The 56,956-nt window shown below is 63.9% G+C and carries 51 protein-coding genes, 2 tRNA genes and 6 pseudogenes (1 of these 59 cut by a window edge); 25 read left to right on the top strand and 34 right to left on the bottom strand.

Translation table 11 applies throughout. From position 1 onward, the window contains the following. The 6 genes and pseudogenes from ASE91_RS04640 to ASE91_RS04615 form a co-directional block, all read right to left on the bottom strand. Positions 1–1,709 carry the 5' portion of a methyl-accepting chemotaxis protein gene (locus ASE91_RS04640; RefSeq protein ID WP_056623220.1) on the bottom strand. Its footprint begins 97 nt before the window's first position, so 1,709 of the gene's 1,806 nt are visible here — the first part of the coding sequence; the start codon lies at positions 1,707–1,709; the stop codon falls past the left edge of the window. Between the two features lie 37 nt (positions 1,710–1,746). Beyond that, a complete protein-coding gene (locus ASE91_RS04635; RefSeq protein WP_056623322.1) occupies positions 1,747–4,485 on the bottom strand; it encodes a TonB-dependent receptor in 2,739 nt (912 codons plus the stop codon). A gap of 241 nt (positions 4,486–4,726) precedes the next feature. Next, positions 4,727–5,773, bottom strand: a pseudogene (locus ASE91_RS04630) (glycoside hydrolase family 43 protein); the annotation flags it as partial. A gap of 14 nt (positions 5,774–5,787) precedes the next feature. Further along, entirely contained in the window at positions 5,788–6,789 is a 1,002-nt protein-coding gene (locus tag ASE91_RS04625; RefSeq protein WP_056623315.1) for an arabinan endo-1,5-alpha-L-arabinosidase, read from the bottom strand. Between the two features lie 7 nt (positions 6,790–6,796). Beyond that, positions 6,797–7,879 (bottom strand): arabinan endo-1,5-alpha-L-arabinosidase, encoded by a 1,083-nt coding sequence (locus ASE91_RS04620; protein WP_056623217.1) that lies wholly within the window; start codon positions 7,877–7,879, stop codon positions 6,797–6,799. A gap of 48 nt (positions 7,880–7,927) precedes the next feature. Then, entirely contained in the window at positions 7,928–10,780 is a 2,853-nt protein-coding gene (locus tag ASE91_RS04615; protein WP_056623213.1) for a TonB-dependent receptor, read from the bottom strand. 338 nt (positions 10,781–11,118) lie between these two features. On the opposite strand from ASE91_RS04615, the gene ASE91_RS04610 reads away from it, so the two are divergent. After that, positions 11,119–13,515 carry a glycoside hydrolase family 127 protein gene (locus ASE91_RS04610; protein ID WP_082453812.1) on the top strand — a complete coding sequence of 799 codons (2,397 nt, stop codon included), beginning with the start codon at positions 11,119–11,121 and terminating at the stop codon, positions 13,513–13,515. Positions 13,516–13,668: 153 nt separating this feature from the next. Here ASE91_RS04610 and ASE91_RS04605 read toward each other — a convergent pair whose 3' ends face one another. Next, the gene (locus ASE91_RS04605) at positions 13,669–14,760 is read right to left on the bottom strand and encodes an SGNH/GDSL hydrolase family protein (RefSeq protein ID WP_056623210.1); all 1,092 of its coding nucleotides are present in this window, start codon (positions 14,758–14,760) and stop codon (positions 13,669–13,671) included. Positions 14,761–15,102: 342 nt separating this feature from the next. On the opposite strand from ASE91_RS04605, the gene ASE91_RS04600 reads away from it, so the two are divergent. Beyond that, positions 15,103–16,443, top strand: a complete 1,341-nt coding sequence (locus ASE91_RS04600) for a glycoside hydrolase 5 family protein (RefSeq protein ID WP_056623207.1) — start codon at positions 15,103–15,105, stop codon at positions 16,441–16,443. Positions 16,444–16,516: 73 nt separating this feature from the next. Then, entirely contained in the window at positions 16,517–17,899 is a 1,383-nt protein-coding gene (locus ASE91_RS04595; RefSeq protein WP_056623204.1) for a M20/M25/M40 family metallo-hydrolase, read from the top strand. Positions 17,900–18,048: 149 nt separating this feature from the next. On the opposite strand, the gene ASE91_RS04590 is transcribed toward ASE91_RS04595, so the two are convergent. The 5 genes from ASE91_RS04590 to cpdR form a co-directional block, all read right to left on the bottom strand. Continuing rightward, entirely contained in the window at positions 18,049–19,644 is a 1,596-nt protein-coding gene (locus ASE91_RS04590; protein WP_082453811.1) for an amidase, read from the bottom strand. A gap of 147 nt (positions 19,645–19,791) precedes the next feature. Next, the gene (locus ASE91_RS04585) at positions 19,792–20,751 is read right to left on the bottom strand and encodes an acyltransferase family protein (RefSeq protein WP_056623196.1); all 960 of its coding nucleotides are present in this window, start codon (positions 20,749–20,751) and stop codon (positions 19,792–19,794) included. Between the two features lie 457 nt (positions 20,752–21,208). After that, entirely contained in the window at positions 21,209–22,345 is a 1,137-nt protein-coding gene (locus ASE91_RS04580) for an acyltransferase family protein (RefSeq protein ID WP_056623194.1), read from the bottom strand. Positions 22,346–22,701: 356 nt separating this feature from the next. After that, positions 22,702–22,776: transfer RNA gene (locus ASE91_RS04575), tRNA-Val, on the bottom strand. A gap of 75 nt (positions 22,777–22,851) precedes the next feature. After that, positions 22,852–23,229: a cell cycle two-component system response regulator CpdR gene (cpdR, locus tag ASE91_RS04570; RefSeq protein ID WP_056003177.1), complete on the bottom strand. Its 378-nt coding sequence runs from the start codon at positions 23,227–23,229 to the stop codon at positions 22,852–22,854. 101 nt (positions 23,230–23,330) lie between these two features. On the opposite strand from cpdR, the gene ASE91_RS04565 reads away from it, so the two are divergent. Beyond that, positions 23,331–24,191, top strand: a complete 861-nt coding sequence (locus tag ASE91_RS04565; protein WP_056623192.1) for an N-formylglutamate amidohydrolase — start codon at positions 23,331–23,333, stop codon at positions 24,189–24,191. 184 nt (positions 24,192–24,375) lie between these two features. Here the strand turns inward: ASE91_RS04565 and ASE91_RS04560 are convergent, their stop codons facing one another. From ASE91_RS04560 to ASE91_RS04550, 3 genes are all read right to left on the bottom strand, one after another. Next, positions 24,376–24,909, bottom strand: a complete 534-nt coding sequence (locus ASE91_RS04560) for a cytochrome b (RefSeq protein WP_056623189.1) — start codon at positions 24,907–24,909, stop codon at positions 24,376–24,378. Continuing rightward, entirely contained in the window at positions 24,909–25,694 is a 786-nt protein-coding gene (locus ASE91_RS04555) for a SapC family protein (RefSeq protein ID WP_056003168.1), read from the bottom strand. Before ASE91_RS04555 ends, ASE91_RS04560 begins: the two co-directional genes overlap by 1 nt. Positions 25,695–25,772: 78 nt before the next feature. After that, a complete protein-coding gene (locus ASE91_RS04550; protein WP_056623187.1) occupies positions 25,773–27,215 on the bottom strand; it encodes an FAD-binding oxidoreductase in 1,443 nt (480 codons plus the stop codon). 109 nt (positions 27,216–27,324) lie between these two features. Here ASE91_RS04550 and ASE91_RS04545 point away from each other — a divergent pair, with 109 nt between their 5' ends. The 4 genes from ASE91_RS04545 to ASE91_RS04530 all read left to right on the top strand — a co-directional run bounded on the left by ASE91_RS04545 (position 27,325) and on the right by ASE91_RS04530 (position 30,782). Then, positions 27,325–27,768, top strand: coding sequence for a hypothetical protein (locus ASE91_RS04545; protein ID WP_156357659.1), 444 nt, complete (start codon positions 27,325–27,327; stop codon positions 27,766–27,768). Positions 27,769–27,876: 108 nt separating this feature from the next. Beyond that, on the top strand, positions 27,877–29,289 hold the full coding sequence (locus tag ASE91_RS04540) for a DEAD/DEAH box helicase (RefSeq protein WP_056623183.1): 1,413 nt from the start codon (positions 27,877–27,879) through the stop codon (positions 29,287–29,289). Next, positions 29,270–29,497, top strand: coding sequence for a DUF1289 domain-containing protein (locus ASE91_RS04535; protein WP_056623180.1), 228 nt, complete (start codon positions 29,270–29,272; stop codon positions 29,495–29,497). Before ASE91_RS04540 ends, ASE91_RS04535 begins: the two co-directional genes overlap by 20 nt. A 64-nt stretch (positions 29,498–29,561) precedes the next feature. After that, the gene (locus ASE91_RS04530) at positions 29,562–30,782 is read left to right on the top strand and encodes an SDR family oxidoreductase (protein ID WP_056623176.1); all 1,221 of its coding nucleotides are present in this window, start codon (positions 29,562–29,564) and stop codon (positions 30,780–30,782) included. A 40-nt stretch (positions 30,783–30,822) separates the two neighbouring features. Here ASE91_RS04530 and gmk read toward each other — a convergent pair whose 3' ends face one another. From gmk to ASE91_RS04500, 7 genes and pseudogenes are all read right to left on the bottom strand, one after another. Further along, on the bottom strand, positions 30,823–31,485 hold the full coding sequence (gene gmk / locus ASE91_RS04525; protein WP_056623173.1) for a guanylate kinase: 663 nt from the start codon (positions 31,483–31,485) through the stop codon (positions 30,823–30,825). A 151-nt stretch (positions 31,486–31,636) separates the two neighbouring features. Continuing rightward, positions 31,637–31,843 carry a hypothetical protein gene (locus tag ASE91_RS04520; RefSeq protein WP_056623170.1) on the bottom strand — a complete coding sequence of 69 codons (207 nt, stop codon included), beginning with the start codon at positions 31,841–31,843 and terminating at the stop codon, positions 31,637–31,639. After that, positions 31,840–32,058 (bottom strand): hypothetical protein, encoded by a 219-nt coding sequence (locus tag ASE91_RS04515; protein WP_056623167.1) that lies wholly within the window; start codon positions 32,056–32,058, stop codon positions 31,840–31,842. Before ASE91_RS04515 ends, ASE91_RS04520 begins: the two co-directional genes overlap by 4 nt. A 223-nt stretch (positions 32,059–32,281) precedes the next feature. Next, a pseudogene (locus ASE91_RS04510) lies at positions 32,282–33,365 on the bottom strand (class II fumarate hydratase); the annotation flags it as partial. A gap of 1 nt (position 33,366) precedes the next feature. Next, a pseudogene (locus ASE91_RS20450) lies at positions 33,367–33,662 on the bottom strand (lyase family protein); the annotation flags it as partial. A gap of 22 nt (positions 33,663–33,684) precedes the next feature. Beyond that, entirely contained in the window at positions 33,685–34,101 is a 417-nt protein-coding gene (locus tag ASE91_RS04505; protein WP_056623166.1) for a GNAT family N-acetyltransferase, read from the bottom strand. Next, positions 34,098–34,580, bottom strand: coding sequence for an SspB family protein (locus ASE91_RS04500; protein ID WP_056003134.1), 483 nt, complete (start codon positions 34,578–34,580; stop codon positions 34,098–34,100). Before ASE91_RS04500 ends, ASE91_RS04505 begins: the two co-directional genes overlap by 4 nt. A gap of 81 nt (positions 34,581–34,661) precedes the next feature. On the opposite strand from ASE91_RS04500, the gene hisB reads away from it, so the two are divergent. The 6 genes from hisB (at position 34,662) to ASE91_RS19160 (ending at position 38,620) form a co-directional block, all read left to right on the top strand. Further along, positions 34,662–35,249 (top strand): imidazoleglycerol-phosphate dehydratase HisB, encoded by a 588-nt coding sequence (hisB, locus tag ASE91_RS04495; RefSeq protein WP_056623307.1) that lies wholly within the window; start codon positions 34,662–34,664, stop codon positions 35,247–35,249. Between the two features lie 4 nt (positions 35,250–35,253). Further along, positions 35,254–35,556, top strand: coding sequence for a YciI family protein (locus ASE91_RS04490; RefSeq protein ID WP_235530313.1), 303 nt, complete (start codon positions 35,254–35,256; stop codon positions 35,554–35,556). Further along, positions 35,553–36,152, top strand: coding sequence for an imidazole glycerol phosphate synthase subunit HisH (gene hisH, locus ASE91_RS04485; protein ID WP_056623161.1), 600 nt, complete (start codon positions 35,553–35,555; stop codon positions 36,150–36,152). Before ASE91_RS04490 ends, hisH begins: the two co-directional genes overlap by 4 nt. Further along, a complete protein-coding gene (gene hisA, locus ASE91_RS04480) occupies positions 36,140–36,868 on the top strand; it encodes a 1-(5-phosphoribosyl)-5-[(5-phosphoribosylamino)methylideneamino]imidazole-4-carboxamide isomerase (protein ID WP_056623157.1) in 729 nt (242 codons plus the stop codon). Before hisH ends, hisA begins: the two co-directional genes overlap by 13 nt. Beyond that, entirely contained in the window at positions 36,865–37,635 is a 771-nt protein-coding gene (gene hisF, locus ASE91_RS04475) for an imidazole glycerol phosphate synthase subunit HisF (RefSeq protein WP_056623153.1), read from the top strand. The genes hisA and hisF overlap by 4 nt, the downstream gene beginning before the upstream one ends. A gap of 227 nt (positions 37,636–37,862) precedes the next feature. Further along, positions 37,863–38,620 (top strand): IS5 family transposase gene (locus ASE91_RS19160; RefSeq protein ID WP_156357658.1). Its coding sequence is split into 2 segments (ribosomal slippage): positions 37,863–38,181 and positions 38,181–38,620, totalling 759 coding nucleotides; the frame shifts between segments, so codons are not numbered across the junction. A gap of 13 nt (positions 38,621–38,633) precedes the next feature. Here the strand turns inward: ASE91_RS19160 and ASE91_RS04460 are convergent. The 4 genes from ASE91_RS04460 to petA are packed head-to-tail and all read right to left on the bottom strand — an operon-like array spanning position 38,634 to position 41,979. Next, on the bottom strand, positions 38,634–39,185 hold the full coding sequence (locus tag ASE91_RS04460) for an adenine phosphoribosyltransferase (RefSeq protein WP_443024522.1): 552 nt from the start codon (positions 39,183–39,185) through the stop codon (positions 38,634–38,636). After that, the gene (locus ASE91_RS04455) at positions 39,182–40,048 is read right to left on the bottom strand and encodes a cytochrome c1 (RefSeq protein ID WP_056003122.1); all 867 of its coding nucleotides are present in this window, start codon (positions 40,046–40,048) and stop codon (positions 39,182–39,184) included. Before ASE91_RS04455 ends, ASE91_RS04460 begins: the two co-directional genes overlap by 4 nt. 10 nt (positions 40,049–40,058) lie before the next feature. Next, the gene (locus ASE91_RS04450) at positions 40,059–41,384 is read right to left on the bottom strand and encodes a cytochrome b (RefSeq protein ID WP_056623144.1); all 1,326 of its coding nucleotides are present in this window, start codon (positions 41,382–41,384) and stop codon (positions 40,059–40,061) included. A gap of 10 nt (positions 41,385–41,394) precedes the next feature. After that, entirely contained in the window at positions 41,395–41,979 is a 585-nt protein-coding gene (gene petA, locus ASE91_RS04445; protein WP_082453807.1) for a ubiquinol-cytochrome c reductase iron-sulfur subunit, read from the bottom strand. Between the two features lie 247 nt (positions 41,980–42,226). Between petA and ASE91_RS04440 the strand changes: the two genes are divergently transcribed. The 6 genes from ASE91_RS04440 (at position 42,227) to ASE91_RS20445 (ending at position 45,289) form a co-directional block, all read left to right on the top strand. Then, positions 42,227–42,919 (top strand): peptidylprolyl isomerase, encoded by a 693-nt coding sequence (locus ASE91_RS04440; RefSeq protein ID WP_056623142.1) that lies wholly within the window; start codon positions 42,227–42,229, stop codon positions 42,917–42,919. A gap of 23 nt (positions 42,920–42,942) precedes the next feature. Continuing rightward, entirely contained in the window at positions 42,943–43,974 is a 1,032-nt protein-coding gene (queA, locus tag ASE91_RS04435) for a tRNA preQ1(34) S-adenosylmethionine ribosyltransferase-isomerase QueA (RefSeq protein ID WP_056623137.1), read from the top strand. Between the two features lie 37 nt (positions 43,975–44,011). Next, positions 44,012–44,085: transfer RNA gene (locus tag ASE91_RS04430), tRNA-Gly, on the top strand. A 314-nt stretch (positions 44,086–44,399) separates the two neighbouring features. Next, a complete protein-coding gene (locus tag ASE91_RS04425; protein WP_056623135.1) occupies positions 44,400–44,711 on the top strand; it encodes a hypothetical protein in 312 nt (103 codons plus the stop codon). A 14-nt stretch (positions 44,712–44,725) separates the two neighbouring features. Beyond that, positions 44,726–44,992, top strand: a complete 267-nt coding sequence (locus ASE91_RS20920) for a MerR family DNA-binding transcriptional regulator (protein ID WP_327196759.1) — start codon at positions 44,726–44,728, stop codon at positions 44,990–44,992. Between the two features lie 30 nt (positions 44,993–45,022). Next, positions 45,023–45,289: a hypothetical protein gene (locus ASE91_RS20445; protein WP_056623131.1), complete on the top strand. Its 267-nt coding sequence runs from the start codon at positions 45,023–45,025 to the stop codon at positions 45,287–45,289. A 61-nt stretch (positions 45,290–45,350) separates the two neighbouring features. Here the strand turns inward: ASE91_RS20445 and ASE91_RS21020 are convergent. The 5 genes and pseudogenes from ASE91_RS21020 to ASE91_RS04405 form a co-directional block, all read right to left on the bottom strand. Next, positions 45,351–45,455, bottom strand: a pseudogene (locus ASE91_RS21020) (IS6 family transposase); the annotation flags it as partial. Between the two features lie 388 nt (positions 45,456–45,843). Continuing rightward, entirely contained in the window at positions 45,844–46,338 is a 495-nt protein-coding gene (locus tag ASE91_RS18645; protein WP_162233620.1) for a Csu type fimbrial protein, read from the bottom strand. After that, complete coding sequence (locus tag ASE91_RS04415) at positions 46,313–48,565, bottom strand: fimbria/pilus outer membrane usher protein (protein WP_056623128.1); 2,253 nt, start codon at positions 48,563–48,565, stop codon at positions 46,313–46,315. Before ASE91_RS04415 ends, ASE91_RS18645 begins: the two co-directional genes overlap by 26 nt. A 358-nt stretch (positions 48,566–48,923) precedes the next feature. Then, positions 48,924–49,328, bottom strand: a pseudogene (locus tag ASE91_RS21015) (fimbrial biogenesis chaperone); the annotation flags it as partial. Between the two features lie 9 nt (positions 49,329–49,337). Continuing rightward, positions 49,338–49,778, bottom strand: a complete 441-nt coding sequence (locus ASE91_RS04405) for a Csu type fimbrial protein (protein WP_055998481.1) — start codon at positions 49,776–49,778, stop codon at positions 49,338–49,340. A 329-nt stretch (positions 49,779–50,107) separates the two neighbouring features. Here ASE91_RS04405 and ASE91_RS04400 point away from each other — a divergent pair, with 329 nt between their 5' ends. Further along, the gene (locus tag ASE91_RS04400) at positions 50,108–50,635 is read left to right on the top strand and encodes a GAF domain-containing protein (RefSeq protein WP_235530312.1); all 528 of its coding nucleotides are present in this window, start codon (positions 50,108–50,110) and stop codon (positions 50,633–50,635) included. Next, positions 50,632–52,686 carry a putative bifunctional diguanylate cyclase/phosphodiesterase gene (locus ASE91_RS04395; protein ID WP_056623123.1) on the top strand — a complete coding sequence of 685 codons (2,055 nt, stop codon included), beginning with the start codon at positions 50,632–50,634 and terminating at the stop codon, positions 52,684–52,686. The genes ASE91_RS04400 and ASE91_RS04395 overlap by 4 nt, the downstream gene beginning before the upstream one ends. A 119-nt stretch (positions 52,687–52,805) precedes the next feature. On the opposite strand, the pseudogene ASE91_RS18640 reads toward ASE91_RS04395, so the two are convergent. Next, positions 52,806–53,128: pseudogene (locus tag ASE91_RS18640) on the bottom strand (integrase core domain-containing protein); the annotation flags it as partial. A 105-nt stretch (positions 53,129–53,233) separates the two neighbouring features. On the opposite strand from ASE91_RS18640, the gene ASE91_RS04390 reads away from it, so the two are divergent. Continuing rightward, positions 53,234–53,428, top strand: coding sequence for a hypothetical protein (locus tag ASE91_RS04390; protein WP_056623121.1), 195 nt, complete (start codon positions 53,234–53,236; stop codon positions 53,426–53,428). 136 nt (positions 53,429–53,564) lie between these two features. On the opposite strand, the gene ASE91_RS04385 is transcribed toward ASE91_RS04390, so the two are convergent. Then, positions 53,565–53,861 carry a hypothetical protein gene (locus tag ASE91_RS04385; protein ID WP_055998486.1) on the bottom strand — a complete coding sequence of 99 codons (297 nt, stop codon included), beginning with the start codon at positions 53,859–53,861 and terminating at the stop codon, positions 53,565–53,567. Between the two features lie 184 nt (positions 53,862–54,045). Here ASE91_RS04385 and ASE91_RS04380 point away from each other — a divergent pair, with 184 nt between their 5' ends. Together ASE91_RS04380 and ASE91_RS21010 are read left to right on the top strand one after the other, a co-directional pair. Then, entirely contained in the window at positions 54,046–54,768 is a 723-nt protein-coding gene (locus tag ASE91_RS04380; protein WP_055998488.1) for a Crp/Fnr family transcriptional regulator, read from the top strand. 734 nt (positions 54,769–55,502) lie between these two features. Beyond that, positions 55,503–55,727: a transposase gene (locus ASE91_RS21010; RefSeq protein WP_082453805.1), complete on the top strand. Its 225-nt coding sequence runs from the start codon at positions 55,503–55,505 to the stop codon at positions 55,725–55,727. Positions 55,728–55,893: 166 nt separating this feature from the next. Here ASE91_RS21010 and ASE91_RS04370 read toward each other — a convergent pair whose 3' ends face one another. Further along, positions 55,894–56,808, bottom strand: coding sequence for a type II toxin-antitoxin system prevent-host-death family antitoxin (locus ASE91_RS04370; protein ID WP_162233619.1), 915 nt, complete (start codon positions 56,806–56,808; stop codon positions 55,894–55,896). Positions 56,809–56,956: the final 148 nt, after the last annotated feature.

Here is a 56,956-nt window from a genome sequence, read left to right as displayed (position 1 = left end):
GGCGTCACGTTCGTCGCAGCGCCACCGTCGATGGCAAAGGTCGCGACCGATCCGGCCAGCGCCTCCGCCTCCGACACCAGCTGCCGGGCCGCCGCCGACGTCTGTTCGACCATCGCCGCATTCTGCTGCGTCATCGCGTCCATCTCGGCGATGGCGACGTTGATCTGGCCGAGGCTGGTAGCCTGATGGTCCGACTGGCGTGCGATCGCGTCGATCGACCCGCCGACCGATGCGACCCGTTCGATGATCCGGCCCAGTGCCTCGCCGGTCTGCTCGACCAGTTCGACGCCGGCCTTCACATGGGTCGATGCCGCCTGCACCTTCGTCTTGACCTCGGTCGCGGCGTTGGCGGAGCGTTGCGCCAGCGCGCGGACTTCCGACGCGACGACCGCGAAGCCCTTGCCTGCTTCACCGGCACGCGCCGCCTCGACGCCGGCGTTCAGCGCCAGCAAATTGGTCTGGAACGCGATGCCGTCGATCAGGCTGATGATCTCGGCGATCTCGTTGCTGGCGCGTTCGATGCCGTGCATCGCGCCGATCGCCTGCCGGACGATCGCGTCGCCACGTTCGGCCTCGTTCCGCGTATCGACCATCGCGCTGCTGGCACCGGTCGCGGCACCCGCGCCCTCGCGGATCGACCGGGTGACTTCGTCGAGCGCCGATGACGATTGCTGCAATGCCGCCGCTTCGCGCTCGGTCCGCTCGGCCAGATCCATGGCGGCCTGCGAAATTTCGTCGGAATTATGCTTGATGCTGTCGACGGTGCCGCGCACCTCGCCCAGCACGCGGTTCAGGCTGGACGTGGCGTTGTTGAAGTCGTCCGACAGCGCCCGGAACGCGTCGGGCACATCGGCCACGCGGGCGGTCAGATCGGCCTGCGACAGGCTGCGCAGACCGCCGCCGATCGCGGTCATCGCCGCCGCGCGGTCGCGATCGTCGGTGATCTTCGCCGCCGCCGTATCGCGGAACACCAGCACGGCGCGCGCCATATCGCCCAGTTCGTCGCTGCGCCCCGCCGCATCGACGGCGATGTCGTGCCGGCCGTTGGCCAGATCGGCCATCGCCTGCGTCAGGGCGGTGATCGGTCGCGCGATCTGACGGCTGAGCATGATCGACAGCGCGACGGCGATCCCGATCAGCGCGACGCCGCCGATCGCCAGCGCGATCAGCGCGGTGGTGATCGCGCTTTCCTGCGCCGCCGTATTCGCCTCCATCTCCTCGGTCTCGGTCGCGCGCAACGAGCGCAGCGGCAGCGCGACCTTGCTGACCAGCACCTTCTGCCCCGCGCCGCGCACTTCCTCCTGCGCCGCGTCGCGTTCGCCCGCCTTCACCTTTGCGATCAGCCGGTCGCCCCAATTCTTGCGCCACGCCAGCGTCTCGCGCCGCGCTTCCTCCAGCTGGTCCTTCTCCGACGCGATCGTCAGCATCTCCGCCAGCGCGGCCGCCGTCTCGTCGAACTCCTGCCGCCCCTCGTCATAGGATTTCAGATAGGTCGGGTCGCCGGTTACCAGGAACCCGCGAAACTGGCTGTTCTGCCGCAGGATCGACGTCTCGAGCGTCAGCGCCTTCGCATAGACGTCGCGACTGTGGTTGTTCCGCTCGGCCGACCGCGCGATCATCATGATGCTGGTGAAGAACACCAGCATCACCACCGCCGCCGACGCGATGACGGCAAGGAACGACAGCCCCAGCTTGCGTGGAATTTTCATGGTTTCAGGTCATCCGTTGCAGGCAGGAATGGCATGATCAGAACCGCGACCGCAGCGTGATGCCATAGGTGCGGGGTTCGGCCAGGAAGGAGGAGGTGATGGCGTTGCCTACGCCGAACGCGGGTGCGCCGAAGCGCGTCACCTGAGACACGCTGCCCGCCCCCTGGAACGGCGCGGCAAACGCGACCTGCTGATAGTCGGTGTCGAGGATGTTCTGCCCCCAGAACTCGATCGCCCAGCGCTGTTCGGGTCCGCGCAGGCCGATGCGGGCGTTCATCAGGAAGAACCCGTCGAGCCGCTTTTCGGCGAACAGGTCCGATCCGGTGTTATAGTCGCTGGTCAGGCGGCTATCGACGTAGAAGAGCGCGCTGAGATTGCGACCGACCGGCGGGGTCCACACTGCCGAATTGGTGATGGTGTGGCGCGGCGCGTTCGACATCTGGTTGCCGGGCAACAGGAACAGGGCCGCGTTCAGCGGCTCGCCCGCCTCGCTGCCGACCAGGTTGTTGCGGTATTGGGTGTGAGCGAAGGTATAGCCGATGTTGAACGCGACATCGCGCGCCGGATAGGCGCCCGCTTCGAATTCGAACCCCTGCGTGACGACGCCCGCGCCGACCTTGCCCGAACACGCCCCGGTCGCCGAACTGTTGTCGCGATCGGCACCGGCCAGCGACTGGTCACACGCGCTGATGTTCTGGACGATGAAGTTGGTGCCGTTGAAGGTATTGAGCTGGAAATTGCGGAACGCCGATCGGAATGCGGCAAGGTTCGCGGTGAATTTCGCCGAGCTGTATTTGACGCCGATTTCCAGCGCCTGCACGGTTTCGGGATCGAACCGCAGGTTGCGCGCCGATGCGGCGGTCGGCGTGGCGAACACCGTCGCCGACAGGTCGGAACGGTCGAGATTATAGCCTCCCGCCTTGTACCCGCGCGCATAGGACGCATAGAGCAGCGTGCTGGGCACCGGTTTCCACGACAGCACGGTCGTGCCGGTGACCTGCCCTTCGCTCAGCTTGTCGCGGATCGGCACGCCGGTCAGCGCGGCGGTCGAATTGCCGGTGCAGGTCAACGTGACGATCCCGGCCGCCAGCGACCGCAGCGTCGCGTTGCTGCCGCCGAGCAACGGTGCCATCGCCGCCTGCTGCGTCGGGCATACGGTGTTGTTGTTCAGGAAGCTGGCATCCAGCGATTTCTGTTCATGCGTATAGCGCAGCCCGCCGGTCAGGCTGAGCGTATCGGTCACCTTGAAGATATTGTGGGTGAAGAACGCATAGTTGCTGCTGGTCTGGTCATACAGGTCACGGACGCTGCCGAGGTCGTTGAGCGTGCTCAGCCGGTCGATGCCGCCGATGATCTGCGGGCCGACCGCCGGGGTCAGCGCGGCGCGGCCGGTGGCGCTCAGGCACCCGGCGGCCGCCGGATTGCGCAGCGCCGCCAGCGGGTTTATCGTCGCGACGACCCGGCACGCGGCGAACGCGCCATATTGCGTGCCGAAGCGGATATTGTCGGCGACCCGAAGATTTTCGTGCGCGTAATAACCGCCGACCATCCAGTCGAGCCGGTTGTTGAACAGCCCGCCGCTCAGCCGCGTTTCCTGCGTGAAGGTATGGAACTGGCGATAGGCGTTGCCGTCATCGGGACGGTAGGCGATGTCGACATTGCCGTAATCGACGTCGGCGGCACCGCCCGACTTATATTCGCGATACGCGCTGATCGAAATGAGCTGGAGGTTGGACAGGGTCCAGCCGATCCGGGCCGAGCCGCCATAATCGGTCGTGACATTGCTATAGGCCCGGCCGCGCGTATTGGCGATGCGGCGGTTGTACGGATCGCCGTCGCTGGGCAACACTCCGCCAAGGCTTTGCAGGATCGACACGATCCGGTTCTGCGCTGATGGGGCATAATCACCGGCCACGCCCGGGGTCGGATCGACCTTTTCCTGCGTATCGACATAGACCGCGCCGCAGCATTTCTCGTCCCGACGGGTATAGTCGCCGATCAACCGGATCGAGAAATTGTCGACCGGTTTGAAGAACAGCTGTCCACGCACGAAATAGCGGTTGCGGTCGTTGTAATCGGTGTCGTTGACGACATCGCGATAAAAGCCGTCGCGCCTGCCGACGACGCCGTCGACGCGAAAGGCCAGCTTGTCGGCGACGATCGGCCCGGTCAGCGCACCGGCAAGGCGCACCGCGTTGAAATTGCCATAGCTCGCCTCGCCATAGCCACCAAAGTCGAACGAGGGATATTTGGTGTAGATGCTGATCGCGCCGGCGGACGAATTGCGTCCCGACAACGTACCCTGCGGCCCGCGCAACACCTCGATTCGCTCGACCTCGCCCAGATCGTTGAGGCCGGAACCGGTACGGCTGCGATAGACGCCGTCGATGAACACCGCGACCGAGCTTTCGAGGCCGGGATTGTCACCGACCGTGCCGATACCGCGCAGGCGCGCCGACGCATTGGCTTCGGACCCGGTCGACGACACTATCAGCGATGGCGACAATTGCGCCATCTGGCGAATGTCGGTCGCGCCGGAATTCTGGAGCGCGGCGGTGCTGTAGGCGCTGACCGCGATCGGCACGTTCGACAAACGCTGCGACCGCCGAGTCGCGGTGACGACGATGTCCGATGTGTTGGCCGATGCTTCCTCGCCGACATGGGCATTGGGCTTCTCGCCGGCCTTGGTAACCACGCCGCGCAGCCCCTGCGCCGCGGCCGGGCAGGCGACCGCGACACACGCGGTCGCCGCCAGCAGATACCCGGATTTCCGCATTCCATCCCCCAACCGCGTCAACAGCATCATGGACGAAGCAATAGGACGGCACCGAATACCAGATAGTTAATGCCGCCAAGAGGAAGTGAAAAAAGCGGCAAGTTGCGGGCGTTACAACAGGGGCGCGAACCGAATCCATCGGAACGTCGACTATCGTTTCCGATAGTCGATCGATGTATCGTTCGCGCCCGTTCCCGATGCGGCGAACCTGCGGATCGGGATCAGGTCCCTCTCAGACCCGCAGCGGCCCGTTCGCTGCGGGCGGTTCGAACTGCGGTACGCCAGCGGCATCGTATCGCACCGGCTGTACGCGGGTATGGCGATTCGGATCGAACAGCGGGTCGCCCGTGATCTTTTCGTAATCGCGCGCATGGAAGACCAGCATGTCGCGACCGCGTTCGTCGACGGTGAAGCTGTTGTGGCCGGGGCCGAAAATCTTGCGCGCGGCGTCGGTCTTGAGCACCGGCTGCGGCGATTTGGTCCATGCCGCCGGGTCCATGATATCGGCATCGTCGCGCGCGGTCAGCATCCCCAGGCAATAGCGCGCATCGGTGGCGCTGGCCGAATAGGTCATGAACAGCCGCCCGTTGCGCGCCAGCAGCGCCGGGGCCTCGGCGACCTTGTATCCCCGAATCTCCCATGGCAGCGTCGGTACGGTCAGCCGGGCGGGCTTGGCGGCGAGCGTCAGCGGCGTGGCGAGCGGTGCGAGGTACAGGTTCGAATTGGTCTCGATCCCCGGCTCGCGCTGCGCCCATGCCAGATAACGGGTACCGCGATGGACGAAGCTGGTCGAATCGAGGTTGAAGCTATCCCACGGCGTTTCCAGCTGGCCCAGCACCGACCAGTTGCCGGTCATCGGATCGGGGCCGTCGCACACCACCGCATAGGTGCGGATGCGGAACACGTCCTCGCCGCCGCCGCTGGGACCGGCGGCGAAGTACATGATCCACTTGCCGTCGATCTGATGCAGTTCGGGTGCCCACAGGAATCCCGAGCGCGGCCCCGATGCCTCGTGCCGCCACAGGACCTTTTCCTGCGCGGTCGTCAGGCCGCCGATCGTCTTCGACCGGCGCAGCACCAGCCGGTCATATTCGGGCACCGACCCGGTCAGGTAATACCAGCCATCGGTGTGGCGAAACACCTGCGCATCGGCGCGGTTCCTGACCAGCGGGTTGACGATGCCGGTCGCGCCACCGCGACGGCGCTGCGCCCATGCGGGCATGGCCGTCGCGGCACCGGCGGCGGCAACCCCGCCCAGGAACAGGCGGCGGGACAGGGCGTCGTTCATGGTCATTCTCTCCTTCACCGGGCGGTCGGCCAGCCATCGCTGCCCCATTGCAGGGTCGCGACGCGCAGGGTCGGCGCACCGGCATTTTCCTTGTCGTAGGCGTGATAGACGATGCGGTCGATGCCGTCGTCCCCCCGGCTGTGGCCGGCATGGCCGGGACCGCGGAACCGGCCCTTTTCCTCCAGATCGGCCCGCAGCAGCACCGTGCCGCCACCGGCGAGCATCGAACTGCCGTCCTTGCCCAGATACGGCCCGGTGATCGTCTTCGACTGGCCGATGACCGTGTAATAGGTGCTGTTCACGCCCTTGCAGCAATAGTCGTAGCTGGCGATCAGCCAGTACATACCGCCGCGTTCGAAGATATAGGGTGCCTCGATGATCGACGGCGCGCCCGCCGGGACCGGACGGCTGGCCAAAGCAAGCGGCTTGGCGTCGCGGAATAGCGGCTTGCCGGTCCGCGGGTTCAGCTCGACCAGTTTCAGCCCGCTCCAGAAGCTGCCGAACGACAGCCAGTGGCGGCCGCCCTTGTCGACGATGAACGCCGGGTCGATCGCGTTATAGGCGTCGCCCGGCGTCGATCGCAGCACCATGCCCTCGTCGCGCCAGCCATAGCCAGGCGCTTGCGGGTCGAGCGTCGCATTGGTGGCGAGGCCGATCGCCGACCGGTTCGATCCGAAGGTCGAGACCGAATAATACAGGCGATAGCGCCCGTTCACGAAGGATATGTCGGGCGCCCACAGATTGCGCGCGCCGGGAATGGCCTGCGTCGCCCAGTCGGGCAGCTTGGCGAACGGCGGCGTGCCCGCCTGCCAATGGACCAGATCGGGTGAGGTCCGCTCCGACAGCACCCCCTGCCCATCGCGGCCGATGCCGGTCGAAAAGACGTGCCAGGTCGCCCCCTGCCGGATCAGCACCGGATCATGGACCGGTCGGATGTCGCTTGTCCGGACGGCGGTCTGAGCGACCCCCGCCCCGGCGAGCAACAGCGCCGCGAACGACGACAGCACGCGCGCGATCCCCATGTTACTGCGCCACCGGCCAGCCATCGGCATCCCATGTCAGCCGCTGGATCTGCAGCGTCGGTGCGCCGTTCCGTTCGCGGTCATAGGCGTGATAGACGATATGATCGCCGGTCGTTTCCTGCAGCACCGCGACATGGCCACGCCCGACATAGCGTGAATCGGTCCCCTGCCCCGATGCCAGCACCAGCGAACCGCCACCGTCGAGCATCGATTTGCCGCTCTTGTCGAGATACGGCCCGGTCGGCGTCCGCGACCGGCCGACGACGGTGTTGTAGGTGCTGTTCGCCCCCTGACAACAGGCGTCGAACGATGCGAACAGATAGTAATAGTCGCCGTGGCGGACGACGAACGGCGCTTCGATCGCACCCGGTGACGGGCGCGTCGCCAGCGGATAGATCGTCTGGTCGCTGGCAAGGCGCAGGCCGGTGGCGGGATCGAGCCGGACCATCTTGATGCCGGTCCAGAAGCTGCCGAACGCCATCCATTCGCCGCCATCGGCGTCGGTGAAGACGGCGGGGTCGATCGCGTTGAAATTGTCGGTAGTGTTCGACTGGATCACCGCCCCCTTGTCGACCCAGCCGGTCGCGGGGCTGTTGACGTTCAGTGCGTTGTTGACGGTCAGGCCGATCGCCGACCGGTTGCTGCCGAAGGTCGAGACCGAATAATACAGGCGATATTCGCCGCCACGCTTGACGATGTCGGGGGCCCAGATGCCCGACGTGCCGGGCACGGCGGTCGCGGTCCATGCCGGCAGCGCGGTATAGGCCGGCCCGCGCCACGTCCACCCGGTCAGATCGGTCGAGGTCCGCGTCGCGAGCAACCCTTCGCGATCGGTGACCGACCCGGTCGCGAACAGGAAATAGGTGTTACCGTCCTTCAGGATGGCCGGGTCATGGACCGGCATCGTGTCGCCGGTCAGCGCCAACAGGCCCGACGTCGCGGTCGGTGTCGGCGTGGGGGTCGGCGTCGGAGTCGGCGCAGGTGCGACGGGTGCCGAGATATTGCCGCTGGCATCGGTACCCGAAATGCCGTTGCAACCGGCGAGCAGGACGAGGGCGGCGAGCGGAAGCGTGGACCGGATCATGGGGGTCACTCCGTCAGAAAAGGATTGGATCACAGCGGGCGATGTGCGTCAGTCGAACGAGTAGCGCAGCCCGACCGCGAAGGTCCGCGAGAGTAGGGTGGTGCCGAGGTTGAACTGGTCGGCATTGCCGGCATCCTCGAACCGGTAATAATTCTGCTGCGTCTGGCTGGTCAGGTTGACCGCATCCAGCGTCAGCCCCAGCCGGTCGGTGACCGCATAGGTCAACTGAAAGTCGAGGCTGCTTTCGGGACGCCGCCAGACGCCGATCGGATTGGCGAACAGCCGCGCTTCGTTGTTGGCGAGGAACGCCTTGCGCCAGACATAGGACAGACGCGCACCGAGCCCACCCTTCTCATAGGCCAGCGTCGCATTGTACGACAGGTCCGACACGCCGAAGAAGGCCGACTGCGTCTCGCCTGTCACATTGCCGGCACTGTCGGTCAACGGGATGTTCTGGTTCGAATCGAGCAGCGTCAGGCTGCCCTGAAATCCGAACCCGTCGAGGATCGCGGGCAGATAGGTCGGGAAATAGGTCAGCCCCAGTTCGATCCCCTTGAGCACCCCGTTCGAGGCGTTTTCGGGACGGGTGACGGCGAAGACGTTGGTGTTCAGCCCGGTATTGGGAATGGTCAGCACCGACGTCAGCGGCACGACCAGCCCGTCAATTTCCCGGCGGAACAGCGTACCATAGATCGCGCTGCCCCGTTCGAAAAACCATTCGGCGGACAAGTCGTAATTCTTGGCAATGGTCGGGCGCAGGTTCGGATTGCCCGACGACCCGCTGCCGCGACCGATATTGGTCAGGTCGCCGACCAGATTGGGATTGGGGTTGAGATCGCCGAACGCCGGCCGGCGCAGCGTCTCGCCATAGTTGAAGCGGATGCGGAAGTCGTCGGCCACGTCGTAGCGCAGCGTGGCGCTCGGCAGGAACCGGGCGGTGCCGTTCGATGCGCGGGTGACGGTGCCGTTATAGCGGTCGGTGAACACGAAATTCGTGTCGACATCCGTGTAGCGAAGCCCGGCCTGGACATGGAACGGCCGTCCGAACAGGTCGAACTGACCATCGGCCATGGCATAGGCGCTCATGGTGATTTCGTTGATGTCGAACACGTCGGTCAGGCGCAGCTGATCCGACAGCAGGAAATTGGGCGCGACGGTGCTTTTGTACAGCTGCCGGATCGCGTCGGCATTTTCGTAGATATAGGAGCCGTTGGGAACCAGCCACGACGTCGGCACGCTGGCGCGACCGTCGAAAAAGTCCTTGTTCACCAGTTGCAGGCCGGGGTCGAGCTCGGAGAATTTGCGACCGAGGACGCGCGCATCCTGCGACCGCACCGAATCGACGGCGTTGCGATCGTCGATGCGGATGCCCGCCTTTACCCGGCGCAGGAAACCTTCGTCCCACTTATTCTCACCGTCGAGGTGCAGGGTCTTGGCATCCCCCTTCGACCGGTTGGCATTGTCGTAGAATTCGCCGACGTCCCACCGGGTCGGGTCGACCAGCAGGTCGTTATTGTCGAAATTATAGGCGGGGATGCCGCCCCGGGTGTTGAAGTCGACATCGATCCGGCTGGCGACGCGGTTCAGGCGCATCGCGAGGAATTGGGTGTCGAACTGGCTGTTCTGATACGACAGATCGGCGGTGATCCGGCCGTTATCGCCCACTTTCCAATCGGCGTTGAGCGCATAGACGAAGCTGTCGGTCTTCGACCGGGTATAGTCGCCGCTGTTGAACCCGAACACGTCGCCGACCGAGCGAGCCTTGATGATGTTGGTGTCGGGATAGAGTTCGATCGTCGATTTGGGATTGGCGCCGAGCCCGCCCCACCAGTCGACGAAGCTGAAGAACAGGCTGTTCTGCGTCGTTGCGCGGAACTGGTTCCAGAAGAATTCGGCGGTGTAGGTCGAACTGCTGTTCGGCGACCATTGCACCGCGGCGTTCACCGCCGGACGTTCGCGCGTGCCCGCGACGTCGGGGCTGAACACCGCGTCGCGAGAAAGATAATAGGGCACCTGCTGCCCGCCGAGCAGGAAGGTCGAACCGGCGGCGGTCGGCAGACCGCGTTCGGTCCCCGGCTGCCACGCGCCGCTTTCGGGGAAGACGCGCTGGAGCGGTACGAAGCCCGGCGGCGGATTTTCGGTGACGAACGGCACCATCGCACCCGCCGTCACGCTCATGTCGCGATATTTGGTGCGCGCATAGCTGCCGCTCACCAGCACGCCGATATCGCCGATCCCGGTTTCCCAGCGATTGCTGATCAGCCCCGACACGTTGGGATTAAAGCTGTCGGCCTGTTCGTTGTAGATGCCGCGCGCGACGCCCGACAGCGCGAAACCGTTGAAGTCGAACGGACGCCGGGTGAACACGTCGATCTGACCGGCGATGCCGGTCTCGATCTGGTCGGCGGCGCGCGTCTTATACACGTCGATCCGCTTGACCAGGTTCGCGGGAATATCCGCCAGCGAGAAATTCTGCCCCGACGCGGTAAAGATGTTGCGCCCGTTCATCGTCGTCAGCGCATCGGGCAGACCCCGGATCGAAATGGCAGCCGCTTCGCCACCGGCGCGGTTCGTGACCTGAATCCCGCTCACACGCTGCAACGCCTCGATCGCGTTATTGTCGGGCAGTTTGCCGACATCCTCGGCGACGATCGAGTCGACGACCTGCGTCGCGTTGCGCTTGACGTTCAGCGCCCCGACGATCGATGCCCGCACGCCGGTGACGATGATCTCGTCGCCTTCGTCGGTGGCGGGGTCGCGCGAAACGGTGCCGTCGCCGGCCTGTTCCGGGCCATCGGCGGGGACACCGGGCGTTGCACCGGTCACCTGGGCATAGGCAGGCATGCCAAGGAACAAAGCGATTGCAGATGCCGACACCAGCATCCCGGCCCTGACGACCATGAAACTCTCCCCGATCAGACCCTTAATTGAGCCCATCTATACTCTGACAATTACCGTGAGGACAGAGGAATGCAATGGGGACGATATGAAAAATGTCGGCGACGTTGCACTTCGGTCGCACGTCGTGATTGGCGCGCTTCGATCGGGTTCGTGCCTGATTAGTCTTCAATTTTATACAGCGGCATCGAACAGGCCGCACCCCGGCAAGCTCAATCCGTGCCTGCGATGATAGCGATACCATTGGCCGGATTGCGCCATCGGCGGTTGACGCCTTTCCAAAAGTCAGACAATTCTTTCTCAACAACGCAGCGATACAAAACCGTCAGTCAGGACTGTCCATGCCGAACCCCGTCACGTCACCGATCCCGCACGGCACCGGACCCGGCCGGGTCCTGCCGATCAGTCGCCGGAGCCTGATGATCGGTGCCAGCCTGCTGCCGTTCGGCACATCGGCGTTCGCGGCGACTCGAGCGATGCGTCGGGTCGAACCGATCCCCGCCCGATTCGTGACGTTGCAGCCATCGCCCTTCGTCGATGCCTTCGCCGCCAATCGCCGCTATCTGCTCGATCTCGACCCCGAACGGCTGCTGCATAATTTCTATATCTCGGCCGGACTGACCGCGCCGAAGCCGGTCTATGGCGGTTGGGAGGCGCAGGGGATTGCCGGGCACAGCCTTGGCCACTGGCTGTCGGCCTGTGCGCTGACCGTCGCCAATACCGGCGATGCAGCGGTCGCGGCGCGGCTCGACCATGCGCTCAAGGAGATGGCACGGATCCAGACCGCGCATGGCGACGGCTATGTCGGCGGCACGACCGTCGAGCGCGATGGCCGGACGGTCGACGGTAAGATCGTGTTCGAGGAGCTGCGTCGCGGCGATATCCGCAGCAACGGGTTCGACCTGAACGGCGGCTGGGTGCCGCTCTATACGTGGCACAAGGTCCATGCCGGGCTGATCGACGCGCATGTGCTGGCGCGCAATCCACGGGCCATGCCGGTGTTGCTCGGCATGGCCGGCTATCTGGCCGGCGTGCTCGAACCGCGCTCCGACGAACAGATGCAGCGTATTCTGGCGGCCGAGCATGGCGGACTGAACGAAAGCTATGCCGATACCTATGCGCTGACCGGCGATGCCCGCTGGCTGCGCATGGCGGAAAAGATCCGGCACAAGGCGGTGCTCGACCCGCTGACCGCCGGGCAGGACCGGCTGGCCGGGCTGCACGCCAATACGCAGATCCCGAAGGTGATCGGCCTTGCCCGCCTCCATGAACTGACCGGTGCGCCGGCCCATGCGGCGGCGGCGCGCTTCTTTCACCAGCGGGTGACCGGGCATCACAGCTATGTGATCGGCGGCAATTCGGAACGCGAGCATTTCGGCCAGCCCGACCAGCTGTCGAAACGACTCGGCGAGGCGACGTGCGAGGCGTGCAACAGCTATAACATGCTGAAGCTGACCCGGCATCTCTATGGCTGGCAGCCCGAGGCACGCTGGTTCGATTTCTACGAACGGGTGCAGATCAACCACATGCTCGCCCATCAGCGGCCACGCGACGGTCGCTTCGTCTATTTCATGCCGTTGGCGGCGGGGGCGCGGCGGACCTATTCCAGCCCCGAGGACAGTTTCTGGTGCTGTGTCGGGTCGGGGATGGAGAGCCATGCCAAACATGCCGATTCGATCTGGTGGCAGGATGCGGACACGTTGTACCTGAACCTGTTCGTGCCATCGAAGCTCGACTGGAGCGAACGGGGACTGGCGGTCGATCTCGATACCGCGATGCCGCTGAAGGGCGACGCCACGCTCACCGTCCGACGGGCACCGCGCGGCAGGCAGGCGATCGCGATCCGCCTGCCCGGCTGGGCGAAGGACCCGGTCGTGGCGCTGAACGGACAGGCGATCGCGCCGGTGGTGCGCGGCGGCTATGCGGTGATCGACCGGCGGTGGCGCGCGGGCGATACCGTCGCGCTGACGCTGCCGATGACGCTGGCGACCGAAGCGACGCCCGACGATCCGACGATCGTCGCCTTCACTTATGGCCCGCTGGTGCTTGCTGCCGATATGGGCAGCGAGGCGAAGCCGTTCGACAGCACCGGGCCGGCACTGGTCAACGACGGCGCGATCGCCGACAGCCTGACGCCGGCGGGCGACAACCGCTTCACCGCGACCGGCGCGCTGGGCGAAACACTGACCTTCCGCCCCTTTTATTCGCAATGGGACCGGCGGACGGCGGTGTATCTGCCGACCTTCACCAGCGATCGCTGGGCGGCGGCGCGCGGCGAGTATGTACGGGCGCAGGCCGAGGCACGGACGCTCGGCCGCCGCACCGTCGACACGCTGTACATGGGCGAGATGCAGCCGGAGCGCGACCATCAGCTGGTACCGGGCGGCAGCGAGGTCGTGAACTGGTCGGGACGGTCGGCGCGGCGCATCAAACCCGGCCAGACACTGGGCATGACGCTGGCCCGGCGACCGGGACCGGCGGTGCTGCGGCTGCTGATCTGGGGCCGCGATGTCGATCGCGCGATCGATATCGCCCTCGACGGCGCACCGCTCGCCACCGCGACGCACAAGGGTCCGGCGGCGGACCGGTTCGTCGCGCTCGACTATCCGATCCCGTCGGCCGGGGCGCAGGGACGCCCGGCGGCGACCATCACCCTGACCGCGAAGCAGGGCGATGCCGTGATCTACGAAGTGCGGATGCTCACTGCCGAGGACGCCGCGCCGGTGACGTCGGTTTAGTGTCCGTTTGAAAATGCGCCGTGGCGCATTTTTGCGGTGCCGGCCCGCTCCCCCTCCCGGCCACCCATTAAAATACCGTGTGGGTGGCCGGGCGGGGGAGCGGGCCGGCACCGCCTGCGAAACTCGCTTTACCGCGAGTTTTCAAACAGCCTCTTAGCGCCGCTTCCACACGTCCGGCCGGGCATCGATCGCGGTCGCGATCGCCGCGGCGATCCTTGCGTCGTCGGCCAGGTCGGGATGATAGTGACAGCCTCCGAAATCGAGGCCGGTGACCGGCACGACCGCAAGGCGCGTCTCGCCGGTCGCGCGGAGTTTGGTCGCGACCTGCTGCACCTCGCGCAGGATTTCGCCATCGGCGAGGTCGGTCGCCCATAACACGAACAGGGCGTTCGGATCGCGGCGGCGCAACCCCTGGACGAAGGCGACATAGCGCGCCTCATAATCGGCGTGCAGCGCGGCGCGATCGGCCCAGCGTTCGCCGGGCTTCAACGGGGTCGTGAAGTCATTGGTGCCGAGTGCGATGACGATGACCTGCGGATGCCAGTTCGCGTCGTCGGCGGGCGTCTTTGCGTCGAACAGCGCGTAGGGATAGGCCTGCGGCACGGTCGGTGCTGCGAAACCGCCATAGTTGCGAACGATGCCCCGCCCGGAAATGGCGTTGACGCGGATATCGGCACCGTAGCGTTTGCCGAGACGCCCGGCGATCCCCTGCGACGTGTCGGTCGTTTCCCAGACCTGCACGTCGGTACAGTCGCGGCTGGTCGAGGTGTTGCCATAGCCGACGGTGTGCGAGTCGCCGATGAATTCGATCCGGCGGACGGCGGCCCTGGGTGCAGCAAGCGGCGTGGTGCCGGCCGGCGCGAAGAGGCCACCCAGACCGGTCGGACCGGTCTGCGATTCGCTGACCACGTCGACCCGGATGCGATGGCGGCCGGCACCGGGCGTGGTGATGCGGTAGCGGCCGGGTTTGGGGCGGACCAGTGCGACCGGGGCCGCGCCGTCGATGCTGATGCGCAGCGAGACCTCGCCCGGACCGACCTTCAGGTCGACGGCGCGCCCTTTGAACGCCGCTTCGAGATAGGTGCCGGGCCATTGCCGCTTATACCCGCCACCGGCGGGGACGACGCGGCCGCCTATGTGGAGCGGGATCGGCCGGGTGGCGGTTTCGGCGACGGGGGCGACGGTCTGGGCCGGCGCGATGGCGGGGATTGCCAGCAGGAAGGCAGCGATCAGGGGGCGGGGCATATCGGTCCTTCTGGTCCTCGGGCTATGCGGCTCTGGTTCGGGTGGTCGAAGCATCATTCGGGTGCGAAGGGACAGTTGCAAAATGCTTTTCGCCGAATGCCGGAGGCCGGTCGGCGGACGCGATGATAGGCGGCAAAACCTTTCCAACTGCACCACCAGTCATGGGATCGTTCAGGGGTAGCGCATCGCAGCGCATTTTTCTGGTCGTGGCGAGCGAGCGTAACCGCTTCCGGCCGCGCGGAATAAACAAAAACGAAATACATATGTTGACAGCGATGCGCCGGTTCCGCAGTCTGCCGGGACAGACGGCACGACCGGCGTAGGGATGAGGGACTGGACGGCATGACGACGATCGCACGGCGCGGATTCATCGGATCGGGCGCGCTGCTCGCCGGCTGTACCATGGCCCCTCCGCTGTCGCGGCCGAACGCCGGTGGCACCAGCGGCTTTGTGCGGCGTGACGGGATGCGGCTGTCGCTCGACGGCCGGCGCTATCGCTTCGTCGGCGGCAATATGTGGTATGCCGCCTATCTGGGGGCCGATGCGCCCTATGGCGACCGGGCACGGCTGGGCCGCGAACTCGACGCGCTGGCGGCGATGGGGGTGACCAACCTGCGCGTGCTGGCGTCGAGCGAGGAAGGGCCGCTCAAGAATTCGATCAAGCCGGGCTTTCGCGGCCCTGGCAAGGATTACAACCAGACGCTGCTCGCCGGGCTCGACTATGCGCTGGCGGAAATGGGCAAGCGCGGCATTCGCGCGGTGCTGTACCTGACCAACTTCTGGGAATGGTCGGGCGGGATGATGACGTACCTGTCCTACGTCAACGGCGGCAACTACATCAACATGAACGATCCGGCGCATCCTTGGCCGGAATTCGCGAACTTCAACGCCCAATTCTACGGCAATCGCGCCGCCATGGACCTGTATCGCGACTGGATCCGTGCGGTCGTCGGGCGGACCAATGGCGTGACGGGCAAGCCCTATGCCGACGATCCGACGATCATGGCATGGCAGCTGTCGAACGAGCCGCGTCCGTCGGGCGACATGGCCCATGCGAACCTGCCGCAATTCTATGCGTGGGTCCGCGACAGTGCGCAGTTCATCAAGTCGATCGATCGCAACCATCTGGTCTCGACCGGCAGCGAGGGGCTGAAGGGCGGGCTGGAAAGCGCGGATATCGTGCTGGCCGAACATACCATCCCAGAGATCGACTATCTGACCGTCCATATCTGGCCCAACAACTGGGACTGGGTGAAGCAGACCGACCTCGCCAATACCGCCGCGCGTGGCGAGACGCTGACCGACCGGTATATCGCCGACCATGTCGCGCTGGCCCGGCAGCTGGGCAAGCCGATGGTGATCGAGGAATTCGGCTATCCGCGCGACGGCGGCAGCAACGATCCGGCGGTGGCGACGACCTACAAGGACCGCTTCTACGGTCGCATCTATTCGGCGGCGATCAAGGACATGCAGGATGGCGGGCCGATCGCCGGCACCAATTTCTGGGCATGGAACGGCGAGGCGCGGGCTGCGCATCCCGACTACCGGTTCCAGGACGGCGACCGCCAGTATATGGGCGATCCCCCGCACGAGCCGCAGGGCTGGTACGGCATCTTTACCGGCGACACCACCATCCGGCTGGTGTCCGACCATGCCACGGCGATTGCCGCCCTGCCGGCGTGACGGGGGTGCGGGGCGGTCTTGCGCCCCGCCCCTTCCCCTGCGCAGACTGCCGGCAGCCTAGTCGGAGAAGTCCATGCGCCACCTGTTCGTCGTCCTTGCGGCATCCACCCTACTCCCCGCCGCCGCGATCGCGCAGGATGCGCCGACCTCGGCTACGGGCAAGGAAGCGCTGACGCTGCTGACGCGCGGCATCGCGTTCAAGACGGTGCAGGGCGAGGCGCAGGTGCCGGCCTATGCCGCCTATCTGAAGCAGCAACTGGTGTCGGCGGGCTTTGCCGATGCCGATGTGACGTTCGTGCCGCTGGGCGAGACCGGCTATCTGACCGCGCGCATCGCCGGGCGCGACCGCAAGGCGAAGCCGACGGTCGTGCTGGGCCATATGGACGTGGTCGCCGCCGACGCGAAGGACTGGACCCGCGATCCGTTCACGCCGGTGGTCGAGGGCGGCTATGTCTTCGGACGCGGCAGTCTCGACAACAAGGCGAACGTGTCGCTGGTCGTCGCGACGCTGATGCAGCTGAAGCGCGAGAAATGGGTGCCGAAACGCGACCTCGTGCTGGTGCTGACCGGTGACGAAGAAACCGAGATGAAGACGACGCAGGCGGCGGCGGTGGCGTTCGCCAATGCCGGGCTGGTGCTGAACGCCGATGCCGGTGGCGGCGCGCTGGGCGAGGATGGCAAGCCGATCGCTTATGGCCTGCAGGCGGCGGAAAAGGTCTATGGCGACTGGCATCTGACCGTCACCGATCCCGGTGGCCATTCGAGCCGACCGGGGCCGCGCAACGCGATCGCGGTACTGGCGAACGCGGTGGTGCGGATCGCCAAGTACCGCTTCCCGCCGCAGCAGAACGAGATCACCAAGGCATCGCTCGCCGGGACCGCCGCCGCGACGCCGGGCGAGCTGGGCGCGGCGATGAAGGCGTTCGCCGCCAATCCGGCCGATACCGCCGCCGCCGACATCCTGTCCGCCGACAAACGCTATGTCGGGCAGGTTCGCACGACCTGTGTGCCCACCATGTTCAACGGCGGCCATGCGCCCAACGCCCTGCCGCAGCGGGCAATGGCCAACATCAACTGCCGCATCTTTCCCGGCACGCCGCGCGCCGAGATCGAGAAGAAGCTGATCGAACTGGTCGCCGACCCGACGATCGCGGTCACGTTCCGCGACAATGGCACGATCGAGGCCGGCGCCTCCCCGCTCGACTCGAAGGTCGTGTCGGCGGTCAAGGCCGTGGTTGCCAAACGCGCGCCGGGCACGCCGGTCCTGCCGATGCAGGAAGCCGGCGCCACCGATTCGATGCATTTCCGGGCCAAGGGTATCCCGAGCTTCGGCGTCGGGGGTGTGTTCATGAAGCCCGGCGAAATCTTTGCCCACGGGCTGAACGAACGCGTGCCGGTGGCGACGATCGATCCGGGCGTCGTGTGGTGGGAGGAATTGTTGAAGACGTTGGGGTAGGTTGCGGAGCAACAAAAACCGTTCGTCCTGAGTAGCTGTTGAGCTTGTCGAAACAGCGTATCGAAGGACCGCTCGCGGCAGGTACTTCGATACGGGTCTTCGACTTCGTTCAGCCCCTACTCAGCACGAACGGTAGGTCATGGTCTTTTCTACCGAACGCCGTCCAGGCCCGGCCCTACGTCCGCCCGCTCCGGATAACGCGGCGCGATCCGGGCCTGCGCCCTCTGTTCATAGGCATAGCCGGCGTTCAGCACCTGCTGGTCGGCACCACCCGTGCCGATGAACGACAGCCCGACCGGCAGCCCCTGCGCCAGCCCCATCGGCACGGTCAGGTGCGGATATCCCGCCACCGCCGGCAATTCGGACGCCGACGGACCACCATATTGGTCGCCGTACACCGGGTCGCTGAGCCACGCCGCGCCATAGGTCGGCTCGACCAACAGATCGACCTTCGCGGCTTTCAGCATGGCGTCGATCCCTTCGGCACCCGCCAGCCGCAGCGCCTTCGCCCGCGCCGCGCGATAGGCGGGGTCGTTCAGGCCGCTGGTCTTTGCCGCCGCCTCGAACGTTTCCTGTTCGAAGAAGGGCATTTCGCGCGGCGCGTTCGCGCGGTTGAAGGCGATGACCTGATCGAGGGTGCGGGTCTTCACCGCCGCCGGAGTGGTTGCAAGATAGGTGTTCAGGTCGGCTTTCAACTCGGTCTGGAGCACCAGCAGTTCCGCCTCGCCCAACCCGTCAAGCTTGGGCGGCGTCACCTCGACCAGTGTCGCGCCGCCCGCGCGCAGCACCGCAAGTGCTGCGTCGAACCGCCGGGTCAGCGGCGGCGTCATCCCCTGCGGCCGGATCACGCCGATCCGCCGCCCCTTCAATGCGTTGGTCGACAAGCCAGCGACATAATCCCGGACCTGGGTCCGGGCGGTGGCGGGATCGGTCGCATCGGGTCCGGCCATCGCCGACAGCAACAGTGCCGCGTCGCGCACCGATCGCGCCATCGGCCCGGGCGTGTCCTGGCTATGGCTGATCGGCACCACCCGGCTGCGGCTGATCAGGCCCAGCGTCGGCTTGAACCCGACCAGTCCGTTGATCGACGAGGGGCAGACCACCGAGCCGTCGGTCTCGGTCCCGACCGCTGCCGCCGCGAAGCTGGCCGCGACCGCCGCACCCGATCCCGAGGACGATCCGCAGGCGGTGCGATCGAGCGCATAGGGGTTGCGCACCAGTCCGCCGACCGCGCTCCACCCGCTCATCGACCGGGTCGACCGGATATTGGCCCATTCGGACAAGTTGGTCTTGCCGAGGATCACCGCCCCCGCCCGCCGCAGATAGGCGACCAACGGCGCATCCCGCCCGGTGAAGTTGTCCCGCAACGCAAGGCTACCGGCGGTGGTAGCAACCCGGTCCCCCGTCTCGATATTATCCTTGATCAGGATCGGTACGCCATGCAGCGGCCCCCGCACCCGCCCGGCACGCCGCTCGGCATCGAGCGCCGCCGCCTGTTGCAACGCATCCGGGTTCAGCGCGATGACGCTGCGCAGCGTCGGGCCGGCGCGATCCATCGCCGCGATCCGGGCGAGATAGGCGCGGGTGAACGCGACGCTGTCGGTGGCGCCCGCGCGCATCTGCGCCTGCAATTGATCGATCGACACTTCCTCGACCCGCTGCGCGGTAGCGGGCGTCGCGATCGCCAGCGTCGTCGCGGCGAGACCGATCCATCCGTAGCAGCGCATCGCAATCCTTCCCGTCATTTGGGAGCATGCTAACGCGGATAGCGATGCGCGCAATGGCCGTAGATCAACCGGACGGCGGCGGTCATCCGAACCTCGACGACCTATCTGCAGGAACCGGGCATCGAGACGGGCACCGTGCGGTTCGCGCGGCCCCGGCAGCAAGGTTCACGCATTGGCCGGGCGGACCGCGGCCGGTTTGCCAAAATTCGGTACGGCGAAAAGCCACTGCACCGCCTTCGATCGCTCCGCTGCGACCGACAGGATCAGTCCGACCGACAATGCGAACACGATGCTGGCGAGGACAATAATGTCGGTATTGGTGACACCAAGCCGGACCGCCATGACGTCGAACAGATAAATGGCCGGGAAATGGCTGACATAAAATTTCAGCGAATTGCGGCCGACATAATTGGGTAGGTGCGTCCAGCGATGATCCACGACCTTACGCGACAGATGGCATGCCGCGATCACGAAGGCGAGGGTCAGCGCGATGAACGCCGGTCCGGACTTGAAGTCGAAATAGGCGGCAAAGGCGCCGCCGATCGCGGCGACTACTGCCGCGAACAGGCTTTCGCGCCGATCGGTGAGGGCGAGGAAGGCATCCCAATGCCGACCCGCAAATGCGCCGAGGAAAAAGAAGGTCATCAGGTAGAACATGCGCGTATGCACGACGATGCCGGGCGACCCGAACGACACCAGCACCGCAATTCCGAAGATAGCCGCCCCGACAACGAAAAAGTTGAACGACTTCACAAGATAGGCAACGAAATAGAAAATCCCGATGAAGTAAAGAAACCAGAGGTAACTTCCAGCATTCAGGAGACTGAAGATAGCCGAGACGCTGCCACCGTCGCGGGAAAAGACGATGGCCGTGACGGCCGACCAGATCAGATAGGGCCACCAGACACTGCGTAGTTTGCCGAGGAAGTAGGTACCCGACCCCTTCTTCAGCGATTTTGGCAGCAACAAGCCAGACAGGAACATCAGCGTCGGCATTCGGTAAAGCGCGAAGAAATCGGTGATTTCCTTCAGCCAAGCCGGTGGTACCAGATCGACACGACTAAGGATGGTCACCGAATGGAATGCCACGACCAGCAGGATTGCCAGACCGCGCAGCAAATCCATCCACGATTGGCGGGGTGCCCGCCCTTCGCTACGTTCTGCCTACTTCATTACCGTCATGATCGCTGCCCCGTCCTTTGCACCCCCCGATGCAATCAACAGCGGCATCATCAGATATGCGCAAGAATGTCCAGTATATTTGTTATCAAATAAGATCCGACATCAAACATATCGGCCGGTTCGTTTTCGGGATGATACAGGATAATCCAACACTGGAGATAAAGGGACCTAATTTTTATGATCTTAAGCCCGGAAAATCTGGAACGCCAGAAGCACAGCCACTTGCCGTACCAAGTTATCAAACGTATCCACCTGATAACGCTTCGCCGATTTGAACGAAGATATCCGGATCGACACCGACGTTGCCGGATTACCGGAATCTAGAAAAATTTTGTCAGAACCGGCCGCGGAAAATGTCCAGGTCCAGGCCGCTTTGCTCCGGTCGCCCGAACATACCGGCTCACCGGCTGCCCGCCCGCGCTTCGCGCCACATCGAGGCACCACGAACCCGGTACCGGTCAAGGTGCAGGATGGCGCGCCTGACCGCTGACTGCATCGGCATTTCGTACAAGCGGAAGCTGAGCGATGCCACGCCGACGATCGCGACCAGAATGACAACGATCTGCAGAGCAATCGGGACGTTCCATAGCTGCAGCGCATTCCGGACCGTGTCGGCGACCGGCTCATGCAGCAGGTAGATCGAGAAGCTATACGCCCCGAGCCGCCGCATGACGCGGTTCGCAAAGAAGACGCGCGCGAACTTCGTATCGATCGTGAAGGACAGCACGAACGCACCGAACAGCAACGCCATCGGCAGGCTTTCGTAAACACGTCCGCGCTCCCATCCGAAGCCGGTCTTGGTCGGATCGGTCGAGACGAACTCCACGAAGATCGACAGCATCAGGACGATCCCCAGACACTGGACGATCGTCGCCGAACGCTTGTCGATCCGGTCGAACTGCACGTAGCGGCACAACACCGCCGCGCCGACGCCCGCGAGGAAAATCGGGAGCGAATTGAAGACGGTGATGCCGGGGAACATCGGTTGCAGGACGAACATCGCCGCCAGCCCGAACCCGAAGACCGGCAGATAGCGCAGGACGTGCCGCCGCGCGACGACATACCAGAGACCGACGAACACGACATAGAATTCGACTTCGGGCGGGATCGACCAGAAGACATATTTGCTGCCGACAAACAGCAGGTGCTTCACCGTATCGAAAGTGGTCAGATAATAGACGAAGTCGCTGCCGAAGATCTTCGACGCGATATAGGAGCCGATGATCACCGCATAGAACAGTGGAATCACCCGCGCGATGCGCGACGCCATGAAATGGGTCACGGCGGCTGCGTCGAACGGCCGGAACAGGTAGAGATGGCCCATCAGGAAGCCGCTGAGGACGAAGAAGATCATCACCCCGAACGTGCCCGAATGCGGGATATGATCCTCGGACAGGCCGAGCGTCTGGAAATGGGAAACCACGACCAACAACGCGGCAGCACCCCGGAGACCGTCGAGCGCCGGAATATGCGCCGGCTTCCGGATCGGCACGTCCGTCGGTGCGTCCCCATGATGGTCTGACCGCGCCAATTCCATGTCTTCTTCCCCCGAAGTTGTGGCCGCCCCTCCCAAAAAGCTGACCGGGGCGCAGTGGCATACAACCCCCTTTTCTTTCAACTCATTTTTCGCAACGGCTTCGAAACGGATTTAATTCTTTCGTGATTCTGGCCGCTTGGTCGGGCCAGCCGTAGCAATACTTTCGACTGATGTCGCGTGATCGCGCCAGTACGCATCGAATACGGGACAGACCGTTTCACGGCGCAACGACTATGCGCCGGAATTAGGAGGCGTAGCACGGGCGAGCAACATGCGTGCCCTAACGCCCATCGGGCCGGGAGAATCGACGAACAACGAAAAAGCCCGCCAGGCTTTCACCTGACGGGCTTTCAAAATGGTGGGCGCGGCAAGGATTGAACTTGCGACCCCTGCGATGTCAACACAGTGCTCTACCACTGAGCTACGCGCCCGGCGCTCTCTCTGTTGCCGGAGAGACCGAAACCGGAGTGGCGCTGTTAGCGGCGCGGTTGCCGCCTGACAAGCGCTTAATTGCTAGTCGGTACTCTTTCTTCCCCGAACAGCCGGTCGACCTCGGCAACCAGTTCGCGCAGGTGGAACGGCTTGGACAGGATACGGGCATGCGGCACCTGTCGTCCTGCCTTGAGCGTGACTGCCGCGAAACCGGTGATAAACATGACGCGCAGGTCGGGGACCATCTCGCCGGCGCGCTGCGCCAGTTCGATGCCGTCCATCTCCGGCATGACGATGTCGGTCAGCAACAGGTCGAACGTTTCGGTCCGCAGCAGCGGAATCGCCGCCGTGCCGCGATCGACCGCGCTGACGCCATAGCCGGCACGTTCCAGCGCGCGCGTAAGATACTCGCGCATCACCTGGTCGTCTTCGGCCAGCAAAATCCTGTACATCCCAACCCCTTCGACCCGAGCCCGGACAGTATGCCGTTCCGGGTTAAGATTTTCCAGCGATATGCTCGACAACTGCGGCGGGCCGTGATCCTGTACGGGACATGATCCCCGCCCCCCTGTCCTTTCGCCGTTTCGGTCCGGCCGATCCGGTGTCGCCCGTGGTGGTGTCGGTGCCCCATGCCGGACGCGACTATCCGCCGGCGATGCTGTCGCTGTTGACCGTGCCGGTCGCGCGGCTGACGGCGCTGGAGGACCGGTATGTCGATGCAGTCGCGCAGGGTGCGCGCCGCGACGAAACGATGCTGGTGGCGACGCGGGCGCGGGGCTGGATCGACCTCAATCGGTCGCCGGTGCGCGACCGCGATCCGCAGGTCGATGCGGGCGCGGACCCACGCAACGCCGGCCATGCCGCATCGGACAAGGTCCGCAGCGGCATCGGGCTGATCCCCCGCCGCGCCGGGGGCGCGGACAATATGTGGCGGCGCAAGCTGACCGAGACAGAAGTAATCGAGCGAATCACAACGGACCATGCCCCGTATCACGCGGCGGTCGCGGCGGCACTGGCGGCGGCGCATGCCCGATTCGGCATCGCGATCCTGCTCGACCTGCATTCGATGCCGCCACTGGTCGGGCTCACACCGGCACAAATCGTGCTCGGCGATCGGTACGGGCGGAGCGCGGGCGGTCAGCTGACCGAATCGATCGCAGCGGTGGTACGCCATTGCGGGTTGCCGCTGGCGATCAACCATCCCTATGCCGGCGGCCACATCCTGTCGGAACACGCCCGGCCGCGGGCGGACATTCATGCGCTGCAACTGGAGATCGACCGCAGCCTGTATCTCGACGATGCACTCGACCGGCCCGGTGCCGGCCTCGGCGAGATGATCGCGTTGGTGCGGGCCGTGCTCGACCGGGCATCAGACATCGCGCTGAATACGACGCGCCGCATCGCAGCGGAATAGCCGAAGAAAAAAGCCACCCCGTGTCCAACACGGAGTGGCCAAGGTTCAGGGAGGAGGCGCGTGAAACGCGCCGCACGGTCCAACGAAAGGGGGGACATCGAACCGTGTAACCAGTATTTAGGGAGCTGCCCGGACGGCTTCAAGAGCCTTTTTACATTTGACCGTGACTTTATCGCAACGCATCTCAGCGCGCCCGCCGCCCGCCCGGCAGCATGCGCGAAACGATGCCGTCGCGCAGCAGGAACTGGTGCCGCAGCGCCGCGCCGACATGGAGCGCGACCAGTCCGGCCATCAGGAACCCGACGATTTCATGGACCTCATGTCCGGCCCCGGCAACCGCGGGCGTGATCGGCAGATACGGAATCGGGAACAACCCGAACCAGTCGAGCGGATAGCGCTTGGCCCCCGACGCCATCGCCCAACCGCTCAGCGGCAGGACGACCAGCAAGATATAGAACAGGCGATGCGTCCAGCTCGCCGCCAGCCGCTCCCAACCCGCGACAAAGGCGGGCAGTGGCGGCGGCGGGTTGGCGATGCGCCAGGCGATGCGCCCGGCGGTCAGCACCAGCACGGTGATGCCGACCGCCTTGTGAACGCCCATCGATCCGCCGACCAGGCCGATCCACAGATTCACCAGCACGAGCAGCGCGATCGTCCAGTGAAAGAAGATCGCACCGCGCGAATAGCGCTGGGCGTGGAACGGCCGGGTGCCGCGCATTAGAAAGTGGGAACCGCTGCCGGCTGCGCCTGCACCTTGCCCTGTCGCATCTGCCGCGCGAACACGTCACGCATCAGCGACAGCGAAAACAGGTGCGCGAAGATCAGCGGCAACATCCCCGACTGCTGCATCTTGCGCAGTTGATCGCCGCGCAGTTCGTTCAGCTTTTCCTCCGAAATCATCTGGAAACCGCGATAGACGAACGGCTGGTCGTTGCCTTCCTGCTGGATCGACACTTCGCCGTCCATCAGAAGGCCCATGTCCTTGATCTCCTTCATGAACATGCCGGTCTTCTGGCCGGCCTGCTCGAACTGCTCGTTGAAGGCGAGGATCTGCTTGGTGACTTCGCTGGGCTGGTCGCCATCGAACAGCGGCTCGCCTTCCTCGAACGGGCCGATCACGTCCGACGTCGGATCGAAGCACAGCGACAGCTCGTCCGTATCGGGGCGCAGGCGCGCGAGGAGATACGGGTAGCGACGGATATAGGCCGGAATATAGGTTTCCGGGTCGATCAGCCGGCCATCGTCGTCGAGGAACGTGTTGACGCCTTCGTTCAGCCCCATCAGCGCCAGCGGCACAGGATCGTCACCGACCGAGAACACGATCGGCATCCGGCGCTGCACCAGCGGAAATTCTTCTACGGTGACGGGAATCGCATGCTGCCCGGTCAGGAACGGCGCACGATCCGACGAACGGACCTTCCAATTGCCGTGCGTCTGACTCGAAAGCGGTTCGAGCCGATTGTAGAACAGCGGAAGCGGTTGATTCTGCGGCGCGCTGGCCATTTCAGGGTCTCCAGATACTCAATTCGGTCCGGCTGATTGCCGGACGGCCGCCCCCCCGGGCGTACCTCGTGCCACCGTCTATGGATTGGTCGCGCGGGGCGCAAGCGATACGAGCTTGCCCGGATTGAACAGCCCGAACGGGTCCAGCCCGGCCTTGATCGCGCGCAACGCCCCCAGCCGGGCGGGCGGACCCAGCCGTTCCAGTTCGGCCAGTTTCATCTGGCCGATGCCATGTTCCGCCGAGATCGATCCGCCCGCCGCCGTCACCGCGTCATGGACGAAGCGGGTGACGACCGGCGCGTCCTGCGCATACCAGCGCGCCGGATCGACCCCCGACGGCGCGCGGACATGGAAATGGACATTGCCGTCGCCCAGATGGCCGAAGGCGGTGGCATGGGTACCGGGAAAGCGTGCCTCCGCCGCCGCCGCCGCCTGCGTCATGAACCGCGGCATGGTGTCCACGGGCACCGAAATGTCGTGCTGGACCGCCGGCCCGGTCGACTTCTCCGCCGCCGACAGCGAATCGCGCAGCCGCCAGAAGGCCTCGGCCTGCGCCTCGCTGGTGGCGATCACGGCGTCCCCGATCCATCCGGCAGCGAACCCATTGGCGAGCAGCGTTTCGAGCAGCGGCGCGGGCGGCGATTCACCCGGGGCCGCAACCGCCTCGATCAGTAACTGCCACGGATAATCGCCTGCCAGCGGCGTGCGCGCGCCCGGCACGTGTGCAACGGCCAGCGCCAGCGTGTCGGCAGGGATGATCTCGAAACTCTCGATCCGGTCGGTCGCCGTCTGCATCCTGCGCAGCAGGTCGAGTCCCGCCTGCGGATCGGCGATCCCGGCCCATGCGACGGCACGTTCGACAATGGCCGGGGCCAGCCGCAACGTCGCGGCGGTGACGATGCCGAGCGTGCCCTCCGCCCCGACCAGCAATTGCGTCAGGTCGTAACCGCGATTGTCCTTGGGCAGTACCGCCAGCCCGTCATGCACCGATCCGTCGGGCAAAACCGCCTCGACGCCCAGCACCAGCCGCCGCATATTGCCCCAGCGCAGCACCTGCGTTCCGCCGGCATTGGTCGACACCAGCCCGCCGATCGTCGCGCTGCCCCGCGCGCCCAGCGTCAGCGGGAATCGCTGGCCGGTACCGGCCGCGGCTTCGTGCAGATTCTGAAGGATGACGCCGGCTTCGGCGACCGCCTGTCCCGGATCGATACGCCGCAACCGATCCATCCGCCGGAGCGACAGCAGCACCGCTTCACCATGCGCGGGCGGGGTCGCCCCGCCGACCATCGACGTGTTGCCGCCCTGCGGCACGATCGGCACGCCATGTTTAGCGGCCAGCGCAACCAGTGCAGCGACCTGTTCCGTAGCGTAAGGTTCGAACAGCGCCGCGCTCTTCCCGTGATAGCGGCCGCGCCAGTCGGTCAGCCACGGCGCGATCCGTTCGACATCGGTGGTGACGATCCGGTCGCCCAGCCCCGCACGGGCATCGGCGACCATCGCGGCGACGGGCGATGGCATCATGGATCGGGCGGTAGCACCGCAATTCCCTTGCGACCAGTTCATCTGCGGTTAAATTCCGATCGGAGATGTTCTTCGCGTGACCGCCTTGCCGCTTCCCGCAGCGACCCTGATGTTGCTCATGCTCGCGCTGCCCGGTGCCGCGCAGCGTCGGCTTGCCGAACCGCCGGCGACGACGGTGATGCGGACCGAGATGCGGATCCAGCGGATGATCATTCGCGTTCCCCGTGCCCCCTTCGCCCCCGTCGCGTTCAGTGCGCCACGCGCGCTCCCGCCGATCCAGTGGGTCGAAAAGCGGACCGACCGTTGCCTGCCCGTACAGAGTGTCGCGGCGGTGACGATCAGCCGCACCGACAGCGTCGATCTGTTGCTGAACGGTGGGGGACGGGTGCGGGCGCGGTTGGCCGACGATTGCCCGTCGCTCGATTTCTATGCCGGCATGTATATCAAACCGAGCAGCGACGGGCGGATGTGCGCGTCACGCGACGTCATCCGCTCGCGCACCGGTGGCCAGTGCCGGATCGCGCAGTTCCGCGCGCTGGTCCCGGCGCGCTGAATTGCGGACGGCGCGCACGCCAACCTTGACTTTTCCGACGTTTTCCGCGACGCGCCGTCCGATTTACCGGAGCGCGGGCCTGTTGCGTTCCCCAGCCATGGAACCGCAATGACCTTCGCCGATCTCGGCCTGTCCGACGAACTGCTGCGTTCCGTCAACGATTCGGGCTATACCGAACCGACCCCGATTCAGGCGGCGGCGATTCCGTCGGTACTGATGATGCGCGATCTGGTCGCGATCGCCCAGACCGGCACCGGCAAGACCGCTTCGTTCGTGCTGCCGATGATCGACATCCTGGCGCAGGGGCGCAGCCGGGCACGGATGCCGCGCTCGCTGATCCTCGAACCGACGCGCGAACTGGCCGCGCAGGTTGCCGAGAATTTCGAGAAGTACGGCGCGAACCACAAGCTGTCGATGGCGTTGCTGATCGGCGGCGTTTCGATGGGCGACCAGTTCGCCGCGCTGGAAAAGGGCGTCGACGTGCTGATCGCGACGCCGGGCCGGCTGATGGACCTGTTCACGCGGGGCAAGATCCTGCTGACCGGCTGTTCGATGCTGGTCATCGACGAAGCCGACCGAATGCTCGACATGGGGTTCATTCCCGATATCGAGGAAATCTGCACCAAGCTGCCCAAGCAGCGTCAGACGCTGTTGTTTTCGGCGACGATGCCGCCGCCGATCAAGAAGCTGGCCGACAAGTTCCTCGACAATCCCAAGACGATCGAGGTGTCGCGCCCGGCATCGACCAATCTGAACATCGCGCAGCATGTCGTGCCCGTCAGCGCCGCAAAGAAGCGCGAAGTGCTGCGCACGCTGCTGGCGACCGAGGAGGTCCGCAACGCGATCATCTTCTGCAATCGCAAGACGACCGTGCGCGAACTGAACAAGAGCCTGCAACGCGCCCGCTTCCGCTCGGCCGAAATCCATGGCGACATGGACCAGTCCGCCCGCATCGCCGAACTGGAACGCTTCAAGTCGGGTGACGTCTCGATCCTCGTCGCCTCGGACGTCGCTGCGCGCGGCCTCGACGTGAAGGGGGTCAGCCACGTCTTCAACTATGACGCGCCGTGGCATCCCGACGATTATGTCCATCGCATCGGGCGTACCGGGCGCGGTGGCGCGACCGGCATCGCCTATACGCTGGTCACGCCCGACGACGCCGAGAATATCGCCAATATCGAAAAGCTGACCGGACAGAAGATCCCGGTGCTCGACTTGGGGCACGAACCGGTCGAGGCCGAACCGGTCGAGGAGGCGCCACGCCGTGGTCGCCGCCCCCGTCCGGCCGCCGCCGAACCGGAGGCGCCTCGCGCTCGTCCCGCCGCCCCTGAACCGGAAGCGCCCCGCGAACGCGCGCCTCGCGCAGAGCGTGAGGAACGCCGTCCGCGTCGCGAGCGCGAGGAGCGCGCGCCCGAACGTCGCGACGAACGCCCGGCCCGCTACGTTCAGCAGGACGCGGTCGAGGATGGCGGCTGGAACGGCCCCTTCCCCGCCTTCCTGAATGTCCGCATCCCGCTCTGATCCGGTGGACGACGTGTTCGAACCGCTCGCTCCACAAGCGATCGAAAGCCCCTGCGTGCTGGTCTGTTCGATCGATACCGACACCGGCTGGTGCCTTGGCTGCGGACGGACGCGCGACGAGATCGCGCGCTGGACCGCGATCGACAGCGAAGCGCGCCGCGCGGTGATGACGGTGCTGCCGCAGCGAATGGCGGTTCTGGAACAATAGCTTGGCCGGACCCCCGGATGGCTGCCGTGCGTTAGCGCGCCATCCAGACATTCGGAGGTTCCCCATGGCCGTCACGCTCAAGCCGCTGTCCGAGCAAACTATCGTCATCACCGGTGCCTCGTCGGGGATCGGCCTCGCCACCGCCCGCCGGGCCGCGCGCGAAGGGGCAAAGGTGTTGCTGGTCGCGCGCAACGAAGACGCGTTGCGCGAGGCGACCGAATCGATCCTGCTGCGCGGCGGCAAGGCCGATTTCCTCGCGATCGACATCACCGCCGCCGATGCCCCCGAACGGATCGGTGCGAAGGCACGCGAGGCGTTCGGCGGGTTCGACACATGGGTGAACGACGCCGCCGTCGCGCTCTATGCCCGGCTGGAGGCCACCGGCATCGACGAACAGCGCCGGGTATTCGACGTCGGCTATTTCGCGACCGTCGCGGCCTCGCTCTATGCCGCGCGCGAACTGACCGCGCGGGGCGGCGGGGCGATCGTCAATCTCGGATCGATCCTGTCCGACCGGTCGGTGCCGGTGCAGGGGGCGTACAGCGCGATGAAGCATGCGGTGCAGGGCTTTACGGAGGCGTTCCGGATGGAGATGGAGGCCGAAGGCCGCCCGGTATCGGTCACCCTGGTCAAACCCGCCGCGATCGACACCCCCTATCCCGAACATGCCCGCAATCGCATGGACAAGCCGGCGCGCGTCCCGCCGGTCGTTTATGATCCCGAACTGGTCGCCAAGGCGATCTGCTTCGCCGCAGCCCATCCCAAGCGCGACCTGACCGTCGGCGGCACCGGCATGGCGATGATCAAGATGAGCAATCTGCTGCCGCGCAGCGCCGACCGGTTCATGGAGATGTTCTTCAAGGAAGAGGCGCAGACGATCGATACCCCTGCGACGCCCGGTGCCAAGGACAATCTGTTCGAACCGCGCAAGGACGGCCGCGAACGGTCGAACCAGGACATCTACGTCCGCAAGCAGAGCCTCGCGCTCGAAGCGCAGATGCGACCGTGGACGACCATGGCGATTCTGGGCGGGGTCGGTGTCGCGGCGGGCATGTTGCTGTCGCTACGCGGATCGACGCCGCGTCGGACCGACGAGGAGGTGAAGCTGCTCCCGCCGCCGACCATGGCGCATCAGGCGGACGGCAGCGATTCATCGGCGTCCTATGCGGCGGGGATTGCCGATGGGGGCACGATCCCCGAAGCGCACGAACCGGCGTTCTCCGAACGTCCGGTTGGCGCAGCCGACGCGCCGACTGCGTCCGATATCAAGGTCGCGCACCCCTGAACGCCAGACGCTTCCCTTCCCTTACGGGGGTGGGGAAGCGTTATTCGCCCGGTGCGCGCAGCAGCTTGCGGATGAACCCGATCAGTCCGGTCTGCCGCGACCGGCGCAGCCGTTCCGCCGCAAGGATCGTCTGTACCTTACGAAAGCAATCCTCGACATCGTCATTGACCAGCACGTAATCATAGCTGTCCCAATGGCTGACCTCGGCCGCCGATCGCGCCATGCGGGCATCGATCACCTCGACGCTGTCGGTGTTGCGCGACACCAGCCGCTGCCGCAATTCGGCCATCGACGGCGGCAGGATGAAGACGCGGACGACATCGCCGCCGGCAATCTGGAACAGCTGTTGCGCGCCCTGCCAGTCGATGTCGAACAACACGTCCTTGCCCGCGCTCAGCATCGCTTCGACCGGCGCGCGCGGCGTGCCGTAGCGGTTGCCGAACACATGCGCCCATTCGAGAAATTCATGGGCCGACACCATGCGCCGGAATTCTTCCAAATCGACGAAGTGGTAATCCTTGCCGTCGACTTCCCCTTCGCGCGGTCCGCGCGTGGTGGCGGATACCGACATCGACAGGTCGGTTTCGGCGGCCAGCAGCTTGCGTGCGATCGTCGACTTGCCCGCCCCGGACGGAGAGGACAGGACGAATAACACCCCCCGGCGCTTGAAGCCGTGGAAGTCGGGGTCTGGCAGATGGCTCATGGCGGGGCCTCATCGCGCGTGCGGGCGCACGACGTCAAGGGGCGACGGAATCCCGTCGCCCCTCTCCTGTCATCCGTAAGTTGCGGATTGCGTGCCAGACCGGCAAACCGGGCGGATATCGTCTCCGCCACCGGCCGGCCCTACATCATTCTCAGTAGCCGCGGCGTACCTTGTCGGTCTTGCGACGATCATAAGCCTTTTTCGCGGCATAACCACCACCAAGAATCATGCCGAGCGGTCCCATGCGACGCATTACGCTGCCGGCGACCCAGCCCATCGCCGCACCCTTCGCGCCACCACGCCCGTCGCGGCGATCCATCTCGCGCCCGACCAGTGCGCCGATAATACGTCCGATCATGCTGCATCCTCCGTTTCGAACAATTGTGCCTTCAGTTCACCTGCGCCGCGCAAGACGCCCCAGCCGACAGCGTAGGTAATGGCGATGGGCACCACGACTTTCAGGGCATTAGCGACAATAGCACCCTTGATCGCACCATCGACGCTCGAGTCATTGTCGCCGCTCATCTTGTCGATCGCGGCACCGACCAGCGCCCCTATCGTCGTTGCACCCATGATTTCCCTCGCCAAGATTATACATCTACAGCGCGGGAAGGGCCGGGATGTTCCGTGCACGTGGTCACGCCAACCATGCGCCGATGCCAAAGGTCACAAAAGTCACACTCGCGCAGCGTGCGGACGTTGCGCGAAGCCACCGAACCACTTTGTCAAACAGCGTGGGCGACGATGCCCGGTCGACGGCATGGCACAGGCTGGCCTTGTAGGACAGCGATCGCCCCTATCCGACCATCGTCTCCGGCCGGACCAGCCGATCGAACGTCGCCGCATCGACCAGCCCCAGCGCCAGGCCGGCTTCGCGCAGCGTCAGCCCCTCGGCATGGGCGTACTTGGCGATCTTCGCGGCGTTGTCATAGCCGATCTCGGGCGCGAGTGCCGTAACCAGCATCAGCGAGCGTTCGACCAGTTCGCCGATCCGCGCGCGGTTCGGCTCGATCCCGTCGACACACCGCTCGGCGAAACTCGCCATCCCTATGCTAAGCAGGTCGATCGACCGCAGCACCGCCGCGCCGATCAGCGGCTTGAAGACATTCAGCTCCAGATGCCCCTGCATCCCGCCGACCGTTACCGACAGGTGATTGCCGATGACCTGCGCCGACACCATCGTCAGCATTTCGCACTGGGTCGGATTGACCTTGCCCGGCATGATCGAGCTGCCCGGTTCGTTCGCCGGCAGGTCGATTTCGCCCAACCCCGAGCGCGGTCCCGACCCCAGCAACCGGATGTCGTTGGCGATCTTCGTCAACGCGACCGCCAGCGTATTGAGCGTGCCCGACAGCTGGACCAGCGGGTCGTTCGACGCCAACGCCTCGAACTTGTTGGGTGCGGTGACGAAGGCGTGGCCGGTGATCGCGGCGATCTCCGCCGCAATCGCTTCGGCGAAACCGGGCGCGGCGTTCAGACCGGTGCCGACCGCCGTACCCCCCTGTGCGAGGCGGAGCAGATCCCCCTCCGCCGCCTTCAACCGCCGCTTCGCATCGTGCAACTGCGCAACATAGCCCGAAAATTCCTGCCCCAGCGTCAGCGGCGTCGCATCCTGCAAATGGGTGCGCCCGATCTTGACGATATCGGTCCAGTCCTTCGCCTTTGCCTCCAGCGAGTCCGCCAGCAGGTCGAGCGCGGGGAGCAGGTCGCGGTTCAGCGCGACGACCGCCGCGACGTGCAGCGCGGTCGGAAAGCTGTCGTTCGATGACTGCCCCTTGTTGACGTGATCGTTGGGATGGACCGGCGACTTGCCACCGCGTTTGCCGGTCAGCGCTTCGTTGGCGCGCCCGGCGATCACTTCGTTGGCGTTCATGTTCGACNCCGCTGCCGGTCTGCCAGATGACCAGCGGGAATTGATCGTCGAGCTTGCCCGCAATCACCTCGCCCGCCGCTGCCTCGATGGCATCGGCGATGCTGCCCTCCAGACCATGCGCCCGGTTCACCCGTGCCGCCGCCTGCTTCACGATGGCCAGCGCATGAACGATGCCGATCGGCATCCGTTCGGATGGCGGGAAGGGGAAATTCTCGATCGATCGTTCGGTCTGCGCACCCCAATAGGCGTCGGCGGGAACCTCGATCGCGCCGATCGAATCGGTTTCGGTACGGGTATCGGTCATCACCCAAAAACCCGCGGGCGCGTCAGTCGATCCGTTTCGACAGGAAGAAGCGCGCATGGCCCGGCGGGAAATCGTCGATCGTGCCGAAATGGCCGAAGCCCAGCTTCTCGTAAAAGCCGCGCGCCTGAAAGCTGAACGTGTCGAGCCAGATGCCGATGCAATCCGCCGCGCGCGCCAGTTCCTCGGCCCGCTGCATCAGGTCGCGGCCGATCCCCTGCCCCTTCGACGCCGGTGACACCGCCAGAAACTCGACGAACAGCCAGCGATAGCCGATCTTGCCCCACAGCCCGCCGGTGATCGTGCCCGCATCGTCGCGGACCACGATCGCAACCTGCCGTCGTTCGGTCGGCCCGACCGCGGCGTCGTTATGCGCGGACAGGATGCGCAGGATCGCCTCGCGCTCGCCCTCGCCGGGGTCCGCGACGACCTCGACCGTCACTTCTTGCGCTTGAAGTCCACCGCCACGACGTTCGACCCGTCCTCGCTGGTGGCGATCGGCGCGTCGTTTTCGGGCGGATCATGCGGTTCGGGCTCGTCGCCCGGTTCGTCATTCGCCTGAAAGCGCAGTTCGAAATTGACCGCCGGATCGTGAAAACCGGTGATCGCGGCAAAGGGGATGACCAGCGTCGACGGGATGCCGCCGAAGCTCAACCCTACCGAAAATCGTTCGGCATCGACGGTCAGGTCCCAGAAACGATGCTGGATGACGATCGTCATCTCGTCCGGGAACCGTTCGATCAGCCGCCGGGGGATGTCGACGCCGGGTGCCTGCGTCTTGAACGTGATGTAGAAATGATGCTCGCCGGGCAGCGCACCGGTGGCGGAGACCTGCCCGAGCACGCGGCCGACGACGGCGCGCAAGGCTTCCTGGACGATCTCGTCATACGGGATCAGGCTGTCGGCGACGGGCTGGTTCATGGGCCTTGGGTTAGCGGCGTTTGCCCGCCCGTCAAGATTCGTTGCGTTGCATGGGCCACGCCAAGCGCTATGGAACCGCACATGCGCACCGCCACCATCGCCCGCAAGACCAGCGAGACGTCGATCGACGTCACGGTCAATCTCGACGGCACCGGCACCTATGACGTGTCGACCGGCGTCGGATTTTTCGACCATATGCTCGAACAGCTGAGCCGCCATTCGCTGATCGACCTGACCGTGCGGACGGTCGGCGACCTGCATATCGACGCGCACCATACCGTCGAGGATACCGGCATCGCGATCGGCGAGGCGTTCGCCAAGGCGCTGGGCGACAAGCGCGGCATCCGCCGCTATGGCGACGCGCTGTCACCGATGGACGAGACGCTGACCCGCGTCGCGCTCGACATTTCGGGTCGGCCGTGGCTGGTGTGGAAGGTGGCGTTCACCCAGGCGCAGCTCGGCACGATGGATACCGAGATGTTCGGCCATTTCTGCCACAGCTTCGCACAGGCCGCCGGCATCACGCTGCATGTCGAAACATTGTACGGCACCAACAACCATCATATCGCCGAAAGCATCTTCAAGGGACTGGCCCGCGCCCTGCGCACCGCGACCGAGATCGATCCGCGCAAGAGCGATGCCATCCCCTCGACCAAGGGAGTGTTGTGACATGGTGACCCGTCCGATGCAGCCGATGAGCCTCGCGATGCTTACCTATGTGAAGCCGCTCGACGAGGTCGACGTCCACCGCGACGCGCATGTCACATGGATCAAGACGGCGATGGAAGAAGGCGTCATGCTGCTCGCCGGCCGTCGCAATCCGCCGACCGGCGGCGTGCTGTTGTTCCGCGGCGAAGCGGACGCGGTGCGCGCGGTGGCGGAGACCGACCCGTTCGTCGTGAACGGCGTCGCGACGGTCGAGATCGTCGCCTTCACCATGACGCTGGCGATGGACCAGATCGGCGACCTGTTTTGATCGCACTGATCGATTACGGCGCGGGCAATCTCCATTCGGTCGCCAATGCGCTGAAGGCGGCGGGCGCGCAGGACCTGTCGATCACCGCCGATCCGGCGGCGGTGCGGAGCGCCGACCGCATCGTCCTGCCCGGGGTCGGCGCGTTTGCCGCCTGTATGAACGGCCTGACCGCGATTCCCGGCATGGTTGATGCCATGCGCGAGCGGGCGCTGGACGGCGGCGTGCCGTTCCTCGGCGTCTGTGTCGGCATGCAGTTGCTTGCCGTCACCGGTGAGGAGTTCGGCGTCCATGCGGGACTGGGCTGGATCGACGGCACCGTCCGCCGCCTGCCCGCGTCGCCCGGCATCACCGTGCCGCATATGGGCTGGAACGATGTCGTGCCTTGCTGCGAGCATCCGCTGCTGGTGCCGGGTGAGGCGTATTTCCTGCACAGCTATGCGTTCGATGGCGATCAGGTGCTGGCCACCACCGACCATGGCGGCCCGGTGACGGCGGCGATCGGCCGCGACAATCTGCTGGGCGTGCAGTTCCACCCCGAAAAGAGCCAGCGCTATGGCATCGCGCTGCTGGAGAGGTTCCTCGAATGGCGTCCTTGATCGTCTTCCCCGCCATCGACCTGAAGGGCGGGCAGGTCGTCCGTCTGGCAGAGGGCGATATGGACCGCGCCACCGTGTATGGCGACGATCCGGCGCAGCAGGCGCGGCTGTTCGCCGATGCCGGGGCGGATCACCTGCACGTCGTCGATCTGGACGGGGCGTTTGCGGGCCAGTCGGTCAATGGCGATGCGGTCGCCGCGATCGTGCGGGCGTTTCCGGGTCGGGTGCAATTGGGCGGCGGCATCCGCAACCGCGCCAATGTCGATCGCTGGATCGATCTGGGCGTCGCGCGGGTCGTGATCGGTACCGCCGCGCTCGAAAACCCCGACTTCGTCCGCGAGGCCGCTGCCGCCTGTCCGGGGCAGGTCGTCGTCGCGGTCGACGCATGGGACGGCATGGTCGCCACGCGCGGCTGGGCCGATGTGTCGACGGTCCCGGTCACCGACCTCGCCCGCCGGTTCGAGGATGCCGGCGTCGCCGCCTTGCTGTTCACCGATGTCGGCCGCGACGGGATGCTGAAGGGCTGCAATGTCGAGGCGACTGCCGCGCTGGCTGCTGCCGTGTCGATCCCGGTCATCGCCAGCGGCGGGGTGGCGGGGATCGAGGACATTCACGCGCTGAAGGGCAAGCCTGGTATCGAAGGCGTCATTACCGGCCGCGCACTGTACGACGGTCGCCTCGACCTGGCCGAAGCGATCCGGGTCGCCAGCGCATGACCGTTAGGGCGCGAGTCATCCCCTGTCTCGACGTCCATGCCGGGCGGGTGGTGAAGGGCGTCAATTTCGTCGAACTGCGCGATGCCGGCGATCCGGTCGAACAGGCGCGTGCCTATGATGCGGCCGGCGCGGACGAACTGACCTTCCTTGACATCGGCGCGAGTCATGAGGGGCGCGACACGATCATCGACGTGGTCCGGCGGACCGCAGAGGTATGCTTCATGCCGCTGACCGTCGGTGGTGGCGTCCGCTCGCCCGAGGATGCCCGCGCGCTGCTGCTGGCCGGGGCGGACAAGGTCGCGGTCAATTCCGCTGCTGTCGCCCGGCCCGAACTGGTCGCCGACATCGCCGACCGCTTCGGCAGCCAGTGCGTCACCGCCTCGGTCGATGCGCGGCGCAGCGATGGCCGCTGGGAAGTGTTCACCCATGGCGGCCGCCGCGCGACCGGCATCGACGCGGTCGAACATGCGCTGAAGCTGGCGTCGCTGGGCGCGGGCGAGTTGCTGGTCACGTCGATGGACCGTGACGGGACGCGCGACGGCTATGACCTCGACCTGATCCGCACCATCGCCGATGCGGTATCGGTGCCGGTAGTGGCGTCGGGCGGGGTCGGCACGCTCGGCCATCTGGTCGCGGGGATTACCGAGGGTCATGCCAGCGCGGTACTGGCGGCATCGATCTTCCATTTCGGCGAGGCGTCGGTGGCCGATGCCCATGCCGCGCTGGCGGCGGCGGGGGTTCCGGTCCGGTCACCTGCGCGGGGATAGGCGAGCGTGCCGACCTGCCCTCGCCCTTCCGCCGCTTTGCTGCCCCCATCCTCTCCTGCCGGGCGAGGGGCGCGCCCGGCACAACCGGGTGGGAAAGGGCAAGGGCGAATCAACAGAAGCAGATTGCGACTCCGGCTCCTTAAGGAATCGGCGTTAGGCGGTGTCTGCATTTGCAGGATTCCCATTCGGGTTGAGTTCTGATTCAAGGCTGGCGAAGGAGCCGAGCCTTGAGCAGACGCACGCTGACGGATGAGCAATGGGAGAGGATCGCGGGATATCTCCCGGGCCGCGAGGGGACACGCGGCCGCAGCGGCGTGGACAACCGGCCGTTCGTGGACGCGATCCTGTGGATGGCTGGCAATGCGGCGCGCTGGCGTGATCTGCCAGAGGTATTCGGCAAGTGGACAGGGGTGCATGCCCGGTTCCGACGCTGGTCGCATGCCGGTGTATGGGAACGACTTTTCCATAGCCTGGCCGATACGCCGGACTTTGAGTACGTCCTGATCGACAGCACCATCTCGAAAGTCCATGCCGATGCGGCAGGCGCAAAAGGGGGGCTGAAGCTGCCGCGATCGGGCGATCTCGGGGTGGCCTGACGACCAAACTGCATGCAGCCGTCGATGCCATCGGCCTGCCGATCCGCATCCATCCGACGCCCGGCCAACGAGGCGATCGTCCCCAGGCCGAGACGCTGCTGGCTGGCTTGAAGGGCGTCGGCCACGTCATCGCCGATGCCGCCTATGACGCCGATCCGCTACGAGCCTTCATCGCCGACGACCTTGGCGCCACCGCGCAGATCAAGGCCAATCCGAGCCGAACCGCCAAACCTCCCATCGATTGGCGCCTCTACAAGGAACGTCATCAGGTCGAATGCTTCTTCAACAAGCTCAAGCGCTTCCGGCGCATCGCCCTGCGCTGCGAGAAAACCATCACCGCTTTCATGGGCTTCGTTCATCTCGCGTGCGCCATGATCTGGCTGCGCTAAATGCAGACACCGCCTAGTCCCCCGGAAACGCGACCAGCGCCGACACCCCGATCCCGTCCGCCCGCAACGCCGCCGCCCCGCCCAAATCGGGCAGGTCGATCGCGAACAACGCCTGTTCGACGCTCGCCCCGGCCTTGCGCAGCAGCCGCACCGCCGCGCGCGCCGTGCCCCCAGTCGCGATCAGATCGTCGATCAGCAGCACCCGCGCGCCGGGGACGCAGGCATCCGCGTGGATGGCGATGCGGTCGGTGCCGTATTCGAGGGCATAGTCTTCGGCGATCGTCGCGCCGGGCAGCTTGCCGTCCTTGCGGATCAGCAACACCCCCGCGCCCAGCGCGAGCGCGACGGCGGGGGCGAAGACAAATCCCCGCGCCTCGATCCCCGCGACCAGATCGATCGGGCCGTTCACCGCCGCCACCATGCCATCGACCGCAAGGCGCAATCCTTCCGGATCGAGGATCAGCGTCGTGATGTCGCGAAACCGAATGCCGGGTTTCGGGAAATCGGGAATGGTGCGGATGCGCCGGGCGATCGCATCGACCCCGACGTCATCCGCAACGATCAATGCTTCATGCCCCGCCAAATGTTGCGATACGCGCCGAACGCGAGGCCGGTGAAGATCAGCAGGAAGATGACCGTCGCCAGACCCCAGGTGTGACGCTTTTGCAGGTTCGGCTCGGCCGTCCATGTCAGGAACGCCGCGACGTCCTTCGCCATCTGGTCGACGGTCGCGCGGGTACCGTCCTGATACTGGACCTGATCGTTCGCGGTCAGCGGCGGTGCCATGGCGAGGTTCAGCGTCGCGAAATAGCGGTTGAAATGCAGGCCCTCGGGCGTCTTGGCCTCGGGGAATTTGCGGAGCAGATCGGCGGGCTGCGCGCTATAGCCGGTCAGCAGCGAATAGACGTAATCCGAACCGTCGTCGCGCGCCTTGGTCATCAGCGACAGGTCGGGCGGCACCGCATTGTTGTTGGCGGCGCGCGCGGCGACGTCGTTGGCGAAGACCAGCGGGAAACGATCGGACGGTAGGTTCTTGCGCGTCGCCGGCTCGCCCGTTTCCGGATTTACGCTCGGCTGTTCGATCGCCCAATCGGTGGCGATCGTCTTGACCTGACCCTCGTCATAGCCAAGCGCCTGAAGGTCGCGGAACGACACCAGCCGCAGCGAATGGCACGCCGAGCAGACTTCCTTGTAGACCTGAAACCCGCGCTGCAGCTGCTGGTTGTCGAAGGTGCCGAACAGCCCCGCCGATTGCAGCCCGGCGTCGCGCGGCTTCAGGTGGAACTCGTGCTCGGCGGAATGGACCGGCGTGTCGTTGATCATGCCGCTGACGGTCGAAATGACACCGAGCAGCAGCGCGAACAGAAAGCCCGCGCCGACGACGAGGTTGAGGTTGCGGGCGAGAAAACGGGAAGCGAAGGAGAGCATCGTGGTTCCCTTACTCGGCCGCGGCCGGGCTGTTGTGCCCCGGAAGGACGGACCCATGGGCGGCGGTCTGCGCGGGCGACGTGCCGCCTTCGCCCTTCAGCACCGCTTCGGTGATCGAATTGGGCAGCGGCCGCGGCCGCTCCATCGCCGACACGATCGGCAGGACGACGAGGAAATGGGCGAAATAATAGCCTGCCGCGATCTGGCTGAGCAGCACCGTGACCGGCGTCGCCTCCGCACCGCCCAGATAGCCGAGCACCAGCACGTCGACCAGCAGCACGATCAGGAACAGGCGATAGGTCGGACGGTAATTGGCCGACTTCACCGGTGACTTGTCGAGCCACGGCAGGAAGAACAGCAGCAGGATCGAGCCGAACATTGCCAGCACCCCCCACAGCTTCGCCGGGAAGATGAAGTCGACGGTGAACGCCTTCAGAATCGCGTAGAAGGGCAGGAAATACCATTCGGGGACGATGTGCGCCGGCGTCGAAAGCGGGTTGGCCGGGATGTAATTGTCCGGGTGGCCGAGCAGGTTCGGCGCGAAGAAGATCAGCGACGCGAACACGATCAGGAAGATGCCGAGCCCGAACCCGTCCTTGGCGGTGTAATAGGGGTGGAAGGGTACGGTATCCTGCGGTCCCTTCACCTCGACGCCGGTCGGGTTGTTCGAACCCGGAATGTGCAGCGCCCAGATGTGCAGGACGATCACGCCCGCGATCACGAACGGCATCAGATAATGGAGCGAGAAGAAGCGGTTGAGCGCGGCATTGTCCGGCGCATAGCCACCCAGCAGCCAGACGCGGATCGTCTCGCCCACGCCCGGTATCGCCGAGAAGAAACCGGTGATGACCTGCGCCCCCCAGAAGCTCATCTGCCCCCACGGGAGCACATAGCCCATGAACGCGGTCGCCATCATCAGCAGGAAGATGACGACGCCGAGCAGCCACACCATCTCGCGCGGGGCCTTGTACGACCCGTAATAGATGCCGCGCGAAATGTGCGTGTAGACGACGATGAAGAACATCGACGCGCCGTTCGCATGGGCATAGCGCAGGAACCAGCCCGACGGCACGTCGCGCATGATGCGCTCGACCGAATCGAACGCGACCGCACCGTTCGCCGCATAATGCATGGCCAGCACGATGCCGGTGATGATCTGCACCGCCAGCGCCGCGCCGGCGAGCACGCCGAAGTTCCAGAAATAGTTGAGGTTGCGCGGCACCGGATAGCCGGCACCGACCGCGTTATAGACCAACCGGGGAAGCGGCAGCTTCTCATCCAGCCAGCGCATCAGCGGCTGTTTCGGTTCGTAATGCTTGGCCCAGGGGAAGCTCATGACTCTCTCCTCAGCCGACCGTCACGACGGTGTCGGACGTGAATGCATATTCGGGAACGTGCAGGTTCTGCGGCGCGGGCCCCTGCCGGATGCGGCCCGCCGTGTCATAGGCCGACCCGTGGCACGGGCAGAAATAGCCGCCGAACGGCCCCTTGTTCTCACCCTCGCCCGCGCCCAGCGGCACGCAGCCGAGGTGTGTGCAGACGCCCAGCGTGATCAGCCAGTTGGCCTTGCCGGTCTTCGTCCGCTCGGCCAGCGTCTGCGGATCGCGCAGATCGGCGAGCGATACCGCGTTCGCCTCGGCGATTTCCTTGGGCGTCAGGTTGCGCACGAACAGCGGCTGCTTGCGGAAACTGGCCTTGATCGCCTGTCCCGGCTCGATCGCCGACAGATCGATCTCGGTCGTCGACAGCGCCAGCGTATCGGCGGCGGGCGACATCTGGTTGATGAGCGGCAGCGCGATCACGCCCGCGCCGACTCCGGCGAATGCCACCGCGCCGATCGACAGATAGTCGCGCCTGCGGGGGTTGTCCGGCCCGCCGTCCAGCGCGGTCGCGCCGCCTGCGGGTACGTGCTGATCGTCGTCAGTCGCCATTCAACAGCCCTTGTCGTCGGGCGCATGTCGCGCCCTGCCCCTCTCCGGTCGCCCTCGTGGAAGCGACGCCGGACCGATCGGTTCTCCGTCCAGTCGCACGGGGTGATAGCCGGGCGTGCGCCCGTTTGCCAATCCCTTTTGCCGAAACCGCCCCGTGCCGACCGATGATGTTCAGATTGGCGCAAGCGACGACATGGTCTATGCGCCGCTGCCAGACCCAATATCCCTCGCGTGTTTCGGGAACTCCATGCGTCGTATCGCCCTATTGTTCGCTTTCCTCGCCTCGCTCCTCGCGCTGCCCGCCTTGGCGCAGGTCATGGACGTGCCCGGACGTGCGCCGCCGCCGTCGACGACGGACTTGCGCAACCTGTGGATCCTCGACCTGTCGACCGGCGGGCGGGTGACGATCTGGCTGCGTCCCGACGTCGCGCCCAAGATGGTGTCGCGGATCAAGACGCTGACGCGCGAAAAATTCTATGACGGCCTGAAATTTCACCGCGTGATCGACGGCTTCATGGCGCAGGGCGGCGATCCCGATGGCGACGGCACCGGCGGCTCGAAGCTGCCGAACGTCGAAAAGGAATTCAACTATTTGCCGCACGTCCGCGGCGCGGTGGCGGCGGCGCGGGCCAATGACGAGAACAGCGCGAACAGCCAGTTCTATATCATGCTCGCCCCGCGCCTCGCGCTCGACAAGAAATATACCGTGTTCGGGCGGGTGATCGACGGCATGCAATATGTCGATGCGATCGAAAAGGGCGAGCCGCCGGCCGACCCATCGCGCGTCGTCCACGCCTATATCGCCAGCGACAATCCCCCGCCCTATCAGCCCGAAGCGCCGGTCGTCCTGCCCGAAACGGTCGCACCGCTGCCCGCCACCGCGCCGCGCCCCCGGCCCGCTGCCGCGCCCCGGCGGACCCAGCCCGCCCCCGCCCGCTAACCCCGGGCGAGCGACGACCGGCGATGCACGTCGACCTGTTCGATTTCGAGCTGCCGACCGATCGGATCGCGCTGCGCCCCGCCGCCCCGCGCGACGCGGCGCGGATGCTGGTGCTCGACGGCGATGCCACGCTCGACCGGGGCGTGCGCGACCTGCCCGCCTGCCTGCGACCCGGCGACCTGCTGGTGTTCAACGACACCCGCGTCATTCCGGCACAGCTGGAGGGGCGGCGCGGCGACGCGGGCATCGGCGCGACGCTGCACAAGCGCGAGGGGCCGCGCCGCTGGCGGGCGTTCGTGCGCAACGGTCGGCGGCTGCGCGACGGCGACACGATCGATTTCGGCACAGGCGTCACCGCGATCGCCGGCGATCGGGGTGAGGATGGCAGCTTCGCGCTCGACTTCGCCGGCGACGAGCCGGTCGAACTGCTGCTGGAGCGTGCCGGGCGGATGCCGCTGCCGCCGTATATCGCCGCCAAACGCGGCGGTGCCGACGCGCGCGATGCCGAGGATTACCAGACGCTGTTCGCGCGGGAGGCGGGTGCGGTCGCCGCCCCCACTGCCGCGCTGCACTTTACGCCGGCATTGATGGCGGCGCTGGACGCAGCGGGGATCGGCCATGCGACGCTGACGCTGCATGTCGGTGCGGGCACCTTCCTGCCGGTCAAGGCCGAGGATACCGACGACCACCGGATGCATGCCGAATGGGGCTGCATCGACGCCACGACCGCCGACCGCCTGAACGCGACCCGCGCCGCCGGCGGCCGGGTGATCGCGGTCGGCACCACCAGTCTGCGTCTGATCGAAAGCGCCTGCGACGACGCCGGCCGGGTCCAGCCGTTCGAGGGTGACACCGCGATCTTCATCACCCCCGGTTACCGGTTCCGTGGCATCGACGGCCTGATGACCAACTTCCACTTGCCCAAATCGACGCTGTTCATGCTGGTATCGGCGTTGATGGGGCGGGAACGGATGCAGGCGGCGTATGCCCACGCCATCGCGCAGGAATATCGTTTCTATTCCTATGGCGACGCCTCGTTGCTCCTCCCGGCTTGACAGCACAGTCCCGCCGGGTAAGGGCTGAAGGACCGACGCGGGTGTAGCTCAATGGTAGAGCAGAAGCTTCCCAAGCTTACGACGAGGGTTCGATTCCCTTCACCCGCTCCACATTCGCGCTGAATCCACATGAATTCGCCATTCCGGCGTCCGGCCGCGCCCTCGCGGGACACCGGATTGTGCACCAAGATGCGCACATGATGGTATCGTCCGCCCGCATGACAGGTCCGCGCCGCCGTTCGGGCGAGACGTGGATGTGGCCTTGATTTCCTATCGGTAGCCGCGCGGCGCGCGCTATCACTATCGCCGCAGGTTGTACCTGCGGAAAATCGTCAACCGTCCTATAATGGTCCCCTTGGCCGTCGCAGATCCGGTCGAGGCACGTCGTCTCGCCACCCGCCTCAGCGAAATGAGAGGTGTTGGCGATGCAGATGTTCGATCGTGCCAGTCGCGGCTTTCTGAAAGCGGGCGAGGTGGAGAGCGTGTTCCGGTCGGCGCTGGACGAGGAACCAAGGCAGGCGAGGGCCACCCGGCTCGACAGCGGCATGAGGGCGGGGCTCGACCGTCGTCCACTCCGCAGCCTAGAGACAACCTATAGGGTCGCGGCCCGCCGGCCGGCCGATGCCAATAGTGTGCCATCCGACCTGATTGATGAGCTGGCCGACGGCTTCTCGGCGCAGGACCGCGCCGCCGTTGTCCTCATGCTAGAGTCGCTTGCGCCGCATCGAAGTGCCTAGCGAGATGCCAAGCCGTGGGGCGGAAGGACACCCCACGGCTTTGCGACCCCGTCCCATCGGGATGTTTGATCGGGAAGGCAGTATATTCTTGCATCGGCCCCCGGGGCAGAACCGATAAGCCGATTCGTTCGAAGAAGGATGACGGATTGGCAAAGCCCGGACCATATCTGCGATCTGCCGAAACCGCTCGTCGGTTAGGCGTCAGCGGCAAGGCCCTGCGCGTGTACGAAGCGGATGGGTTGATCCGGGCGGCGCGAACCGCCGCGGGATGGCGTATCTAGGGCCCCGAACAGATTGCCCGCCCGCACCAGGTGATCGCACTCAAAAGCTTCGGCTTTCCGCTCAGCCGGATCGCGGAGTTGATGGCAGGCGGCTTGCCCGATCTGACAGCGTTCCTGGCGGGGCAAGAAAAAATGAAGACGATGGCTCGCGAAGTGCATGAACAGCCAGCCTTTGCCGGTGCCTCACCATCCTCTAACGCTGTCCTGGATTTCATGGCCAAGGCGTATGGTGCGGCCATCGCGGTCCGTATCATGCCCAAGCCTCTCGATATGGGTCAAAGGCGGGGCCGATCATGACGTCATCGACTCTTCCGATTGGGAACGAGATCGGTCATGAGCCGGCGCGGCTGTGGTGGAACAGCAGGTCCTCGACGTTGCGCAGCGACAGCGGAAAGCGCACGTGCATGAGTACGACCAGCCGGATCACTTCGGGCGACAAGTTGAGGCATCAAAACGGACTGATTGACTTGCGGGCACGGGGCCTGCCCTACCCGCCCGCAGCCATATTTCCAGGCGGTGCACCTGTTTTGACGATGTGCTTCAAGACGCTAGAAGAGAACCGTTTTACGAACTCGCTCACCAGCGCTCGCAAACGGCTTTATTTCGTCTATCACGCGGTGAGGCGGTGCTGCAGCGTTGCATTTTACAATGACGTTGCTCAATACGGCGTTCGACACGATGCACCGATCGATAACGACGGCGCCCACGGTTAGGGTCCCCGGCGCGGTTTCGGCCCACGCGGATACGCCAGACGACAACAGTCCAGCAGCGATCAAACAGCGTAAAATGCGCAAAGCAGCCCCCTTTCACGGCTGCTATACGCCAGACCCCCATTCTGGTTCCATCGTCATTTAATAAATAATGGTTACTACCGGGGTGTCAGAATAGGCACCGGGTTGCGCAGTCTGTCGTGCAGGAAGCCGAGCATAGACCGTTACCGGTTGCCGCGATCCGAACAAAGCTAACAGGTAGAGGAAACCGACCCCTCCAGTAGCACCGATGCCGGTACCCCAGAGGCTGGTAAACCCGGGGTCCGAATAGAGATTGTACTGCAGCCGCTTCGTGCCGTCCCGCAGTTCGCGCTGTACCAGATTACCGGACTGTCCCGCCGACACGTCGATCCGATAGCCGAAGGCCACGCAATCGACCACGGCACAGGTACAGGCGACGTTTATCGTTCCAGTCGTCGAGAGTGGCGCAGTCTGCAGCGGATTATAGACACCGAACCTTACCGGCACTGTCGAGACCGTGCACGATACCGCACTTGCCGTTGATGCGTACAGGCAACAGAAGGCAACGGCAGCTGTGAGAAGCCCTTGCTTACAGCGGATGGCAGATGACTGCATCGGTCGTTCCCTGCTGAAATTGAATATTGCAGCGGTCACCTCCCATCTCGACCTCTGCAGTAACATTCTCTTCAATATCCGTTAGATAGGCAATACCTTCATAGCCGACCATATCGTCCAGACGACCCTGACGGTGTACCAGTGACCCCATCGGAATGGGCTGTCCGTTGGGCAGCAGGATGTGAATGGTCGCAGCGCGAATACGGCGGACCGGCAATTTTACGACAGCGCCGCCGGCACCGCGTGTCCGCACAAGCACTTCGGCTTTGGCGACCTCGTGTTCGAAATCGATCCCATCGTAATCGAGCGCTATCCGCGCGGTCGCATTGGCAGGGAGGTTGGGCAGAAACAGGCTGCCATCCGAGCGCGTCCGTCCGGCAGGGCGGTTCTCAAGGTTAACGGCAACGTTGGGCTGGCCGGTCTGCACTACGACAAAGCTTTGCCCGACGGCGTTGGCCAGCTCTGGTCGCCCGCCGACCCACAATACTGCTCCCGAAGCGAACACCCGACCAGCAGAGTGACGACGATCGATTTGGACGTCACCGCCAATCTCGCCTGACCGCCCCCGAAAGGTTAGGCCGCCACCTAATGACGTAGCGCGATCAGGCGTCATCGAGAGGGTCGTGCGTAAGTCAGTGCCCTGATCCACCTCGCCGAACCGAGCCCAGCTTGCGGCGCCGGACAGGCCCTGCGCGTTATGCGATGCCTGAACGATCGCCGATGAGCGGTTCGACAAGGGTAACGTAACGCCGACTGCCGCGAGCAGACCGGACCGTCGCGCCCGGGTTTCAACGACGTTGACGAAGGCCGACAAGCGGTTGCCGATTGAACGCGACCAGCTTGCCGCGATGATACGCGTGTTTAAACGCGGCGAATGCAGAAATGTCGTGGAAAGCGAAAGCCCGCCAAGAACGGGTGAACGCCATGCCCCGCCAACCTGAAGCGTCCAGTCCTCGCGGAAGAACCGTTGGTTCGCCAGCGTCTCAAATTTCCCAAAGCGTTTTTGGGCAACGATGGAGGCAGACATACGCGGATCATCGCGCCGGAACGAAATGGTCGCATCCGCGCCCGTTGCGCCGTTCGAATGCGAGATATCACCACTAAATGCCAAGATGCCGAACTCGCCCAGCTTAGAGATCAGACCGGCACCGGCAACCTGTGCTGTTCCCGCCACCGCGAGCCGTGCTTCTGCAGTCAGCCGGTCGCTTACACCGTGGCGAAGCGCGCCGGACGCGAAACCGGCACCGTATCGATCACCAACAATGAAGGCATTGCGTCTTAGCAGACCGACCTGCGCCGACGTGGCAGTCAAGCCCGGTCGCAACAACTGACGCGAACTGTAGAAGGACAGCTGCTGGACGCTCTCGCGGCCCAGCGCATCACGGACCAACAGCGAGACTTGCCCGGCACCGTCGACCATCGGCACGCCAGATACGGCAAACTGGCCTGCTTTGACGTCCTGGGTTAGTCGACGAACGCCGTTGACGTACAGGTCCACCGTCGATGGCACGCCGTTACCACCGGTCAGTTGTGGCAACGGCATCGTGACGAGGTCGGGTTGCAACGTGAAGTCCGTAGCGAGCTGAACGCCAGCTGCTCGAATGGCGCCGTTGGCCGAACCGTCAGGGCTGATGAAATCACCAATTGTCAGTCGCTGGGCCGACCGAAGATTCTCGAACACGTACCGCGTTTCCAAACGTCGGACGTCAAAATTGCGACGCTCTGGATTTCGATTGACGAGCACGCCGCTCGAAACCGTGCCGACGGGGCCGAACAGGCGGAGCTCGCCGGTAGCGCCGATATTGCCGGTATCGTCGCCATATGCCGAGTAGTTGAGGAGACTACCCCATGCCGGCAACACCGCGTCGGCGTGCGTTGCGGTGACCGCGATCTCGCTTCGGCGCATGGCAGAAGGCGCAACCTCGATGTTCAGGACTTGCGTAGCCCGATCGAGGTGGTAGGCGAGCCCAGTGATGCTACGGAGGCGGACCGGACCATCTTTCGAAACCGCGTCAATCCCTAACATTCTTAGGTCGCTAGCAGTCGCTTCCAGATCGTCTGCGTTCCCGAACAGTTCGATGACGCTGCCGGTATCGATGCCGTTGACCCATGCTTGCGCGTAAATTTCGCCAGCTACGGGTTGTTCGGTGGTGGTTAGCTGCACAGCAGCCGCCAACGATCCGGGCGAAACGGCCAAGAGACCGAGCGCGAACAAAAATCCGGGCATGACGCGATCATTACTGCGTCAGCAAGACGGACGAGCGTAAGAGTTTGCCGCCTTCCTGGACCGTAAGCGTCACGATTTTGGTCGGTGTGGTGGCTTCATAGGTCCACGAACGCTCCTGTCCGGCTAGGGCGTAGCCAGCCAGGCCAGGCGCAATTACCTTCGACTTATCGCCGTCCTGCACCGTGAGTTCGACAAACTTGGCATGTACCGCTCCGCGGTTCTTGACGGTGATCGTGACTTGATTCGTCTTTGGTTCCTGGCGCGCGCGCCATTCCAAATAGCGAGACCTTGAAACTCCGGCAGCCGGTGCGACGAACACGGGAAGGATCATGCGAACCGGCAATTGCAATTGCCCCGGCGCACCAGCCAAGGGCAACTGATCGATGACCAACCGATAGCTTCGCTCAAGCGGACCGGCGGGTGCCTTGGCGACGACCCGGACAGCCTGCGCGCCGCCCGCCTCCAGGCGGAACAGCGGCGGGCTGAACCCCGCATCCGTGGCAGGGCCGTAAACTTCTTCGTCGCCCACCATCGTCCAACTGAACAGCCGGACCTGAACCGTCACCGGACCATTACCCGGATTGCTGACGATCGTAGAAGTACTCCGCGTCCCTTCTGCCAGCGTCAGCTGCACTGGTGCAACCGACAGGCCGCCCCCCTCGGCCGTGCCACTTGAGGTCTGCGCCGCGACCGGGAATAGCAGCGCCGCCGACAGCACAAGGCCGAGCCCGCCCAAGGTCGAAGAGATGAAAGCCGCTGTCATGGTTCGGGCTTAGTAATAGACCGTGATCGGAACGGTGTCCGAGTACACGTCTGCGGGGGCGCTTTGGCCTGCGACGATCGAGCCATAGACCGGAATTGAGTTGGCAGTCGCGCCAAGACCGGTCTGACCGATAAGACGCTGCGCGGTGACGTTATTGCCGAAACGTTGCGTACCGGCGCTGTCCTGAAAAAGGTTATAGGCGAGATACTGCGACTGGTTGGAACCTTTCATGCGGCGTTGCGTGCCGGTGGCATTAGCACCATCGCTTAGACCGACCGAGAACGGCGTACCCTGCGTACAGGTTACGTTGACGTTGACCCGTGTCGGCGTATTCGTACCCGCCGCCGGATCAACGGTCCCGAAGGCAAGCGTACCGCTGCCGACAGCGCAGGTCGATACAACCGTGACTTCAACGGTGAGGACACCACTTGCCGTCTGCGCAACCGCCATAGGCGCGCCAACGATCACGCAGCATGAGAGCGCAACCGCGCAAAGAATTTTTCGCAACTGGAATACTCCGTACCGATTCTCTATCCCTAAGTAATGGCATGGCAGTATTAACGATGTATTTCGTCAATAATGCGGAAATTATGGATATTACACTTGCAAAGTATACGATATAGATCGTATTACATATATGGAGTAGTCGAAACTAACTTGTATCAACTTTCGTACATCCATCCTTTTCGTTCGGTACTGTCATCAGATCGCCTATTTCAAAACCGCAGTAACTGAGACGTTAGCCTTCCGTTAGCACCGCGCGGAGTAGCGTCGCCGTCATGGAATACGGTGGCAGGTCAATGTTTGGGAATTTGCTGCGAGAGCGGCGTCGCACTATCGCAGTTCGCGGTCTGACGGAGGCGACCCTTTCCGGGACGTCGGCTTTCGATCGCTTCGTAAGTGCCGCTGCCTCAGCCTTTCTGGCGCCAATGGCAGCAGTTTCTCTCATCCACGACGAAACGCAAAACATCGCTGCTGGCTACGGCTTCCCAGTCGGTTGCATGCCGCGCAACGACAGTTTCTGCACCTTCACCATTAAGCAGGGCAGCGTGCTCGAATGTTGCGATCCTGAGGCCGACCCACGTTTTGCCGCGCTGCCAGCTGTTCGCGGTGAGCCGCATGTTCGCTACTATATCGGCGCTCCCCTGCGCTTGTTGAGCGGCATCGAAGTCGGCGCACTGTGCGTCGTTGATACGGTTCGTCGACAAGCGGCCTCCGACGACCAGAAAGCGTATCTTGCTGGATTGGCCCGCCAAGCTGCGCTGATGCTGGAAAGCCGCCGGGACCTAAGGGGCAATGCGGCATGATGCAGGTGGCACTGTGTATCGCCCAGGAACACGACGCGAGGCTTGTCGCACTGGCACTCCTGGTATGTCTGATCGGATCCGCAGCAACGGTCCAGCTCTTTGGCCGCATCCGATCCGCCACCGGCCAGAGCCGGCATGGCTGGATTGTCCTCGCCGCAGTTGCGACGGGCACAATGGTCTGGGCAACGCACTTTGTTGCAATGATGGCCTTTCGTACGCAAGCGCCAGTCGTGCTCGATCCGTTGAAAACGCTATTGTCGCTACTTGCGGCAGTCGGCCTCGCGATACCCGGACTTGGTCTGGCGGCTTCCCGGAAACGATGGGGCGGCATAGCTGGCGGTAGCATCGTCGGTTCCGCTATTTCGATCATGCATTATCTGGGAATGGCAGCGTACCGCGTTGACGGCATCGTTACCTGGGCGTGGGGATATGTTGCAGCGTCCGTACTGCTATCGGTCGCAATAAGCGGCATCGCGTTTCATCGGCTGAACGTTCGTCGGTCATGGCGGCGCACGCACGCCGTCTTGCTGCTGGCGCTCGCCGTAGCAGCCTTGCACTTCACCGGCATGGCCGCGATGCGCATCGCCGTCTTGAAAATGGGCGATGGCCTGTCGGGTCCGACGATGATGGGCCTAGCCATCACGACCGCGATAGCGTCGCTGATCATCGTAGGGTGTGCCGCGATCAGCGCGCTGATAGACTCCCATTCGCAAAACGAATCCTACCGTCGGCTGCGGCGAATGGCGCTGCACGACGGCTTGACAGATCTCCCCAACCGAATGAGCTTTCTCGATGAGCTACAGCGCCGCTTCCTCGTGAAGGGCGGCTATACCGGCATGGCCGTGATCATGATGGACCTGTCGCGCTTCAAGGTCGTCAATGACACCCATGGCCACCAGGCCGGCGATCAATTGCTTATAGCGCTTGCGGCTCGATTAAGTTCGCTGCTGAAGCCGGGCGAGTGTGTCGGGCGGCTTGGCGGCGATGAGTTCGCGGCGGTCGTTTCCTATGACAGCCCTGAACAATTGACCGATTTCCTGGACCGACTACGCATGGCGTTCGTCGCGCCTTTCACGTTTGATCGGTTCACTGCCTCCATCAGCTCCAATATCGGTGTCGCGCTCGCTATCCACGACGGCTTCGATGCCGATGCGCTGCTCGCGAAAGCTGATCTGGCCATGTACCGCGCGAAATCCAACCATTCGGCTGAACCGTGTTTCTACGATGCACAGATGGATGATGCCGCACGCACACGACGCGAACTCGTTGCCGAGCTTCGTAAGGCGATCGAAACGCAAGATTTCGAACTGCATTTCCAGGTGCAGGCCGCCATCGCGACAGGAGAAATCCTTGGCTACGAGGCGCTTGTCCGTTGGAAACATCCCGTAAAGGGTATGATCTCGCCGGCGACCTTCATTCCGCTGGCCGAAGAGAGCGGGGAAATCGTACCCCTAAGCATCTGGATATTGCGGCAAGCTTGTTTCGAAGCAGCGCTTTGGCCTAACCGGCACTGTGTCTCCGTCAACCTTTCCCCGAAGCATCTAAGTGATCCAAGGCTGATCGAAACCGTGCATGATGCACTTGCCGACAGCGGCTTGGCGGCAGAACGCCTGACACTCGAACTGACGGAAAGCGCAATTATTCACGATCGCCAGTTCGCGCTCGCCCAGCTGCGAGCGTTGAAAGCGATGGGCATTGCCATCGCACTCGACGATTTTGGTACCGGCTACTCTTCGCTTGATGTCCTGCGATCCTTCCCGTTCGATTGCCTAAAGCTGGACGCATCGTTCGTTGCGGAGATCGAGCGTGACGAACAAGCGGTAGCCATCCTGCAATCGGTAACGGCCCTTGGCGCGAAACTGAACATGCGGGTGCTGGCAGAGGGGATCGAACAGCCCGCGCAGCTTTCCATCGTTGCGCGCGAAGGCTGCTCGGCGATTCAGGGGTATCTTATCGGCCGCCCATCGCGCACCTTATGCACTACGGACATCATCAAGCAGACCATGTCCCTCAAGCCTCGCGCTTTGGCCACGACACCCAGCGCTGCCTAATCAATTTTCGAACTGCGCGCACCGCCAGAACTCGTGGGCAGCTTGTGTGCAAACATTTATTTCGGTGATCCCGCCTTTCTGGACAGTTTGGCGGCTGAGCTAAGCTTTACCCGGTTGGTTTATGCAGCCATTGTTGCGAACGCCGTATCCGGGGCATGCCGTGGATATGGCGTTGCGTTGCCCCGCCCATACACCTTGTCCGGCCTTTGGCTGGCGAAGCGGGAGAGAGGCCGCTGCCGGTTGTAATAAGTGATCCACCGGCCGAGCCCGGTCCGCAGTTCGCAGCTCGTCTCGAACGCGTTCAGATAGCCGCATTCGTACGTCAGCGACCGCCAAAGCCGTTCGATAACACGTTGTCCATCCAGCGGCCGCGTCCGTCCATGCTGATCCGCACCTCGGCATCGCGCAAGCTGTCGGTGAAGTCGGCGCCGGTGAAAGGGCTGTCGCGAGCCATGTCCATTTAACCCAGGTTAGTTATTTAAATAATAAACATTTATGTAGAACATGCATCGGTATCTTCGTACTCTCTCCTCGCGGAGGCGAAAGAATGGATAGTTTCTCGAAGGAGGTTGCCCGAAACCTGTATCAGCTGCTTGCTACCGAAATTTCGGCGAACGCTCGTATAGCGGCAGCTTTAGGCTTGGACAGCGTCGCGCTGCAGTTGAACCTCGCGCTTGAAAGCGTATTCAACGCACTCGCTGAACGTTACGAGCACACTTTATCGCCAGATGACGATCAGTAGCCGATGACGGACATGCAAAGGCTCATGCGGAACGCATGCCCATGCGATAGCTACATCGCAGAACCTGGAAAATCGTTGATGCTATGTGCGACATTTCCACGGCATGGACAATGACTATCGTTGTCCTAAAGCTCGACTAGTCTGCCGGCGGTGCGTTTTCGACATCGATTCGTATCGATTGAGCGATCAGCGACAGAATCGTATGCGACTTCCATAGATCCGTTGTGACGCCATCGGTTTCTGTCGCATGGTCAAACTGGACGTCCATCGCCCGCTCAACGATCTCGAGCGACTGTTGGGTGGTGAGTGCGCCGGCTTCGCACAGCCCGTGGATAAGGCTCTCAACCAGTGCCAGCGCGGCGCGACCATGAGCGATGGCAAGCAAGGGATCAACCGGAAACGGCAACCGGTCATTCGTATCGATGTCGGGCATTGATCACGCCTACCGTTTTGCAGGCGGGAGCTCGAATACGCTACCAGCCGTCGACGCCTGGGGAAGCCATGCCAACGGTGGCGCACGCTAGCGCAATTATAAAGTAATTGCAATAATCTACAATAACAACGAGCAATATAATCAATTAATATTTGGTATTACGCGGAGGCGTGTAAAACCGGGCATGGCTAATCTTTTTGTTCAGAAACTACGCGGATTGGCTAATTTGACGGACGAAGATGCTTACGCCTTGGAACGTGTCACGGCGCGGCCAAGGCAGTATGCCGCCCGATCTGACCTAATCCGCGAAGGTGACGAACCCGGACCGATGTTCGTCGTGCTGGAAGGGTGGGCCTGCCGGTACAAAATCCTGCCGACCGGCACTCGCCAGATTATGGCTTTCCTGATGCCGGGCGATGCGTGTGACCTCCACGTGAAGCTGCTGGCGGAAATGGATCATAGCATACAGGCGATCACGCCGGCGTCGGTCGCTATAGTGTCCAAGAACGACATGGCCGCGCTGATGCAGCAGCATCCGAATATCGCTGCAGCGATGTATTCGGCGCAGCTGGTCGACGAGGGGGTGATGCGCGCATGGATCGTAAGCATGGGACGACGTAGCTCGACGGAACGCGTCGCGCATTTAATCTGCGAACTCTATCTGCGGGCGCGCAACATCGGCCTTACCGGGAACGGAGAATTCCCGTTGCCACTGTCGCAATTGGTGTTGGCGGATGCGCTGGGTATGACCCCGGTGCACATCAACCGCGTACTGAAGAACTTGCGATTGACCGGAGCGATGGCGTTGAAACGCGGCGGTGTGACGCTGCTCGATCCTGTCAAGTTGGTTCAGATCGCCGGATTTGATGAAAACTATCTCCATCGCCGCTTGCGACAATTACCGTAGTATCACGCCCCAAATATCACTTGCAAGCTTGTTTGAATTTATCGCCATATCAGTCCTAAACGACTTATATCGTATTGTCAATTACGCTTCATGCGACAGTATGGCGAAAAACTTACAATTAGAGACGAGCGTCCACAATATATACAGTCCTATTTTTTCTTACCATTTTACGGAATCATCGTTACGTGTCCTATGGCTAATCCGCTTCGTCTACGTCAGCGCTTCGATTTTGCCGGTGCATCGACGAAACCGTTATAGGAACCGGTCAGACGGAATTATTAACCGTAATCAATACCGGGCGAATTCTATTCCAAGCGTGGAACTACTAATCGTGCCGACGTTGATCGCGGATTGCCTTAGCAGAAGCTGCGCGATCGATGCCGAGGATCCCGCCCAAGAGTGCGTTTGACAATGTTCGGGGATGGACAATCCGGCGCGGCATAAGGCTGCCGGGGGCCACATGGATCATGGCCTCGGAGACGTCGAGGCGCCGCTCGTAATGGCGCGCGAGGCGCTTCCATACGGTCATCCATCTGAAGCGCGCCCGACGACCCAGCGCCGGCGCAGGACCTTGAGGCCGGGATCCTTATGGTGCGGCGGATGATGTTCGAGGCGCTGACGGTCGACCGGGACAACCAGTATCTCAAGACCGACAGCATGATCGTTCGCGCCCACCAGCAGGCTCGACTGGGGAAGGGGGGCAAGGATCAGGCGTTCCCCATGATGGCAACGACTTGCGCGACCAGACAGCAGATATCGACGCCGCAGCGGCGATCCCGTCCAGGCGCAACCGCAAGGTCACCATTCCTCACGATGCCGGTATCTGCAGGCATCGTAACCAGATCGAGCGATGCTTCAGTCGCCTTAAACACTTCCGTCGCTTCGCCCGCTACGACCGACGAACCGTGCATTTCAACGGCTTCGTCCACCTCGCCGCTGCCATGGCCTGGCTCCGCTGAATGTCGATCCGACTTAGTATTGCGCGCCAGACCTCTGTCCGCCGTCAGGCCGGGTTTGCGCGACTGAGACCAATACAAATATGCGCATCCGTGACAGGGGTACCAGACTTCGCCGACTACCGTCAGGATCTGTTACGGCAAATCATGAGGACCGCCGACCGAGTCGCTACCGCTTAGTTAGCAACGCGATCGCGCCCTCGTTGCCATAAATGCCGCGCAATTCGGCAAGAGTGAGGCGGACCGGCAGCTCCCGCCCGTCGTTCGACAGGACTGCGCTGTCGATGGTCCGCGCGCCCTCCCCGCTTAACACCCGGTCGAGCGCCTCGCGAAACGCCACCCGCTGACTGACAGGGATCAGGTCGGCTAGCGCGACATGCAGCAGCCGGTCTTCGGATAGGCGTAAAATATCGCAGAAGGCCGGTTCGGCCTGTTCGATATGGCCTCGGGTATTTACGCATACATAGCTGATTCCATCATGCACCGCGATCGCCTCCCGCAGAGACTTGCGGGCGTCGGCCAATCGGTGGACTTTCATATCGTCCGTGATGTCGTGAAACAGAACTGTCACATATTTGCTAAACGGGTAGATTTCAGCACGGACCCAAGTGTCCTTACGAAACAGCGACGGGATTTCGGCGGAATAGGGTTCCTTACTCGCAATCGAACGCTTCACGTAGGTCTCGATCAGAGACTCCTGAAACACTGGCAGCGCCTCGAATACCTTCCGACCGGACAATTCTCCATCGGTGCAATCTAGTTGAACATGCGCGACCCGATTGGCAACGATGATACGCAGATCGTAATCGATCAGCAGCACTCCAATATTGAGGCAATTCGCTAATTCTTGGACGCTGGCTGTCAGAATTGATTCTTTGGAATCATTAATTTTTGATTGTTGCAGCGCCGCATAATGACGAACGGTAGTGAGGACATGCGTGCCGCGACCATGATGGGTAACGACAATCGCCTGATCGTCCTGCATTTGCCGCAACTGGCCGAACTTTCGGGCAAACTCGGACGAAGATATCGCCGGCGCTCGCTGCTCGCCGTTCCAAAGTTCTTTGTCCGAATCCGGTTCCATCTGCGCTCCATCGCAACGAGCCAACATGATGAGATTCATACGTTTTATTGCGGAAAGTTTATATATTATTTTAATATTATTATATATACCTTATTTGAGCCAATTTCCAACGCTCTCAGGATGTTGATCGTTGTGAAAAAATGGCTCG

The sequence above is a fragment of the Sphingomonas sp. Leaf62 genome (assembly GCF_001421915.1).
Taxonomy (GTDB): Bacteria; Pseudomonadota; Alphaproteobacteria; order Sphingomonadales; family Sphingomonadaceae; genus Sphingomonas.
This window is presented reverse-complemented; position numbering and strand designations above follow the sequence as displayed.

Coding starts and splice junctions, on each gene's coding strand:
- ASE91_RS04635 (WP_056623322.1), bottom strand. CDS start 4,485: ATGCGGAAATCCGGGTATCTGCTGGCGGCGACCGCGTGTGTCGCGGTC.
- ASE91_RS04620 (WP_056623217.1), bottom strand. CDS start 7,879: ATGATCCGGTCCACGCTTCCGCTCGCCGCCCTCGTCCTGCTCGCCGGT.
- ASE91_RS04615 (WP_056623213.1), bottom strand. CDS start 10,780: ATGGTCGTCAGGGCCGGGATGCTGGTGTCGGCATCTGCAATCGCTTTG.
- ASE91_RS04610 (WP_082453812.1), top strand. CDS start 11,119: ATGCCGAACCCCGTCACGTCACCGATCCCGCACGGCACCGGACCCGGC.
- ASE91_RS04605 (WP_056623210.1), bottom strand. CDS start 14,760: ATGCCCCGCCCCCTGATCGCTGCCTTCCTGCTGGCAATCCCCGCCATC.
- ASE91_RS04600 (WP_056623207.1), top strand. CDS start 15,103: ATGACGACGATCGCACGGCGCGGATTCATCGGATCGGGCGCGCTGCTC.
- ASE91_RS04595 (WP_056623204.1), top strand. CDS start 16,517: ATGCGCCACCTGTTCGTCGTCCTTGCGGCATCCACCCTACTCCCCGCC.
- ASE91_RS04590 (WP_082453811.1), bottom strand. CDS start 19,644: ATGACGGGAAGGATTGCGATGCGCTGCTACGGATGGATCGGTCTCGCC.
- ASE91_RS04585 (WP_056623196.1), bottom strand. CDS start 20,751: ATGGATTTGCTGCGCGGTCTGGCAATCCTGCTGGTCGTGGCATTCCAT.
- ASE91_RS04580 (WP_056623194.1), bottom strand. CDS start 22,345: ATGGAATTGGCGCGGTCAGACCATCATGGGGACGCACCGACGGACGTG.
- cpdR (WP_056003177.1), bottom strand. CDS start 23,229: ATGTACAGGATTTTGCTGGCCGAAGACGACCAGGTGATGCGCGAGTAT.
- ASE91_RS04565 (WP_056623192.1), top strand. CDS start 23,331: ATGATCCCCGCCCCCCTGTCCTTTCGCCGTTTCGGTCCGGCCGATCCG.
- ASE91_RS04560 (WP_056623189.1), bottom strand. CDS start 24,909: ATGCGCGGCACCCGGCCGTTCCACGCCCAGCGCTATTCGCGCGGTGCG.
- ASE91_RS04555 (WP_056003168.1), bottom strand. CDS start 25,694: ATGGCCAGCGCGCCGCAGAATCAACCGCTTCCGCTGTTCTACAATCGG.
- ASE91_RS04550 (WP_056623187.1), bottom strand. CDS start 27,215: ATGATGCCATCGCCCGTCGCCGCGATGGTCGCCGATGCCCGTGCGGGG.
- ASE91_RS04545 (WP_156357659.1), top strand. CDS start 27,325: ATGTTGCTCATGCTCGCGCTGCCCGGTGCCGCGCAGCGTCGGCTTGCC.
- ASE91_RS04540 (WP_056623183.1), top strand. CDS start 27,877: ATGACCTTCGCCGATCTCGGCCTGTCCGACGAACTGCTGCGTTCCGTC.
- ASE91_RS04535 (WP_056623180.1), top strand. CDS start 29,270: ATGTCCGCATCCCGCTCTGATCCGGTGGACGACGTGTTCGAACCGCTC.
- ASE91_RS04530 (WP_056623176.1), top strand. CDS start 29,562: ATGGCCGTCACGCTCAAGCCGCTGTCCGAGCAAACTATCGTCATCACC.
- gmk (WP_056623173.1), bottom strand. CDS start 31,485: ATGAGCCATCTGCCAGACCCCGACTTCCACGGCTTCAAGCGCCGGGGG.
- ASE91_RS04520 (WP_056623170.1), bottom strand. CDS start 31,843: ATGATCGGACGTATTATCGGCGCACTGGTCGGGCGCGAGATGGATCGC.
- ASE91_RS04515 (WP_056623167.1), bottom strand. CDS start 32,058: ATGGGTGCAACGACGATAGGGGCGCTGGTCGGTGCCGCGATCGACAAG.
- ASE91_RS04500 (WP_056003134.1), bottom strand. CDS start 34,580: ATGAACCAGCCCGTCGCCGACAGCCTGATCCCGTATGACGAGATCGTC.
- hisB (WP_056623307.1), top strand. CDS start 34,662: ATGCGCACCGCCACCATCGCCCGCAAGACCAGCGAGACGTCGATCGAC.
- hisA (WP_056623157.1), top strand. CDS start 36,140: ATGGCGTCCTTGATCGTCTTCCCCGCCATCGACCTGAAGGGCGGGCAG.
- hisF (WP_056623153.1), top strand. CDS start 36,865: ATGACCGTTAGGGCGCGAGTCATCCCCTGTCTCGACGTCCATGCCGGG.
- ASE91_RS04455 (WP_056003122.1), bottom strand. CDS start 40,048: ATGCTCTCCTTCGCTTCCCGTTTTCTCGCCCGCAACCTCAACCTCGTC.
- ASE91_RS04450 (WP_056623144.1), bottom strand. CDS start 41,384: ATGAGCTTCCCCTGGGCCAAGCATTACGAACCGAAACAGCCGCTGATG.
- petA (WP_082453807.1), bottom strand. CDS start 41,979: ATGGCGACTGACGACGATCAGCACGTACCCGCAGGCGGCGCGACCGCG.
- ASE91_RS04440 (WP_056623142.1), top strand. CDS start 42,227: ATGCGTCGTATCGCCCTATTGTTCGCTTTCCTCGCCTCGCTCCTCGCG.
- queA (WP_056623137.1), top strand. CDS start 42,943: ATGCACGTCGACCTGTTCGATTTCGAGCTGCCGACCGATCGGATCGCG.
- ASE91_RS04425 (WP_056623135.1), top strand. CDS start 44,400: ATGCAGATGTTCGATCGTGCCAGTCGCGGCTTTCTGAAAGCGGGCGAG.
- ASE91_RS18645 (WP_162233620.1), bottom strand. CDS start 46,338: ATGCAGTCATCTGCCATCCGCTGTAAGCAAGGGCTTCTCACAGCTGCC.
- ASE91_RS04415 (WP_056623128.1), bottom strand. CDS start 48,565: ATGCCCGGATTTTTGTTCGCGCTCGGTCTCTTGGCCGTTTCGCCCGGA.
- ASE91_RS04405 (WP_055998481.1), bottom strand. CDS start 49,778: ATGGCGGTTGCGCAGACGGCAAGTGGTGTCCTCACCGTTGAAGTCACG.
- ASE91_RS04400 (WP_235530312.1), top strand. CDS start 50,108: ATGGAATACGGTGGCAGGTCAATGTTTGGGAATTTGCTGCGAGAGCGG.
- ASE91_RS04395 (WP_056623123.1), top strand. CDS start 50,632: ATGATGCAGGTGGCACTGTGTATCGCCCAGGAACACGACGCGAGGCTT.
- ASE91_RS04390 (WP_056623121.1), top strand. CDS start 53,234: ATGGATAGTTTCTCGAAGGAGGTTGCCCGAAACCTGTATCAGCTGCTT.
- ASE91_RS04385 (WP_055998486.1), bottom strand. CDS start 53,861: ATGCCCGACATCGATACGAATGACCGGTTGCCGTTTCCGGTTGATCCC.
- ASE91_RS04380 (WP_055998488.1), top strand. CDS start 54,046: ATGGCTAATCTTTTTGTTCAGAAACTACGCGGATTGGCTAATTTGACG.
- ASE91_RS04370 (WP_162233619.1), bottom strand. CDS start 56,808: ATGGAACCGGATTCGGACAAAGAACTTTGGAACGGCGAGCAGCGAGCG.